The organism is Pseudomonas syringae pv. coryli str. NCPPB 4273 (assembly GCF_000972175.1).
Lineage (GTDB): Bacteria > Pseudomonadota > Gammaproteobacteria > Pseudomonadales > Pseudomonadaceae > Aquipseudomonas > Aquipseudomonas syringae.
On record NZ_AWQP01000007.1, the window covers coordinates 57,672 to 115,342 of the forward strand.

General features: G+C 60.4%; 34 protein-coding genes and 3 pseudogenes (1 of these 37 only partly in view). 4 read left to right on the plus strand and 33 right to left on the minus strand.

Annotated features, from left to right (window positions below):
* Window positions 1–1,138, plus strand: partial view of a VWA domain-containing protein gene (locus P406_RS05280; RefSeq protein ID WP_046235554.1) — the 3' portion only. It extends 122 nt beyond the left edge of the window; 1,138 of the gene's 1,260 nt are visible here — the last part of the coding sequence; its start codon lies beyond the left edge, outside the window; its stop codon occupies window positions 1,136–1,138.
* Between the two features lie 79 nt (window positions 1,139–1,217).
* On the opposite strand, the gene P406_RS05285 is transcribed toward P406_RS05280, so the two are convergent.
* The 3 genes from P406_RS05285 to P406_RS05295 are packed head-to-tail and all read right to left on the minus strand — an operon-like array spanning window position 1,218 to window position 6,789.
* Complete coding sequence (locus P406_RS05285) at window positions 1,218–4,262, minus strand: efflux RND transporter permease subunit (protein ID WP_046235555.1); 3,045 nt, start codon at window positions 4,260–4,262, stop codon at window positions 1,218–1,220.
* Entirely contained in the window at window positions 4,259–5,362 is a 1,104-nt protein-coding gene (locus tag P406_RS05290; RefSeq protein ID WP_046235556.1) for an efflux RND transporter periplasmic adaptor subunit, read from the minus strand. The genes P406_RS05285 and P406_RS05290 overlap by 4 nt, the downstream gene beginning before the upstream one ends.
* On the minus strand, window positions 5,359–6,789 hold the full coding sequence (locus P406_RS05295) for an efflux transporter outer membrane subunit (RefSeq protein WP_046235557.1): 1,431 nt from the start codon (window positions 6,787–6,789) through the stop codon (window positions 5,359–5,361). Before P406_RS05295 ends, P406_RS05290 begins: the two co-directional genes overlap by 4 nt.
* Window positions 6,790–7,065: 276 nt before the next feature.
* On the opposite strand from P406_RS05295, the gene P406_RS05300 reads away from it, so the two are divergent.
* Window positions 7,066–8,400, plus strand: coding sequence for a diaminobutyrate--2-oxoglutarate transaminase family protein (locus tag P406_RS05300; RefSeq protein ID WP_003410520.1), 1,335 nt, complete (start codon window positions 7,066–7,068; stop codon window positions 8,398–8,400).
* A 213-nt stretch (window positions 8,401–8,613) separates the two neighbouring features.
* Here P406_RS05300 and P406_RS05305 read toward each other — a convergent pair whose 3' ends face one another.
* From P406_RS05305 to P406_RS05315, 3 genes and pseudogenes are all read right to left on the minus strand, one after another.
* Window positions 8,614–10,575, minus strand: a complete 1,962-nt coding sequence (locus P406_RS05305; RefSeq protein WP_046235558.1) for a MacB family efflux pump subunit — start codon at window positions 10,573–10,575, stop codon at window positions 8,614–8,616.
* Between the two features lie 2 nt (window positions 10,576–10,577).
* Entirely contained in the window at window positions 10,578–11,735 is a 1,158-nt protein-coding gene (gene macA / locus P406_RS05310) for a macrolide transporter subunit MacA (protein WP_046235559.1), read from the minus strand.
* A gap of 63 nt (window positions 11,736–11,798) precedes the next feature.
* Window positions 11,799–19,169: pseudogene (locus P406_RS05315) on the minus strand (non-ribosomal peptide synthetase); the annotation flags it as partial.
* Here P406_RS05315 and P406_RS05320 point away from each other — a divergent pair.
* Window positions 19,161–19,961: pseudogene (locus P406_RS05320) on the plus strand (metallophosphoesterase); the annotation flags it as partial. The pseudogenes P406_RS05315 and P406_RS05320 overlap by 9 nt on opposite strands.
* A gap of 7 nt (window positions 19,962–19,968) precedes the next feature.
* Here P406_RS05320 and proA read toward each other — a convergent pair.
* From proA to P406_RS05415, 20 genes and pseudogenes are all read right to left on the minus strand, one after another.
* Window positions 19,969–25,170, minus strand: a complete 5,202-nt coding sequence (proA, locus tag P406_RS05325) for an anti-phage protein ProA (protein ID WP_046235560.1) — start codon at window positions 25,168–25,170, stop codon at window positions 19,969–19,971.
* Between the two features lie 306 nt (window positions 25,171–25,476).
* Window positions 25,477–27,081: a putative bifunctional diguanylate cyclase/phosphodiesterase gene (locus P406_RS05330; protein ID WP_046235561.1), complete on the minus strand. Its 1,605-nt coding sequence runs from the start codon at window positions 27,079–27,081 to the stop codon at window positions 25,477–25,479.
* 267 nt (window positions 27,082–27,348) lie between these two features.
* Window positions 27,349–27,858: a methyl-accepting chemotaxis protein gene (locus tag P406_RS30105; protein ID WP_226489189.1), complete on the minus strand. Its 510-nt coding sequence runs from the start codon at window positions 27,856–27,858 to the stop codon at window positions 27,349–27,351.
* A gap of 30 nt (window positions 27,859–27,888) precedes the next feature.
* Window positions 27,889–28,710 (minus strand): annotated as a pseudogene (locus tag P406_RS30110) (PAS domain-containing protein); the annotation flags it as partial.
* A gap of 156 nt (window positions 28,711–28,866) precedes the next feature.
* Window positions 28,867–29,517: an RraA family protein gene (locus P406_RS05340; protein WP_052739315.1), complete on the minus strand. Its 651-nt coding sequence runs from the start codon at window positions 29,515–29,517 to the stop codon at window positions 28,867–28,869.
* The gene (locus P406_RS05345) at window positions 29,508–30,287 is read right to left on the minus strand and encodes an IucA/IucC family C-terminal-domain containing protein (protein WP_046235563.1); all 780 of its coding nucleotides are present in this window, start codon (window positions 30,285–30,287) and stop codon (window positions 29,508–29,510) included. Before P406_RS05345 ends, P406_RS05340 begins: the two co-directional genes overlap by 10 nt.
* Complete coding sequence (locus tag P406_RS05350; RefSeq protein WP_003372869.1) at window positions 30,284–31,075, minus strand: ABC transporter ATP-binding protein; 792 nt, start codon at window positions 31,073–31,075, stop codon at window positions 30,284–30,286. Before P406_RS05350 ends, P406_RS05345 begins: the two co-directional genes overlap by 4 nt.
* A gap of 10 nt (window positions 31,076–31,085) precedes the next feature.
* A complete protein-coding gene (locus P406_RS05355; RefSeq protein WP_046235564.1) occupies window positions 31,086–32,117 on the minus strand; it encodes a FecCD family ABC transporter permease in 1,032 nt (343 codons plus the stop codon).
* On the minus strand, window positions 32,110–33,099 hold the full coding sequence (locus P406_RS05360) for a FecCD family ABC transporter permease (protein WP_046235565.1): 990 nt from the start codon (window positions 33,097–33,099) through the stop codon (window positions 32,110–32,112). The genes P406_RS05355 and P406_RS05360 overlap by 8 nt, the downstream gene beginning before the upstream one ends.
* On the minus strand, window positions 33,096–34,001 hold the full coding sequence (locus tag P406_RS05365) for an ABC transporter substrate-binding protein (protein ID WP_046235566.1): 906 nt from the start codon (window positions 33,999–34,001) through the stop codon (window positions 33,096–33,098). Before P406_RS05365 ends, P406_RS05360 begins: the two co-directional genes overlap by 4 nt.
* Complete coding sequence (locus P406_RS05370; protein ID WP_046235567.1) at window positions 33,991–35,862, minus strand: IucA/IucC family protein; 1,872 nt, start codon at window positions 35,860–35,862, stop codon at window positions 33,991–33,993. The genes P406_RS05365 and P406_RS05370 overlap by 11 nt, the downstream gene beginning before the upstream one ends.
* A 3-nt stretch (window positions 35,863–35,865) precedes the next feature.
* Complete coding sequence (locus P406_RS05375; protein ID WP_046235568.1) at window positions 35,866–36,639, minus strand: HpcH/HpaI aldolase family protein; 774 nt, start codon at window positions 36,637–36,639, stop codon at window positions 35,866–35,868.
* Window positions 36,639–38,498 (minus strand): IucA/IucC family protein, encoded by a 1,860-nt coding sequence (locus P406_RS05380; RefSeq protein ID WP_046235569.1) that lies wholly within the window; start codon window positions 38,496–38,498, stop codon window positions 36,639–36,641. Before P406_RS05380 ends, P406_RS05375 begins: the two co-directional genes overlap by 1 nt.
* A gap of 21 nt (window positions 38,499–38,519) precedes the next feature.
* Complete coding sequence (locus tag P406_RS05385; RefSeq protein ID WP_046235570.1) at window positions 38,520–39,926, minus strand: DHA2 family efflux MFS transporter permease subunit; 1,407 nt, start codon at window positions 39,924–39,926, stop codon at window positions 38,520–38,522.
* Window positions 39,923–41,131: a type III PLP-dependent enzyme gene (locus P406_RS05390; protein WP_046235571.1), complete on the minus strand. Its 1,209-nt coding sequence runs from the start codon at window positions 41,129–41,131 to the stop codon at window positions 39,923–39,925. Before P406_RS05390 ends, P406_RS05385 begins: the two co-directional genes overlap by 4 nt.
* A complete protein-coding gene (locus tag P406_RS05395) occupies window positions 41,124–42,908 on the minus strand; it encodes an IucA/IucC family protein (protein WP_046235572.1) in 1,785 nt (594 codons plus the stop codon). The genes P406_RS05390 and P406_RS05395 overlap by 8 nt, the downstream gene beginning before the upstream one ends.
* A gap of 198 nt (window positions 42,909–43,106) precedes the next feature.
* Window positions 43,107–44,483, minus strand: coding sequence for a diaminobutyrate--2-oxoglutarate transaminase (locus P406_RS05400; protein ID WP_046235573.1), 1,377 nt, complete (start codon window positions 44,481–44,483; stop codon window positions 43,107–43,109).
* A gap of 349 nt (window positions 44,484–44,832) precedes the next feature.
* Window positions 44,833–47,241, minus strand: coding sequence for a TonB-dependent receptor (locus P406_RS05405; protein WP_046235574.1), 2,409 nt, complete (start codon window positions 47,239–47,241; stop codon window positions 44,833–44,835).
* Window positions 47,242–47,310: 69 nt separating this feature from the next.
* Window positions 47,311–48,276, minus strand: coding sequence for a FecR domain-containing protein (locus P406_RS05410; protein ID WP_046235575.1), 966 nt, complete (start codon window positions 48,274–48,276; stop codon window positions 47,311–47,313).
* Window positions 48,273–48,782 carry a sigma-70 family RNA polymerase sigma factor gene (locus P406_RS05415; RefSeq protein WP_003318943.1) on the minus strand — a complete coding sequence of 170 codons (510 nt, stop codon included), beginning with the start codon at window positions 48,780–48,782 and terminating at the stop codon, window positions 48,273–48,275. The genes P406_RS05410 and P406_RS05415 overlap by 4 nt, the downstream gene beginning before the upstream one ends.
* 537 nt (window positions 48,783–49,319) lie before the next feature.
* On the opposite strand from P406_RS05415, the gene P406_RS05420 reads away from it, so the two are divergent.
* On the plus strand, window positions 49,320–50,564 hold the full coding sequence (locus P406_RS05420) for an MFS transporter (protein WP_046235576.1): 1,245 nt from the start codon (window positions 49,320–49,322) through the stop codon (window positions 50,562–50,564).
* Between the two features lie 47 nt (window positions 50,565–50,611).
* On the opposite strand, the gene P406_RS05425 is transcribed toward P406_RS05420, so the two are convergent.
* From P406_RS05425 to P406_RS05455, 7 genes are read right to left on the minus strand one after another with little or no spacing between them, the layout of a single operon-like run.
* The gene (locus tag P406_RS05425; RefSeq protein WP_046235577.1) at window positions 50,612–51,787 is read right to left on the minus strand and encodes an MFS transporter; all 1,176 of its coding nucleotides are present in this window, start codon (window positions 51,785–51,787) and stop codon (window positions 50,612–50,614) included.
* A 22-nt stretch (window positions 51,788–51,809) separates the two neighbouring features.
* Window positions 51,810–52,430 (minus strand): hypothetical protein, encoded by a 621-nt coding sequence (locus tag P406_RS05430; RefSeq protein ID WP_046235633.1) that lies wholly within the window; start codon window positions 52,428–52,430, stop codon window positions 51,810–51,812.
* A 10-nt stretch (window positions 52,431–52,440) separates the two neighbouring features.
* Window positions 52,441–53,922 carry an aspartate aminotransferase family protein gene (locus P406_RS05435; protein ID WP_046235578.1) on the minus strand — a complete coding sequence of 494 codons (1,482 nt, stop codon included), beginning with the start codon at window positions 53,920–53,922 and terminating at the stop codon, window positions 52,441–52,443.
* Complete coding sequence (locus tag P406_RS05440) at window positions 53,919–54,602, minus strand: class II aldolase/adducin family protein (protein WP_003416683.1); 684 nt, start codon at window positions 54,600–54,602, stop codon at window positions 53,919–53,921. The genes P406_RS05435 and P406_RS05440 overlap by 4 nt, the downstream gene beginning before the upstream one ends.
* Window positions 54,599–56,227: a xylulokinase gene (locus P406_RS05445; protein WP_046235579.1), complete on the minus strand. Its 1,629-nt coding sequence runs from the start codon at window positions 56,225–56,227 to the stop codon at window positions 54,599–54,601. Before P406_RS05445 ends, P406_RS05440 begins: the two co-directional genes overlap by 4 nt.
* 10 nt (window positions 56,228–56,237) lie before the next feature.
* The gene (locus P406_RS05450) at window positions 56,238–57,119 is read right to left on the minus strand and encodes a TorF family putative porin (protein WP_046235580.1); all 882 of its coding nucleotides are present in this window, start codon (window positions 57,117–57,119) and stop codon (window positions 56,238–56,240) included.
* A gap of 28 nt (window positions 57,120–57,147) precedes the next feature.
* Window positions 57,148–57,573 (minus strand): DUF2147 domain-containing protein, encoded by a 426-nt coding sequence (locus P406_RS05455; RefSeq protein WP_046235581.1) that lies wholly within the window; start codon window positions 57,571–57,573, stop codon window positions 57,148–57,150.
* Window positions 57,574–57,671: the final 98 nt, after the last annotated feature.

Genomic DNA, 57,671 nt, shown 5'->3' on the forward strand with positions numbered 1-57,671 from the left:
GCGTGCGGGTACCGACGGCACGCTGCAATGGTGGTCTGAACTAGGCGGTCAGCCCCTGCCGTATCACAGCCTCGACGCTGGCGCGCAACAGGCGTTGCTCGCACGCTACCTGCAGCGCCAGCAAGCCATTGTGCAGTTGGCGGATGAGCTGCAGGCGCGCGATAGAGCTGATGAGGCCAATAGTCTTCGTACGCTTGTCGGCGCTCCTGCGCTGAACAACCTTTATAGTCTCAATGACGAGCCTGTAGTCATCCGCTGGGGTATGGCGCAGCCAGTGGCCCCTGCAATCCCGTCGACATTACCAGTGTCATCACTCGCCAGCCCGGCATCAAGGCGATGGTGGCTGCGTATTCCGGTTTTACTGCTATTGCTGCCGTTACTGTTGATACTACTGTGGCTGCTATGGGCATGGCGCGGGAGCGTGTGGAACGTGTTCAACACGGCCCCTATGGGTAATTACTCATGCACACAGGGTGTGCCCGCCCCTGACTTTGCCGTGGTGCTGGATACTTCCGGCTCGATGAATCTGAACATCGATACGTCTTCTGAAGACGAGGCCTGGATGTATCAGGTCGGTGGCGCGCTTCCCGCCGACAACCCGAGAAAAGCTCGCGTGCTGGCTGAGCCGACTCGCCTGACTGTCGCCAAGCAAGCCTTTGGCGCGATGCTCGGGCACCTGCACCCAGACATTGATACACGCTTGATCACTTTTCAAGGCTGTGAGGGCACGGTCGATCAAGGCGTTTTCCAGCGTGATGCGCGTCAGCAACTGCTGGCCGGGGTTGGAAAACTCAGCGCGGACGGGGGTACGCCATTAGTCGCCAGCCTTATCAAGGCGGCAAGTCTGGTGGACGGGCGTTTTAAAGATGCCTTGGTGGTCATGTTTGTCGATGGCGAGGACGGTTGTGGGCAAAACGCTTGCGAGGTGTCCGCCCGTATCGCCCGTCAGCAGCCAAGATTGCGGATCAATGTTGTCAATATCAGCGATAGCAAGCTTTCAAACTGTATCGCTGAAAATACCGGTGGCCGTGTATATGCCGCGCGCGAAGCGGGAGAGGTACGAAGGATGCTGAGCGAAGCCATGGAAGAAGTCGCAGCGGCTCCCGCGTGTACAGAGAAAAAGATCCCCGGCGAGTGATATGGCCATGCACCCGAGGCGCGCAAGGTACGCGCGCTCGATCGGGACTCGTGCGCGTGTCACCTTGACCCGCCCCCTTCTAATCTTGAGTCTGGCGAGGCCTGCTAAACCATCTTTTGAATGTCTCATGACCATCATCGACATAAGTAAAGATAACGGGCACTACCAACAGGCTCAGTACGGTCGAGGCCAATAGTCCGCCGATGACGACCACCGCCATCGGCTGGCGGAAGCCAGACTCGCCACCCCATCCCAGTGCGGTCGGCAACATGCCTGCTCCCATCGCAATGGTGGTCATCAGGATCGGTCGGGCGCGTTTGTGGCAGGCGTCGATCAACGCTTCGTAGCGGCTTACGGTCGGCGCACGGCGAGCCATGATTGCGTACTCCACCAGCAGGATCGAGTTCTTGGTCACGATCCCCATCAGCATCAGCAAACCGATGACCGACGCCATGGAAAAGCTCATTCCGCCGATCAACAGTGCCAACAGTGCGCCGCCAAGCGATAGCGGGAGCGCCGAGAGGATGGTCAGCGGCTGCATGAAGTCATGGAACAGCAACACTAGCACCGCGTAGATGCAGAATACGCCAACGGCCATCGCCAGACTGAAGTTGCCAAACAACTCGCTCATCAACTGCAACTCGCCCTGCTCCACCAGTTTCACTTGCGCTGGCAGGTTCTGCATGACCGGCGTTTGCCTGGCCTGTTCCATCACTTCGCCCAGATTGCTGCCATTGAGTTCGATGGACAGGGTGATATTGCGCAAGCGATCGATACGATCAATCTGCGCGGGGCCGCTGCCCATGCTGAGTTCTCCCAGCGACGCCAGCGCGATCTGGCCATCACGCCCGGTGACCCGCAACTGAGCGAGGCTCTGCAGGTCGGTACGTACTTGCGGCTGCATGCGCACCCGCACATTGACCTGGCGCTGGGACAGATTGATCTTGCCCAGGGACGAGCTGTATTCGCCATAGGTGGCCATGCGCAGGGTGTCGGCGATGTCCTGGCTGCTGACACCCTGCTCTGCCGCGCGGACAACATCCGGGCGCATCTGGATTTCCGGTCGTTGCACCGCCGCACTTGAGGTGACGTTGCCGATGCCTTTTATCTGGCGCAACTGCGGTTCAAGCGCGGCGGCGGTACGCTCCAGCAAATCGCCATCATCGCTGGCAAGGACGATGTCCAGCCGTTCGCCGCTGGCGTCACCACCGACCGTCACCCGCACACCAGGCAAACTGCGCAGACTTTCACGCATGCTCGCTTCCACCTGGGATTGTTTCAGGGCGAGTTGGTCACGCGGCAGCAGATCGACGGTCAGTATCGCGTTGCGATTGCCTGCACTGCCGGCATCGCCGCTGCCCGCCGAAATGAACACGTGGGCCACTTCAGGGATCGCACGCAAACGCTTCTCAGCCTGCAAGGCAATCTCGCCGGTCTGCGCCAGACTGCTGCCAGGTGGCAATTCCAGGCTGACGGTGCTGCTGGCAATATCCTGGGCAGGCAGAAAGCTGGTCGGTAGCAAGGGTATAAGCGCCAGCGAGCCGATGAATAAAGCGCCCACAATGGCCATGGTGGTTTTGCGGTGGCTCAGGCTGGTGTGAATCCAGCCCAGGTAACGCCTCATCAAACCGCTGTCGTGTTCGCCATGCGAGCGAGCCTTGAGAAAGTGCGCAGCCATCATCGGCGTCAGAAGACGGGCGACCAGTAACGAAAATATCAATGCAGCGCTGGCGGTCACACCGAACTGGCGAAACAGTTTGCCGGAAATCCCGCCCATGAAAGCGGTCGGCAGGAATACTGCGACCAGGGTCACGGTGGTTGCCAATACCGCAAGGCCGATCTCGTCGGACGCTTCGATTGCCGCCTGCCTCGGGGTTTTGCCCATGCGCAGGTGTCGCGCAATGTTTTCGACCTCAACAATGGCATCGTCGACCAGAATGCCGATTACCAGCGCCAGCGCCAGCAGCGAAACGGTATTGAGGCTAAAACCGGCAAAATACATCACGCCGAAGGTCGGGATGATCGACAAAGGCAGTGCCGTGGCCACGATCAAGGTCGCCCGCCAGTCACGCAGGAACCACCAGACCACCAGCACCGCCAGTAACATCCCTTCGTAGAGCAGCGCCATGGAGCCGCGATAGTTTTCCATCACCGGCTCGACGGCATTACTCGCCTCTTCAATACGCACATCAGGGTGCTGCCTGGCGAACTCACTGACTGCCTCGCGCAAATCCCTGGTCACGCCGACGTCGGAAAAGCCCAGGGAGCGGATGACCTGAAAGCCAATCACCGGTTTGCCATCGCGATACGCCAGGGTGGTGCGCTCGGCATGGGTATCGCGCACGGTGGCCAACTGCTGCACAGCGAGCATCCGTCCATCGCTGACGGGAATGCGGATAGCGCCCAGCGCCGCGGGGTCGTCAATACCGCCGAGGACACGCAGCGCCTGTTGACCGCTGCCCAGATCGCCTTGGCCGCCGGAATTGTCTTTCTGCATCGCACGCAAACGATCTGCAATGTCCGTCACACTTAGACCCAGACCGGCCATCAGCGCCGGATCAAGGTCAACCTGGACTTCGCGGTCCACGCCGCCCACCCGGCTGATCTTTGCGACACCACGCACGGTCAGCAGTTGTTTACTCAGCTCGTTGTCGACAAACCATGACAGCGCTTCTTCGTCCATACGTGGCGCATCGACCACATAGGTCAGCAACGCCGTGGTATTGGTGGTCAGGCGGGTTACCGATGGCGTATCGAGGTTGGCTGGCAATTCAGCCGCAGCGCTGTCCACCGCATTGCGTACTTCGTTGAGGGCTTCGTTGCCATCCTTGTCGATGTCGAAGATCACATTGATGAGGACACTGCCTTCGGTAATTTGTGTGGTGACATGCTTGAGCAGGCGCAACGAGGTCAGCTTGTCTTCGAGCTTGCGCGCGACTTCGGTTTCCAGTTGCTCGGGGGCGGCTCCTTCCAGCGAGGCACTGATGACCACAGCAGGCAGATCGGTGTCGGGAAAGTCCTGGATGCCGAGACGCTCGAATCCGAGGAAACCAAACAGGGTCAGCAATAAAAACAGCATGACCGCCGGAACCGGGTAACGAATCGACAACGCGGAGATATTCATTGCGCTCGGGCCTCGGCGTTGACCAGCGTCACGCTGGCCCCGTCATTGAGAAAGGCACCACCACTGCGGACGATCTGAGCCTTCTCTGCCAGGCCGCCGAGAATTTCCAGCGCCGATCCACGACGCCGTCCGATCTCTACCACTTGCTGGCTGACGCGCATGTCCTTGCCGAGTACAAACACATAAGAGCGCCCATCGCGCAGGATCACGCTGGTGTCCGGAACCGTCAGCGCCGGGCTGGACGGCAGTTCGATGCGACCGCTGGCGTACATGCCGGAGCGGGCCATCGACCCTACCGGCAGGGATACGTAGACCAGCGCCCTGCTGGTCTTGCCGTCAAGCACTGGCGAGACCAGCCGCACGTGCCCTTCGACCTCATTACCGCCGGGCAGCTTCACACGGGCGAGCTGCCCGGCCTTGACGCCTGGCAGTTGCTGGGCATCCAGTTCCGCCTGCCACTCGATGCGGCCGTCCCGGATCATTCTGAACATTTCGCTGCCCGCCGACACCACATCGCCAAGCAAGGCCTTGCGCCCGGAAATGATTCCGTCATCCACCGCGACGATGCGCGTCTGCGTGAGCTTGATCCGGATGCTGCGCAGATCGGCATTCGCCGAGGCCAGGTCAGCTTCGGCGGTCTGCACCTTGACCCGGTACTCTTCCAGTTTCTGCTCGGACAGGGCGCCGCTCTGCCCTACCGAGGCCGCCCGTCTGGCATTGGAGCGGGCTTCCTGCAGTTGCGCAGAGGCCTGGGCGGCCGCTGACTTTTGCTTGTTTTCCTCGGCCAGCACGCTGTCCTCGGCCAGGGTCGCCAAAACCTGGCCCTTCTTAACCTGATCGCCGATATCAGCTTTCAGGCTGGCGATACGCAAGCTTCCGGTCTCGGCACTGATCACGGCTTCCTGCCAGGGTGCTAGCGCACCGCTCGCCACCCGTTCCTGCGGCCAGTCTTCGCGGCGCGGTTGCACCGCCTCAACCGTCAGGCTGGTGGCCGGCGCGGCTGCGGCTGTCGGGGGCGGCTCTGCGCGGCCAGACAATAGCCAGCCCGAGACGCCCAATACCGCCAGCGCCAGCAGCCCATACACACGTAACTTCCTCATACGCCGCCCCGCTTCGGTGTTTCACCGGCCAAACCTTCGCGACTGTCCTGCCATCCACCGCCCAGGGCCTTGTACAGGGCAATCCAGTAGCGCACCTGGTTTTGTTGCACGTTGATCAATTCGATTTCTGCCGACAGCGCCGAGCGTCGAGCCTCTTCGCGGTCCAGCAGGCTGGCATTACCGGCCTGCCAGTTGCGGTCTGTAGCCTCGAACGACGCTTCATAACCGTCGCTGGCTCGCTGCGTACTGGCTTGTGAACGCCGCGCCGCGTCCAGGCGCACCAGCGCCTGCTCGACCTCCATTACCGCCGTGCGCAGGGTTTGCCGGTAGGTCGCCAGCGCCGTGTCATAATCCGCCCGCGCAGAATCTACCGCCGCCCGGCGCTTGCCTGCATCGAACAGCGGAACAGTCAGTTGCGGGCCGAGGCTCCAGTCGCGGCTGAACACTCCGGTGGTGGTCCCCACTTCGAACGAGCCAACCAGACTCAGGCTGGGCAGACGATCAGCCTGAGCAGCGCCAATCTTCGCATTCGCTGCGGCCAGTTCGCGTTCGCTGGACGCCAGGTCCGGGCGCTGGCGCACCAGGTCGGCGGGTATTTCCCGTACATCCAGCAACGCAGGCTGCGGCAGTCGCGCGGGGTTATGGCTGAGCACTTCTCGTACCTGTTCCTCGTCGCTGCCGGTCAGCTCCACCAGGCTCTTGAGCAGCACGTCGCACTCGCTCTGTTGTTTGATGAGAGTCGCATTGCTCGCCGCCGCACTGGCGTCGCTCAACGATGAGTCGGCGGCGGCGGTAAATCCGGCCTGAAACGACACGCGAGTCAGACGTGCGGTCTGCTCCTGGGATTGCGCCTGATCACGGTAAGCGTTCACCAGCATCTGGCAGCCGCGGTACTGCACGAAGTCATCACCGACCTCGGCGGCCAGTGATACGCGAGCGTCATGCCAGTCATTGACACGTGCTTCGAGCAGATTGCGTGAAGCCTCGTCGGTGCGTCGCAGTTTGCCGAACAGGTCCAGTTCCCAGGACGCATCGAGGGTTGCGCCGGAGGTCTTGCCGCTCTGACGCACCCCGCTCTGCCTGATGCCGGCGCGTGACTTGCTCAAGCCGCCGCTCACTTGAGGCAACCTGTCGGCAACGCTGTCGTCTACCGTCGCGCGTGCCTGGGCAATGCGCGCCAGAGCCTTGTCGAGGGACGGGCTGTCTGCCTGTGCCAGACGCAACAGGGTTGCCAGCGCAGGATCATTGAACTGTTGCCACCAATCCTGCAGCCCGACCATCGACGCGTCATGGGGCAGCGGCGCATGCCACTTGCTGGCAACTGCCACCGCAGGCAACTGGTAGTCCGGTCCTAGCGTGCAGCCGCTCAGCAGCGATACCAAAAGCGTCGACAACAGGAAGTGACCAGCTGGTTTGCCAATAGACATAAAGCTCTCGAGGATTCCGGAACAGTGGTGTCTTGAGAAAGGAAGCAACGGGGCAGGAATCCGGACGATCAGGAGCGTTGTCGCGAGATTTCCTACAGCGCCACAAATCCCTTTCGTAGCATGCATTTAACGCTTGAGGCCGCGAGATGTCTGTCGTGGAATACGGGGACAGTCCGGCGGCGATAAGTTGGCGATCACCCTGAGGTTCTTACAGAATCGGGCCCTGCTCGAAGCGAGTAGCAATGCATCCGTACCTGTGCCAACAAGGGATCGACTATGGAAGAGTTAAGCAATCTCAAGAAACTGGAGTCGAATGCGCGTACCTACGCAGCGACCTTCCAGCAGCTGTTTGTCAGCGGCAAAGGCATGCGAGTCAAGGACTCCAACGGCCGGGAATACCTCGACTGCCTGTCGAACGCTGGCACGCTGGCACTGGGTCATAACCCACCGGTGGTCCGCGAGGCGGTGATCGAATTCCTCAACAGTGATCATCTGCAGCAGGCCCTTGACCTGGCCACACCGGCCAAGCACGCCTTCGTCGAAGAACTGTTCGCGACGTTGCCCGCCAGCATGCGTGACAACAGCAAAATCCTGTTCTGCGGCCCCAGCGGTTCAGACGCGGTCGAAGCCGCAATCAAACTGGCTCGCCATTACACCCAGCGCTCGCCGCTGATGTCCTTCCACGGTGGTTATCACGGCATGACCGCTGGCGCATTGTCGGCCATGGGCAACCTCAACCCCAAAGCCGGCCTGCTGGCCCAGGGCACCCACTTCCTGCCCTTCCCCTATCGCTTCCGCTGCCCGTTCGGCACCGATGGCGAACACACAGACCGCCTTTCCATCGAGTACATCCGCACGGTACTCAGTGATCCGGAAAGCGGCGTGCCCAAACCGGCGGCGGTGGTGGTCGAAGTGATCCAGGGCGAAGGCGGCTGTATCGCGGCATCGGCCGAGTGGCTGCGCGCCGTGCGGGAGATCACCCGCGAGTTCGGCGTCTTGCTGATTGTCGACGAGGTGCAAACCGGACTCGGACGTACCGGCAACCTGTTTGCCATCGAACATTCCGGGATTACGCCGGATATTCTGGTGCTGTCCAAGGCCATCGGTGGCGGCTACCCGATATCCGTGATCGTTTATGCCGAGCATCTGGATACATGGGGCCCAGGCATGCACGCAGGTACATTCCGTGGCAATCAGATGGCGATGGTTGCCGGGGCTGCCACCATGCGTCATATCAAGGAACACGACCTGGCAGGCAATGCCTCGCGCCGGGGTGAACAGTTGCACAGCGGGCTGGAGGATATCGCCAGACAGTTCCCGTTTATCGGCGATGTTCGTGGCCGCGGGCTGATGCTTGGCGTGGAAATCGTCAAGCCGGCCAGCGGATCGCGTCCTGGGCCCGGCGATGGTGCACGTGCGCGGGCGATCAAGCTGGAGTGCTTCGACAACGGCATGATCATCGAGACCGGCGGACGCCACAGTGCAGTCGTGCGCTTCCTGCCACCGTTGAACATTACCGAGTCGGAAGTGGGCATGGTCCTCGACCGCTTCGAACAGGCCCTCAAGAGCAGTAGCGCCGCACGGGTTTCCAGCGTCAGCGCGGTAGGCTGAGCCCTCGCAAAAGCTTGCTCCGGAGGCTGACGCAGACGACAGATATCCGTCGACTGCACCAGCCTCTCGCGAGCAGGATCCCTGCCCTTAAGCTTCCAGCGTCGATCTCATACGTCGATCTTTCTGACTCCGCCCGCCCGCGCTTTTCGGTATGCGGTCGCGTACACGCGCGCCTATCCGATAGGCAGGACATCCTTGTCCTGCAATCCCTCGTCAATCCCGTGCCAGCGCCTCGATCGGATCGAGCTGTGCCGCGTTACGTGCGGGTACGAAGCCAAACACGATGCCGATCAATGTCGAGCAGATGAACGCCGTGACAATCGAGCCCACGGAGAACACCATCTGCCATTCCTTGACCAGCAGTGAAAACACATAGCCGATCACGAACGACAGGCCGATGCCGATAACCCCGCCAATCAGGCAGACCATCACCGCCTCCACCAGAAACTGCTGACGGATGTCCGACTGACGTGCCCCGACTGCCATGCGAATGCCGATCTCGCGCGTCCGTTCCGTGACCGACACCAGCATGATGTTCATCACCCCGATACCGCCGACCGCCAGCGAGATCACCGCGATCAGCGACAGTAACAGGGCCAGCGACTGGCTGGTCTTCTGCACCGTTTGCATCACGCTGTCGAGGTTGTAGGTGAAGAAGTCCTTGGTTCCGTGACGCTTTTGCAACAGCTTGTTGACGTTGTCCTCGACCACCTTGCTTGGCTGTCCATCCTTGACCCGCACGGTGATGCCGTCCAGGTAGGTCTGACCCAGCAGGCGTCCGGAGGCGGTTTCGTAGGGCATCCAGATATTCAGGTTCTTGCTGGTGTCGAAGATGTTTTTCTTGTTCTCGGTCACGCCGATCACCGTACACGGCAGGTTGCCCACCAGGATCACCTGGCCCAGCGGGTCGACCTTGGGACCGAACAGGCGAATCCGCGTGTTGTGATCGATCACCACCACCTGTGCCTGCCGCCGGGCGTCATCCTTGTTGAAGCCCACCCCCAGGCCCAGTTTGGTGCCACGCACCTGGAAGTAGCTCGGGCTGACCCCGCTCACCGTTGCCGATACGTCGATATTGCGGTAGCGCACCAGCAGGTTGCGGCCGATATTCGGTGTGGCGCTGTCGATGTAGTACTCACTGCTCAACGCCGCCACATCGGACAGCGCCAGGGTCTGGATATCCATGGACTTGGTGTCGCCAAAGTCACTGCCTGGGAACACCTCGATGGTATTGCTGCCGATGGCCTGGATGTCCTTGAGCACATAGCGCTTGGCCCCTTCGCCGATCGCAACGATCGACACCACCGAGGTGATGCCGATGATGATCCCGAGCATGGTCAGCAGCGTGCGCATGCGGTGCGAGATCAGCGCCACCCACGCCATGACGAAGGCCTCCTGGAACAGGCCGATGTTGGCCATCAGCCGGTTGCCCTGCCTGGGTTTGGACGGCAGGCGCTCGGTGGCTTTTTCGTTGATGATCGGGCGATCGGTGTTGACCCGGTCAGCGATGATCTCGCCATCCCGCATTTCGATGATGCGCTCGGCGTGCGCTGCAACCTTCTCGTCGTGGGTCACCAGAATCACTGTGTGCCCGGCGCTGTTGAGCTCCAGGAGGATATTCATCACCTCCTTGCCGCTTACGCTGTCGAGGGCTCCGGTCGGTTCGTCGGCCAGAATGATCTCGCCGCCGTTCATCAAGGCCCGGGCGATACTCACCCGCTGCTGCTGGCCGCCTGACAACTGGCTTGGCCGGTGCTCCAGATGCCCGGACAGGCCCAGACGCTCAAGCAGCTTCTGTGCTCGCTCCACGCGCATACTCTTGCCGGTGCCTGCGTAGATCGCCGGCATTTCGACATTCTGGATCGCCGCCAGGTGCGGCAACAGGTGATAACGCTGAAAAATGAAACCGAAGTGATCGCGACGTAGCTCTGCCAGCTCATCGTCGGTCAGCGTACCGGTTTCACGCCCGTCGACCTTGTAGCTGCCGCTGTTGGCGTGGTCCAGGCAACCCAGCACGTTCATCAGCGTTGACTTGCCGGAACCCGAGGCCCCGGTAATGGCAACCAGCTCGCCGGCATTGATCGTGAGGTTGATGTCATTCAGCGCGATGAAGTCTTTCTCGCCGGCGACGAAACGACGGGTTACACCCTTGAGTTCCAGAAGAGCTCGACTCATGGTCAGGCCCCCGCTGTCGCTGGTGTAGCCGACGGTTCACCGATCACCACTTGGTCACCCTCGGCAAGGCCGCTCTTGATCTCGACCCGCACGTTGTTATTGATACCAGTCTGTACATTGCGGCTCTGGGCCTGGCCCTGCGCGTCCATCACGCGCACCGGGAAGCTGCCGTCGCCATTCTTGTCGCCCAGGGCCGCAACAGGCACAGTCAAAACGTCCTTGGCCTTTTCACGCACGATATGCACTTGAGCGGTCATCGAAATACGCAGGCGGTGATCAGGGTTGGGGACGTCGAACAATGCGTTGTAGAACACCGCACTGTTTGGCTTGCTGGTGCTGCTGGATTGCGCATCAAGGAAGTTTTGCGGCGCGGGCTCCGTACCCTTCAGCTTGGCGTAATAGCGTTTTTCAGCATCACCGAGGATGGTGAAGTACACCTCTTGCCCGGGGGTGATATGAATCACGTCGGCCTCGGAGACCTGGGCCTTGACGGTCATGGTGTCCAGATCTGCCAATTTGAGAATCACCGGTGTCAGTTGGCTGGCGATCACAGTCTGACCTTCCTGCGTCACGATACCCACCACATCACCACTGATCGGCGCGACGATACGGGTGTAGCTCAGATTGATCCTGGCGGTCTCGATCTGGATTCTTGCGTCGCGCACCTGTGCCTCCAGCGACCGCAGGTTGGCACTCCGGACCTCGAAGTCCGATTGCGCCGTATCGAAGTCCTTCTGCGAGATCGCGTCATCCGCACGCAGTTGCTTGTAGCGTTGGTAAATGGCTTTGGCGTCCTTGAGCTGCGCGACAGCCGCGTCTTTCTGGGCGATCAGGTTCTGTTCGTTGACCTGCGACTGGCGCAGGGTGTTCTGCAGCACCACGGGATCGATTTCCGCCAGCCACTGACCTTGTTTGACCTTGTCGCCCAGATTGACCTTCAGGGACTTGAGCTGGCCCGAGACCTGCGAGCCGACGTCAACCTGCTTGATGCCTTGCAGCACCCCGCTGGCTAGCACCGAGTTTTCGATGTCGGTGCGTTCGACCTTGGCGGTCAGGTACTCCGGAGCTTTTTCCGGGGACTGGACGCTGTAGGCAATACTCGCTGCAAGAACCAGCAGCACGACAACGATGAGCACTTTGCGAAACTTCAACTTTTTCATAGAAAGCCACGAATGTGTTGAGGATTGACCCGGCGATCAGCCGCCGGGCTTGAAGAAGCGACGTTATTGATTGGGTAGCCACCAGTTCGCCAGATGCCGTACATGCTGCGCCTTGAGGATGGTGAAATGGTTGCCCGGCCCACGCCAGACAGTGAGATCCGGGGCACACCGGCGCCAGCCGCTGACCATCGCCTGTTGTTCGCGCTGATTGCCCGCCGCATCCAGCACCGGGTCATCGGCCAGCACCAGACGCACCGGCCCGGTGTAGATCTGCGACGGTTGATAACGTGTGCGCAACGCCGTACCGAAGGCCCGTGCAGGCCCGCGCATTGCGTCCGGCGACGAACGCTGCGGCAACATCCCTGCGCGCACCATCCCGGCATGCAACAAGCGCATCTGGCCGACATCGTCCTGGGCCCGGAAGGCCGCACGATCGATGCCCAGCGACTTGCCCGCAGCCAGTTCCATGGTCTCGATCAAACGTTCCAGTACGCCTATCGCGGTGTAAGGTTTGCCCACCACCCCGTTGCCGCCCGGTGACTCGCTGTCGATCAGAGTCAGCGAAGCCACTTCGCGGCCATGTGCCGTCAGACGCTGGGCCATTTCAAACGCCACCCAGCCGCCGAACGAATGACCGAGCAGATGCACCGGCCCTTCGGGGTGAGTGCTGTCGAGTGCTTGCAGATACGCTTCGGCGGCAGTTTCCACCAGGCTGTAAGGCACCGTGCGGCCATCCAGCCCGCGCGGTTGCAGCCCGTGGATCGGCCAGTGCGGGCCCAGTGCATCGGCCAGGCCGATGAAGCCGGTCACACTGTCCCCTGCTCCCGGTACACAGAACACCGGCGCGTGATCGCGACGTCCGCCCTGAATCGTCAGCAACGGCCGGTGGGCGCTGTCAGCCCCCCGTGGCCGATCGGGCAGATCAGCCAGCGCCTGGCTGATCGCTTTACCCAGGCCCTCGATATGCGGCGGCTTCATCATGCTCAAGTGATCGCCCGCGACCTTGATACTGCGCAACTGACTGACTGGCAGTACGCTGTCCCAACCCAGGTAACCGCTGTGTTTCTGCGAGTTGGGTTGCCACTCGCAGGCAGTGAACAGGTGCAGCGGCACGCTGTTGGGGTAAACCGTGTAATTGGCCTGCGCATGACCGTGGGCCACCTCTCGGTCGAGGTACTGGCAAAGACCCTCGTTCGTGTAGAGGTCCAGCTCCGGCGGCAGTGCACCCTGCTCACGGCAGTGCTGCAGGAGCCCGGCGAAATCAAAGGCCTGCCGGTTTGCACGCACTCGCTCAAGGGCCTCCAGAGCCTGCTCGCATTCGCCTCGGGCTTTCCAGAACTGCTCGCAGTGTTCCAGCAGGTGCTGACGGTGGGCGGTCTGCAGGTCCCAGCGCTCGCGACCCTGATCCACCAGACGCGGCATGTAGGTGTCGAGCATGCCGATAAACTCCACCTCCTCGTCCATGCCCTCCAGCTGGATGGCGATTTCGTAGGCCAGAAGCCCACCGAAGGACCAGCCCGCCAGGCGATAAGGTCCGTGCGGCTGAACGCTGCGCATCGCACCCAGCAAGCGCGTCGCCAGGCATTCCATGGTCAGCAACTGTTCCTGACCGAGCGGGATGCCGCTCAACCCGTAGACCGGAATATCGCTGTCGATGTGAACCGCCAGCGCCGCGAAGTGCACATCCTGGCCGGTGAATTCGTGGACCAGGAACAGCGGACGCTGGTTGCCGGTGGTGCGCACCGGCACCAGTTGCTCATGAAGCTGCGGTGCAACCTCTTGGCTGCGGCTGCCCAGCAAGCTGGCCAGGGCCGCCACACTGGCATGCTGGAAAACGTCGGCCAGAGACACCGGCAAACCACTCTGCACCAGTTGGTTGACCAGTCGCACGGCCGTCAGCGAGTGACCGCCGAGATCGAAGAAGCTGTCATGACGTCCCACCTGCTGTAATTCGAGTACCTCCGCCCAGGCTTTCGCCAGACGAATCTCCAACTCCCCTGTCGGGGCTTCAAACGCATGGCTCGCGAACTGATCCGCTGTCGGCGCTGGCAATGCATGGACGTCCACCTTGCCATTGAGCGTCAGCGGCAAGTCTGGCAGGCAGATGAATACGCTCGGGACCATGTATTCCGGCAAGCTGGCGCTCAGTTGTGCACGCAGAGCCTCCGACTCGGGTGCTTCAACGTCAGCGTGCACGGTGTAATACGCCACCAGACGCGTGTCGCCCGGGCTGTCTTCGCGCGTCACCACCACGGAGTTGCGCACGCCATCGCACCCATGCAGGCTGCTTTCGACTTCCCCAAGCTCGACGCGGAAGCCGCGGACCTTCACCTGGCCATCATTACGCGCCAGGTATTCGAGGTTGCCGTCCGGTAACCAGCGCGCCAGGTCGCCGGTGCGATAGAGCCGCGCGCCCGCCTGCTGACTGAACGGGTCGTCGCTGAAGCGTTCGGCGGTCAGTTCCGGGCGGTTCAGGTAGCCAAGCGCGACCCCGACACCGCCGATGTAGATCTCGCCGATGCTGCCCATCGGCACCGGCTCGCCGCATGCGTCGAGCAGATAGATGCGCACGTTGGCGTTGGGTTTGCCGATCGGCAGGCTCAGGGTGCCCGGCTGCACATCGAACACTTCGTAACGCGTGGCGCAGGTCGTGCCCTCGGTCGGGCCGTAGCCGTTGAACAGGCGCACTTGAGACGAATGCTCACGTACCCGGCGGAACGACGCTGGATCCGCCCGTTCGCCACCGCACTCCAGCATGCGCAAGCCTGCCAGGGCCTCGGGAATCAACCCGGCATACAGGTTGAACAAGGCGGTCGAACTGAACATCACCGTGACTGCGTGGCGTTTGAGCAAGGCGGCAAAGGCTGCCGGTTCAAGCAACACGGAGGGCTCGACGATTATCGACTGACCACCATTGAGCAACGCACCCCAGATCTCCGGGCTGCTGGCGTCGAACGCCGGGTTGGAGGAAAACGCCACGCGGTCATCGGCACGGAAGTCGTAGTTGTCCCGCACCAGCCGCACAATGCCGTTGTGGGTCACGATCACGCCCTTGGGCAGGCCGGTGGAACCGGAGGTGTAGATGATGCACGCAGGCGTTTCGCCTGCGACTTCATCTGCAAGCGTGATTGGCCCCTGATTAGCCACTGCCAGATCCAGAGTGTCCAGATCGAGTCTCGGCGTCGTTTCAGGTGCCGTCAGCTCGCTGCGGGTCAGCAACAGGGTTGCTTCGCTGTCCTGGAGCATGAAGCGCACACGTTCTTCGGGGGCCAGGCGATCCAGCGCCAGGTAAGCCGCACCGCACTTGAGCGTGGCCAGCATACTGGTCAGCAGCTCAACCGACCGATCCAGCAGGATCGCCACTCGGGTTCCCGCTTGCACGCCGTGCTGGCGCAAGTGCTGAGCCAGGGCGTTGGCGCGGCTGTCGAGTTCGGCGTAGGTCAGCGTCTGCTCACCCTGACGGGCCGCAAGCGCCTGAGGTCGAGATGCTGCATGCGCCTCGAAAAGGCGATGCATCAGCTGACCCTGAGGGTAAGCACGGTCGGTTGCATTAAGACCGCTCAACAGGTGCTTGCGCTCGACCGCATCCACCAATGGCACGTGTTGCAGTATGCGGTGTTCATTGGCGACCATGGCTTCCAGCAGGCGTTGGAAATAGCCCAGATAACGGACCATGGTACTTTCGTCGAACAGCGCCGTGGCGTATTCCAGCGTGCCGATCAATTGATCGCCAACCTCGGTCATGTCCAGCACCAGATCGAACTTGGCCGTGTGGTCGTTCACCGCCACGCCTTGCAGGTTCATGGTGCCCAGCGCCAGATCGGACGTTTCGTTGTTCTGCCAGGACAACATGGCCTGGAAGATCGGGCTGTGGGACAGGCTGCGTTGCGGACGAACCACCTCGACCACCTGTTCGAACGGCAGGTCCTGATGAGTCTGCGCCGCCAGCGTCTGACGCTTGACCTGCTGCATCAACGCTTCGACGCTGGGTGCGCCGGACAGATCGACGCGTATCGCCAGGGTGTTGACGAAGAACCCGATCAGGTCCTCCACTTCGGCACGCAGTCGATTGGCCACCGGTGTACCGATCACCACATCGTCCTGACCGGCCAGACGCCCCAGCAGCGAGGCCCATGCGACCATCACGGTCATGAACAGGGTGCTGCCATGCCGCTGGCTCAGGGCCTTGAGGCCGCTGGTCAGCTCCGCATCAAGTACCAGGCCGCGAATGTTGCCGCTGTAGTCCTGTTGTGCCGGGCGTGGCCGGTCGGTCGGCAAGGTCAGCAAGGCTGGCGCGCCACCCAGGGTCTGCTGCCAGTACTGACGCTGTTGCTGCAGCACGTCGCCGCTCAGCCAGTTGCGCTGCCACACGGCATAGTCGGCGTATTGCACCGGCAAAGCGGGCAACGGATCTTCGGCACCGGCACTGAACGCCGCATAGAGCGCACTCAGCTCACGGGTCAACACATCCGCAGACCAGCCGTCGGAGACGATATGGTGCATGGTCACCAGCAACATGTGATCGTCCTCGGCCATGCGCACCAGACGTCCGCGTACCAGCGGACCGTTGAGCAGATCGAAGCCCTCGTTGGCCTCGGCAGCGGTGATGGCGAGCAGTTGCTGTTCAGCATCCGCCTGCCCGGTCAGCACCTGCAGTTGCAGGCTGAAACCGATATCGGCCGGGGCGATGCGCTGCACCGGATCCTGGTCCTGCTCTTGCACAAAGGTCGTACGCAGCACTTCGTGGCGGGCGACGATACGGTCCAGCGCCCTCTCCAGCGCAGGGTTATCCAGAGTGCCACGTAGACGCAGCCCTGCCGGAATATGGTAAGCCGCGCTGCCGCCTTCCAGCTGTGCGAGGAACCACAGACGCTGCTGGGCAAACGACAACGGCAAGGTCTGGTCGCGAGGCACCGGTACGATAGGTGGCTGAACGCTGTCTTTGGCTTCGGCGAGTATGCGTGCCATGGCGGCCAGTTCAGGCTGAGCGAAGATATCCGCCAGGCCGAGCTCGACGCTCAAGTGCTGGCGCACCTGGGAAATCAGACGCATCGCCAGCAGCGAGTGGCCGCCCAGTTCGAAGAACTGGTCATGACGGCCCACCTGTTCCAGATCGAGCAGGTTCTGCCAGATCTGCGCCAGCGCCAGCTCGGTGTCGCCTTGCGGTTCCACATGTTCGCGGCTGGCAAAGGCCTCGGCTTGCGGGGCTGGCAAGGCGCTGCGGTCAAGCTTGCGGTTCGGCGTCAACGGCAAGGCGTCGAGGACCACGAACGCACTCGGCAGCATGTACTCAGCCAGTTGCGGCGCCAGTTCGGCGCGCAGGCTAGCGGCATCCAGGTCCGCTTGTGGCTGACCGACTACATAAGCTACCAGGCGTTTGTCTCCCGGATTGTCTTCCCGAGCGATCACCACCGCTTCCTTGACCCCGGTGCAATTGCCCAGACGTGCCTCGATTTCGCCCAGTTCGATACGGAAACCGCGCACCTTGACCTGGAAGTCGTTACGCCCCAGGTACTCGATACGACCGTCGGCCATGTAGCGCGCCAGGTCACCGGTTTTGTACATCCTGGCCTCAGGGCTTTCTCTGAACGGATCCGCCAGGAAGCGCTCGGCGTTGACCTCGGCAAGGTTCAGGTACCCCCGCGCCACGCCATCGCCACCGATGAAGATTTCACCGGCCACGCCATATGGCACTGGCTGCTGGTGAGCATCAAGCAGGTAGATACGCGTGTTGGCCATCGGCTTGCCGATGGTCGCGTTGCCGCTGCCCTCGCTACCGGCCACGGCGTCGTGGCTGACGTAGGCTGCGGTGCAAGAAACGGTTGCCTCGGTCGGACCGTAGGTGTTGATCAGGCGAGTATGCGCCGGGCGTACCTCGTCCCAGAGCTTGAGCTTCTGCGCCGACAGCGCGTCACCCGTGACGTTGATCAGACGCACCTCGGCCAGGCGTTGCGCAGCAGCCTGCGGCTGGTTGTGCCACTCGGCCACCAGCGTACGCCAATGCGCGGCGGTCAGATGCAGGACGGTGGGTTGAATGCCGTGAGATTCAGTTCCTTCGCTGCCGAAGATCTCACGACTTGGCGCCAGGGTTGCGCCGGCCAGCAATGCCGGGAAGATTTCCTCCACCGAGAGGTCGAAGTTCAGGGTGTTCTGTTGCAGCACGGTGTCGGTTGAGGACAAGTCAAACAGCCGCGCCGCATCGACGCTGTAGTTGACCAGGCCACGATGCTCGATCATCACGCCCTTCGGATTGCCGGTGGAGCCCGAGGTGTAGATCACATAAGCGAGGTTGCTAACGCCGAGGGCTTCCACCACCGGGTTATCGTTTCGCTCGGTAAAGGTGGTGCGCTGATCGTCGTCTAGCAACACCACTGGCAAGGTCAGGGTCGGCAAGCGCTTGCGCAGATCACGCTGGGTCAGCAATGCTGCTGGCTGGCTGTCGTTGATCATGTAAGCCAGGCGCTCGGCCGGATAGGCCGGGTCCAGCGGTACATAAGCAGCACCGGCCTTGAGCACACCGAGCAGGCCGACCATCATTTCCACGCCGCGCTCGACGCAGATGGCCACGCGATCATCAGGGCCGATGCCCAGGCCGATCAGGTGGTGAGCCAGACGGTTGGCCTGACGATTCAGTTCGGCATAACTCAAACGTTGCGCCTGAAAGGCCACGGCGATGGCGTCGGGCTGTGCCTGAACCTTTTCTTCGAACAGCTGATGAATCGTGGCGTCTTGCGGGTACGGCACGTCGGTGGCGTTAAGGTCGACCAGCAGATGCTGGCGTTCCACGGCATCAAGCAATGGCACCTGTTCCAGCAACTGGCGGTCGTCGGCGACCATCGCTTCGAGCAAACGTTGGAAGTAGCCCATGTAGCGCTGCAGGGTGCTCTCGTCGAACAGTGCCGTGGCGTATTCCAGCGTGCCGATCAATTGATCGCCGACCTCGGTCATGTCCAGTGTCAGGTCGAATTTGGCCGTATGGCCAGCCACTGCGACGCCCTGCAGGGTCATGTCGCCCAGCGCCAGATCGGACGCTTCGTTGTTCTGCCACGACAACATGGCCTGGAAAATCGGACTGTGGGACAGGCTGCGTTGTGGGCGAACCACCTCTACCACCTGTTCGAACGGCAGGTCCTGATTCGCCTGGGCGGCCAGAGTCTGCTGTTTGACCTGCTGCAACAGGCTTTGCACGCTCGGTGTCCCCGAGAGGTCGACACGCACGGCCAGGGTGTTGACGAAGAACCCGATCAGGTCCTCCACCTCGGCGCGCATGCGGTTGGCCACTGGTGTACCGATCACCACGTCGTCCTGACCGGCCAGACGTCCGAGCAGCGCAGCCCATGCGGCCATGACCGTCATGAACAGGCTGCTGCCATGCCGCTGGCTCAGCGCCTTGAGGCCACGGGTCAGGTCGGCGTCGAGTACCAGCCCGGTATGGCGGCCCTGGTGCTGGCGGCAATCGGCGTCCAGCAGGCCGTGCGCGTGCCGCCGGTGAAAGACATCCAGATCGCGATTAAAAACCTGCCTCCGCAATTCGAGGGCTACAAGGTATTGCAACTGACAGACATGCACATCAGCCGTCTGTTCGACGCGCCGTGGACACAGGCGGTGGTACAGCAGTCAAATGCGCTGGGGGTGAATCTGATCGTCATCACCGGCGATCTGATTGATGGATCGCTAGGCAACCGGAAGCAGGATATCGAGGCCCTGCGCGATTTGCGCGCGCCGGATGGCGTGTACGTCATCCCCGGCAACCATGAGTACTTTTTCGATAACCAGGCGTGGATGCAGCACTTCGTCTCACTGGGCATGATCCCTCTGGCCAACAGCCACACGATGATCGAGCGCGACGGTGCACGCATCGCTCTGGCCGGCGTCACCGACGTCACGGCGCCGAAAACCGGTTTCCCTGCGCCAGATCTGCAGAAAGCCATAGCAGGCATCGCGAAAGACACACCGATCATCCTGCTCGACCATCAACCCAGAAACGCCGAGGAAACAGCGACCCAGGGCATAGCGCTGCAACTCTCCGGACATACCCATGGCGGCATGATCTTCGGTCTTCACTGGTTGCTGGCCCTGGCCAACGGCGGATTTGTGTCGGGTCTCTATGATGTGGGCGGGATGCAACTGTACGTCAACAACGGCACTGCACTCTGGCCGGGGTTTGCCATTCGTCTTGGCAAACCTTCGGAATTGACCCGGATCACGCTTCGGCGGGCGCTTTAGCGCCCCGTCAGCGGGGCGTTGGCTGTTCGTTTAGTGGGTCTGCTGTCTCCTCCCGGGACTGCGCCAAAAGATCATTCAACGCTGCGTTCAGCCTCTGCAATGCACCTTCCTTGTCTACCCACCATTCCGTGGACCATAGCCGCACCAGGTTCCAGCCGAGGCCACTGAGAATTGCGCCGCGGACCTTGTCCCGATCCCGGGCAGTGGCAGCGCTGTGATAGGTAGCGCCATCGCATTCGACACTCGCCAGATAGTCACCCGGGCGGTCAGGGTGAACGATTCCCAAGTCAATGCGGAAACGCGACACACCAATCTGCGGCACCACTTGCCAACCGAGGCGCCGTAGCCCTTGAGCGACTGCTTCCTCGAACGGCGAGTCATAACCACCGACCGAGCCCTGTACCGCCTCGGCCAGGGCTTTTGGTCCGCGCTGGGCGAATTCTATGAAATGCTTCAGATCCCGGACTGCACGGGCGTTGGTGCGGTTCAGGTCGATCATCGACGGATCAAAGGATGAGAACACCAGCATTTCCCGGCGGGACCGTGTGATCGCCACGTTAAGCCTGCGCCAGCCACCGTCCTTGTTGAGGGGACCGAAGTTCATGGACATGACCTGCGCACCCGGCTCGGTCGGGCCATAGCCTATCCCGAGCATGATCAGATCGCGCTCATCACCCTGGACTGTTTCCAGATTCTTCACGACAACCGGCTCGGTCTGTGTGTCCTGGAAAAAAGGCTCGATCTCTGGGTACTGCTTGCGGGCGTTGTCCAGCAGATCATTGATCAGTTTTTGCTGATCAGAGTTGAGCGTGATAATACCGATCGAATGGCCAGCAGCCACGAACGCAGGATCGGTAAGGCGCTTGACTGTCTCGCTGACGATGGCTTCGGCTTCAGCCTGGTTGTAGCGCCCTTTGCCTTTTGCATAAACACCGTCAACACGGCGCCACTCCACAGCACTTGCACGGGTCTCTGCGGCCGGGAAGGTGATGAGATTGCTGTCGTAGTAACGATGATTGGAGAAGGCAATCAGGCTTTCGTGGCGACTCCGGTAGTGCCAGCTCAGACTGTGGCTTGGCACCCCTGCTCCCAGGCATTCGTCCAGAATGCTTTCCATGTCTTCCGCGGTATCGTCGTCGCTGGCATTCGGGCCACGGTTGAAGAAGTTCGTCGGCGGCATTTGACGCGGGTCGCCTGCGATAACGACTTGCCTGCCGCGAGCTATCGAACCGATTGCGTCCCATGGAGCAATCTGCGAAGCCTCGTCGAAAATGACCAGATCGAAGGGCGGTTGATCGGCGGGCAGGAATTGCGCAATCGACAGCGGGCTCATCAGCATGCAAGGGGCCAGGCGATTCAGCGCGTCGCCCATCTCGACGGCCAGTTGTCTGACAGGTTTGTGCCGGCGGGACTTCTGCAATTCATGTTTGAGAATGGCAAAGCCGCTGCTTTTGGGTATGTCATTTTTGGAGGGGATCAAGCCACACAGTCTGGCCCGGATGTAACGCACCGTCAGTTTCGCCATTTCGTCGTCCAGACGAGCGAACGCCGCAATGTCGCTCATGTGCTCGGCAGCCACGAAATTTCTCAACAGAGGTTCGCCGTCTATACCCTGCGTAGCGAACCAATGAGCATAGGCCGTGACGAAGGTTTCTTCGCTTGCTGCAGGTGACAGACTCCCTGCCTCAAGCGCACGGGCCAGACTTGCCAAACCAGCCTCACCCGCCTGCTCGCGAACCCGGCACCAATCGCACCATGCCTTGAGTTGCTCCTCGTGTTGCTGGATCGAGAGTGAAGTAGCCCGCAACGCGCCAACGCCTGGTTGTGTGTCTGTACCGGCTGCAGATAATTCGGCAAACAGTCGAGCGGCGTCTTCATAGCGAGACAAAGCCTGTTGCAAAGCCGATAGCGCTACGCCGATTTGCCCGCCCGGCGCCAACATTTCATTTGCCTCAACGACCAGACGCGCGACGGCGCTGCGCAATGAAATGAGGTGGTCCGATGATTGGGCCAGACCGCTCATCAGCCCGCGCAGGTTTTCAGCCATTGAGGCTGCACGAAATATCTGTGACACGTCACTGCTCAGGCCCTGCCAGCCCGGGATCGATTGCAGGCTGCCGGCCAATGTGTCCAGTTCGTTCAGTTGCGCGTACAGGCGCTCGAAAATTGCCAGGTCGCCAAGTGTGTCCGGCAGGCCTGCTGCGCCGCCTGAAGAGGCCAGTTTCTTCGCGACCTTTTTCTTGGCGATAGTCGCCAGGAACCAGAACTTTCCTTCGGCATCTCGCCATTCGCTGCGCATCGCCTCAACGGGAATGCGACGGCAGGCTTCGTCTGCATAATCCAGCGAAAGACCTTCTTCAAGCTCTCGATAGCTTTCGATTAACCGGCACGCGCGCCGGGCTGCTTCGATACGCGCTACAGCATCGGGTGCAAAAGCGAACGAGAGGTTCAGGCCATAGGACTCCACGACCAGAGTCGTCAGTTCGTCAAGGTGCTGAACCTGCGCCACTTCAGCTACAGGCAAGTCAAGGTGCGTAAGGCCAAGAAGCCTTTCACTCGCGGCATTCAGCGCGTCAAGGGCCTGCGGCAACTCACGTGCGGCATTCGCAATGTGTGCCTGCCAGGCGTTCGACCACTGGGTCTGCGCCAGAGCGCCGAATTTGCCTGACAGATTACGTGCGGCATCACCGTTCAAGCCTAACCGACGCGAAAGGTCCAGCAACTGGCTGTACTGGGCTGCATCATGCTGCGTGTCTGATGGCCAGGTCAGCCTGGGTGTTTGAGGGCCATGATCACGAACCACACGACCAATCGCCTGATGCAGGGAGAGCCCGTTGCTCCAGCGTCGGTGCAGTACCTCGACCAGTTCGTTGAGTCGCGAGCGCAGCGTCTGCAAACGAGTGGCTTCACGTTCCCACTCCTCCGGGCTCAACGCATCGCTGACATCCCAGGCGCGGTCCAGTTGTTTGAGTACTTCAACTTTAGAGGCCTTGCTTGAGTGCAGCTCCAGGCAAAACTCGCCCAGACCCTGTTCTGCCAGGCGACGGTAAACCACGTCCAGTGCCGCACGCTTCTCTGCCACGAACAGTACGCGGCGGCCCAAGGCCAGATTGTGCGCAATCATGTTGGCAATGGTTTGCGACTTACCGGTTCCCGGAGGCCCATCCATGACGAAACTGTGAGTACCGGCAGATGCCACTACGGCAGATAACTGTGAAGAGTCGGCCGGCAACGGAGCGAAAAGCATGGCGGGCGTTACTGACGAGTCCAGATGCTCTGGTCTGGGAAACTCGTCTGAACCGGAGAAGCCCTCATCTCCCTCAGAGGGATCCAGCAAATGCTTGACCAAAGGGCTTTGCAGCAGCTGTGCTGCGTTGGCATTCAGGTCTTTCCACATCAGGTATTTGGCAAATGAGAAGGTGCCCAACACAAGTTCGGTACTCACCTCGAAACCTGGCACGTCACGCACTGCTCGCCGCACCAGGTTCCAGATACCCGTCACATCAATGCCACTTTCATCACTGGGTAGTTCGCCGTCCAGTCCGGGAATTACCAACTCGAAGTCATGGCGCAGCAATTCAAGCAGCGTCAGGTTGAAACGCGGTTCTTCATCAAGAAGACTGAGCGTCACCCCGGACAAGGCACTTTTGCGTTCAAGTTTTACTGGCAGCAAAATCAGGGGCGCGGAATAGGTTTTAGGGTCGTCTGCACTCTTCTTCCATTTGAGAAAGCCGATGGCCAGAAACAGTGTGTTTGCACCGCCCTCTTCCAGATCGCTACGCGCCTTTCGGAACAGATCAATCAGGGTTGCTTCAAGTTTTACCTTTTCCAGAGTGGCGAGCACTTCACCACGAGCAAGCGCCTGACGAGCAACTTCGTCGACCAGGTTTTCATTATTCTGCTGCTCGTACAGGGCCACATCCCGGCCACTGCTTTTCAGGTCAGGCACCGGCAACACGCGAATTCGCTGGCCACTGGAGAGAAGGTCTTCAAGCGCTGCCGGATCAGGGCACAACAGGCGTACGCCTTTTGCGCTGTCCGGGAGATGCAGGAGACGGTTGCGGGTCGTCAGATCCAGCAGCTTGCGTTGCCACAGCGTCAGCTTGCCCGCTGGACCTTCACTATCCGTGTTAATTTCGACATCGAACCCCGGAAGTGCCGGAGCCTCCTCCAGCCCTTCAATAGTGGGTGGAGCATCGGCTGTCTCATCCGATCCCTCGGTTACTGAGACGAGCGCCATCGGACGAATCTTCTGCATCCGGGCACGGTGCAAATCGATGGCCATGATGAACTGCTCATCATCGAGTTGCCGCTCGGCGGCTGCAATGGCCTGGGAGAAGCCCGGCGCAGGTGTCTGTGTAGAAAGGGTGGTTTCGAATACCACCATTTCCTTCAGATCCAGGCGTTTGCGTACTGCCGACGCCTCATCGGTCAACAATTGGGAAAACTCTTGAGGCTGCAGCCAGACGCCTGCGAATGCGTGTCCCTTGGTCATGATCAGCAGAGCGTTCAAGCCCGCCTGCTCCAAAGCCGCGGCAAACAGCAATGCAGTGTCCAGGCAGGTCGCCATGCCGTTTTCCAGAACCACACTCGGAGGCCGGACCTTTTGCCCCTCTTGTTCAAAACTGGCCGGGGGCAATGCATAGCTCAACTGAAAGCTGCACACTCCGGACCAAATGGCAGAGGCAAGCTCCCAGGTTCGCGTGCGCGACTTGCTTTCATAGCCGTCAATGCCATCTTTCTTGCCTGCGCGCCGCAAAACCTGTGAGGCCGCTTTGAGTACCCGATCGACCGCCGGATCATTGGGCATGCAGAAAGCCGCAAGCAACTCCGGCATGGCGCTCAAGCCGCCCCATTCTGTGCGTGCCAGCAGTTCTGTCGGGAAGCGCTGCTCGACGAGTACATTGTCGCCTTGGGACAAACGCATCACCACGTCAGCGCTAAGGCTTTCAGTCAGCCCGGACAAATAACCTGCGTTAAGCTTGATATCACGCTCGGAAATGTTGAGGCGATCACCTGCATGAATGCGGTCTATAAGCCAAGTGCGGCTCTCTACGAAATCCGGATCGGTGCTTAAAGTCAGGGTCAGGTTTTCAAAACCGCTTTCTTCCTGGTTCCAGATACTCAATTCACGTACCAGCGGTACGGCGTTCTGGTGGGAGGCGAAACCGATCTTCCGGGCGATCAGCGCCTCAATCTTGATGTTCATTCACGGGCTCCTGCAGATGCGAGCGCTTGCCTCAGAGAGGCAGCCAAATGGGCATATAGTCCATGAGTCATCGACAATAAGGAATGCTTATATCTGAATCAGGCACCTTATCCGCATCAGGCACTCACGTTGACGCTATCAGCGCCAATCCCAATCACAGTTTCACGAGGGCGCCGCAACTCGCTGCACTGGCAGAAAGCCGCAAGTTTTATTGAGCGTCGAGTACTAAGGAGACTCTCATCGCCTCTGGTGAATCCAAAGTTCCGCATTGAAGTTCGAGAGCGCCTGACTTGAAGCGCATGCCCCTTATTTGCCAGGAACTGCCAACGCCCTCACCGGCCCTTCGGAAACACTCATTGCCAGCAGCTCTTTCACCTGGTCCAACGGCAACGGCCGTCCGAACAGGTAGCCTTGGGCAAAGTCGCACTCATGGGTGGCCAGCCAGTCTGCGAGCCGTTCGTGCTCAACGCCCTCGGCGGTGATTTTCATGCGCAGGCTTTTACCCAGAGCGAGGATGGCCTTGACCATCTCGTTCTGGTTCTCAAGCGTCGTGTCGAAGAACGATCTGTCGATCTTGATCTTATCGATGGCAAGCCTGGTCAGGTGATAAAGCCCCGAATAGCCGGTACCGAAATCGTCCAGAGCGACGCTGACGCCCATCGCGCGCAGACGCTCCAGGTTCAGGCGGGCACTGTCGACATTGGCTACCAGGGCATTTTCCGTCACTTCCACTTCCAGCCGGCTCAGCGGGAATCTTCCTTCGTTGGCCAGCTGTTCCAGCCAGTCCGGAAAGTCAGGACTTTCGATCATCAGTGAGGTGACATTGATTGCCAGCGTGAAGTCGCTTGGCCAATCGCGTGCCTGATCGAAGGCTTGAAGCAAAAGAGTCGCGGTGAGTGGTTTGATCAGCCCCAATTGTTCGGCGACGGGTATGAAGTCAAGCGGCAGGATGATCCCACGCTCGGGATGCAGCCATCGCGCCAGCAGTTCGAACCCCGCCAGGCGTTGTTCGGGAAGGCTGACGATAGGCTGATAGAACGGTTGAATATCCTTCTCTTCGATAGCCAGGGTGAGCTCACGCGCGAACTGTTCCTGCAGGCGCTGCTCGCGCTCGAAGCTGACTTCATAGAAATGGAACCTGGCTCGGCCACCGGTCTTACCGCGGTACATGGCGCTGTCCGCACGTTGCAGCAAGAGGTCGGGGTCTGAGCCATCCATTGGCGCAATGGCAATGCCGAGGGTTGCACTCAGGACCACACGCGGCAGGCCAACGCTGGATGCCGAAATTTTGGCCAGAATGTTTTCAGCGAGCGGCGCCAGTTCTGCGTGACTGAGGTCACCACTGACCGCCAGGCCAAACTCGTCGCCGCCCAGTCGCGCCACGGAAGCCTGCCACCCGACAGTGGCGTCGCGCAGGCTTTCGGCAACGGCGCAGATGGCCGCGTCCCCTGCCGCATGCCCGTGGGTATCGTTGATCAGCTTGAATTTATCCAGGTCGATCAAAAAAACCGCGGTCTGTGTCGCTGGCTGCTGCAGGCGCGCAACCAGTTGCTCGTGAAACACACGACGATTGAGCAAGCCGGACAAAGGATCGTGGCGGGCCAGAGATTCGCTGAGCGCCTGTGACTTGAGCAAGTCGTTGTAGCTACTGTGCAGTCGTTGCATCAAGCGTTTCAGAAGAATGAACGGTATGACCATCGACAACACTGCAAAGCCGGTCGAGGTCAGTACAAAACGCCAACGCTCGGCATTTTCGAAATCCTCGTCATAGGGCAAGCCCATGGCGATCATGGCGACGGATTCAAGTTCGAACTCCCACGCGATGGCGAAGAGGAAAATAGAAAACACATAAAACCACAGCAAGGTGTAAAGGTACTTACGAACCATTTGTGGGCTGCGCAGGAAAGGCATAGTGAAAGTGCTCGAAAGGACGGCGAGTGCAATGGCTATAAACAGGTCATCGTTAGCCGGATATCAACGTCGTGCGATGATTTTGATAGTATGCGCCTCGCACAAGTGCTGGCTCATGGATTGAATAAAACACACTCATTTAAAACTTTTATAGACAGAGGTCCCTGCCACTATCGATGAACGTTCTTTCCTGTTCGTTGGCCTGCTCAGCGAGTGACTCAGGGCAGTACGCTTTTGGCGTCCCCGAGTCGACCCGACTGTTCACACTTAGCTGGAGCGCTGGTCCACAAACCGGCTGACGGCCCGCACTACCGTGTTCGCACCGTGCTGAATTTCCTGAATCACACGGTCTGCGTCGTTGGCCAATACCAGCGCCTCGGACGCCTGTTCGGTGCTGCGCACAATCACGCCTACGGCGTCTGAAGCAAGGCTCTGGTTGGTCTTCACGACGTTTACGATTTCTTCCGCGGCTTTTGTCGTGCGAGAGGCCAGCTGGCGCACCTCATCGGCGACTACGGCAAAGCCCCTGCCCTGTTCGCCAGCCCTGGCGGCTTCAATCGCTGCGTTCAGCGCAAGCAGGTTGGTTTGTTCGGCAATACCGCTGATGGTTTTAATGATTGTTCCAATCACCTGACTTTGCGAATCCAGTGCTTCGATACCTCGTGTAGCCTCTTCCATAGAAATGGTCAGCTGGCCGAGCATCTGCAGCGTGTCCTTGATGACTTTGCGGCCTTGCTGTGCGCTGCTGTCAGTATCGATGGAGGTTTGATAAGCCATTTCCGATGCTTCAGCGACGGCTTTCTCGCGCTCGACCTGTTCAGTGATAACCGTCGCGAACTTGGCGATCTTATAGAGTTTGCCGTTGGCGTCGGTAATCGGGTTGTAAGACGCCTCCAGCCATACATCACGACCGCCTTTGTCAATTCGACGAAAACGATCGACGATAAATTCACCCCGGCGAAGTCTTTCCCAGAATTGGGTATATGCGTCAGAAGCGGATTCTTCAGGCAGGCAGAAAATCTTGTGGTGTTTGCCCTTTATCTGATTCAGTTCGTAACCCATCGCCTTCAGAAAGTTGTCATTGGCACCGATGACAATGCCATCGAGGGTGAAATCGATAACGGCGGTGGAGCGTTGCAATGCATTGACCAGCGCCTCGTTCTCGCGGGAGGCTTCAATGGTTCGCGTCAGAACACTCGAGTACAGGGTAATCTGCTCGACGCCGCCGGTTTCGTTTTTGTACGGGACGACAATGGTTCTCAGCCAGACCCTCGACCCGGTCTTGCTGACCAGCCGCAACGTGCCGCTGAAATGCTTGCCGTCGCGAATTGCGGTCAATGCGCGCTTCTGGTGAACGTCACCGCTCAGTTCCGGCGGGCTCAGCTCAGACAGATTGCGTCCGACCAGTTCTGCTTGCGCGTAACTCATCTCCGTCTCGAACAACGCGTTGACGGACTGTACCTTGCCCGTGCCATCCAGCACGACGGCGACTGTCTCCAGATTGAGGATTTGCCCTGCTTGCTCAAGCATGGCGAGGCGGCGCTCCAATGCCTTATTGGTGTTTTTCAAATGCGAATTGAACATTGCGGCTATCCGGAACAGTTTGGGTTTGCACTCTGCATCGGTCATAAAACCGCAATCTTGAGCGGCGCAATCGAACTTAATACGAAAACAGCCTGCCTGTTGTCCGATTGTGACTGTGGGATCCAAAAGTTATAACTATTGATCAGTCGACAGTGGTTATATTCATGAATCAAATCAAACGCGCTGTTTCAGGTTTCATTATCACTGTCGAGTTGTGCTGACCGTGTTCTCCCCGTTCAGTCTGCCGAGAAACTCCTCCCTTCTTTTTCTGTCTGCACTCTCCTTGTCCAGCAACTCGGGCAACAGTTCGTTCGCCTGTTGCGGACTCAGGATAAATACCCCGTCATCATCCCCGACTGCGATATCCCCTGGCTTCACCTCCACGCCGCCTATATGGATCAGTCCATTGAGCTCGCCGCTTTCGCCAAGACTGCGCGTCGTCATTGCGCTGACTCCCCGGCTGAACACGGGCAGACGATGTTCGCGCAAGGCGGCAACGTCGGTGACCGCGCCCGAGACGATGACGCCGGCAAGCCCCTTGATGAGCCCGGCCAGGGTGCGCAGTTCGCCCCAGCAGGCGCAATGCTCGTCGCCAACACATTCAATCACCAGTACATCGCCTGGCAGGCTGTTCAGCAGTGCGTCGCGCAAAATGCTGCCATCGGGCAGCTGCAGTTTGACCGTCACAACGTTGCCGACCAGTCTGGCACCCTCGAACAGCGGTCTGACCCCGCGCAGATAACCCACGTCGGTCAGGTGGCCAATGGTTGACGCGGCAATGTCACGGTATTGCTCTATGACGGCGTCGCTGAGTTGTTGCTGGCGGTGTGCAATCTGCTTGTTCATCGACATTTTTTGGGCCTCAGTAACGGACAGGTCGAGCAATACTCGACGGGGTTGCTGGCGTCGTAATAGAAGCAGCAGGTGCGCCGAAAACGGATGCTTTTGCCTTCGGCTTCCAGCACAACCGGCGGACGGCGGAAGTGTTTGAGCGGGTTGTAGGTCAGGCCGAACAGCGTGGGATCGGCCTGGTGCAGCAGCCAGTCGAAATCGGCTTCACAGCGCTGCCGGATCGCCGGGTCTTCAACCTTGTGCATGCGTTTGTCGTACAGCGAATACACACGTACCGCAGTGTTTTCCCACAGAATGCGTCGGGAAATGCCAGTGACACGATTGAAGGTTTCCCACAGCGGCTGAAGCAGGTCGCGGAACAGGGTGCTGGCGATCTGATCACGCCATGCTTCGCGTGCGCCCGGCTCATAACCCACTGGCGTTGTATCGAGCAAAGGCATTGAAGAGGTCCAAAGGCCGTCATCGTGCGCGTATTCGACCACGCTGTTGTCCAGCGACAGGGCCAGGCCCTTGTCGTAGACCGACATCGAGTACAGGCAGGCACCGGTGCTGAGGAACGAAAAGCGCTTGGCCAGCAATGATGCCGTGATTGCCTGGGTCGGAGAACCGATCACCGGCCCCAGCTCGCCAAGCAGTTGCTCGCAGACTGCGTCGTCCAGCAGCGCGCGGGCCGGGAGTGAGCGCGGATCGTGCTCACCTGCCGGCCTGAGCCGCAGCGCGTCGGACAGCAACGCCCATTCTGACTCGCTGAACGCCTGCGCCAGACTCATTGCGGCAGTTCCCGGCCAAAGGGGATGCACAGCGGCGTACCAAAGAATGGATCGGCGATGATCCGGCAGTTGAGGCCGAAGACCTGCTTGACCAGCGCCTCGCTGAGAATATCCGCCGGACGCCCCTGGGCGAAGGCGCTGCGTTCGTGGACAGCGACCATATGATCGGCGTAACGGCAGGCCAGATTCAGGTCATGCAGGACCATCACGATGGTCTTGCCCTCTTGCCGATTCAGGTCGCGCAACAGGTCCAGCACTTCGATCTGATGAGCCAGATCGAGAAAGGTCGTCGGTTCGTCCAGCAATACAATGTCGGTATCCTGCGCCAGGGTCATGGCAATCCATGCGCGCTGACGCTGACCACCTGACAGCGCATCGACGGGTCTGTCGGCCAGTTCCTGCATGCCGGTTTGCGCCAGAGCCCGTGCAACCATGGCTTCATCCTCGGCGGACCATTGCTGCATCCAGTTCTGATACGGATAACGCCCCAGCGCCACCAGTTGCCGCACGCTGATGCCTTCCGGCGCGCTGGGCATCTGCGGCAGAATCGCCAGTTCACGCGCGACGGTCGCAGTGGACTTCTGATGGATATCGGCACCGTTGAGCACCACGGTGCCCTGCTGGGGTTTGAGCAGGCGCGCCAGGGATTTGAGCAAGGTGCTTTTGCCGCAACCGTTACTGCCGATCAGCACGGTCACCTGGCCTGCAGGTAACTGCAGATCAAGGCTGTCGATGATCACCTGCCGCTGGTAACTCAGGGTCAGGTCGTGGGTTGCGATTGACGCCATCCGTAATTCCTTAATGCCGCTGGTTGATCAATAGGTACAGAAAAAACGGCGTGCCCAGCACCGCGACAAAAATCCCTGCGGGCAGATCCAGCGGCAGGAACAGCGTGCGTCCGGCCAGATCGGCAAGCATCACCAGATTGGCACCTATCAACGCCGCCATCAGCGCCTGACCGACGAACCCCGGCGGCATCAGGCGTTTGGCGATATGAGGCGCAATCAGCCCGACAAAGGCAATCGCCCCGCCCCAGGCGACCGCCAGCCCGGCCAGCGCGATGCTTACCAGCAGCAAACCGGCACGCAGCCATTGCACGCGCACGCCGATGCCCTGGGCCAGCGCGTCATCCAGTTGCTGCATGCGCACCTGACGGGCGAGCAGTGCCAGCAGCGGCAATGTCATCAGCAGCCAGCCGGCCAGCGCGCGGGGCTCCGGCCAACTGGCACCATACACGCTCCCGGTCAGCCAGACATAAGCCGACAAGGTGGTGGTCAACGGGCTGAACACCAGAATGAACGTGGTGACCGCAGCCAGCAAAGCCGACACCCCTACCCCGATCAACACCATGCGCAAGGGTGAAGCGCCCTGATTCCAGGCCAGCAGATAAATGACCAGTGCCGCGAGGCCCGCGCCAGAGATCGCCGCCAGGGGCAGAAACTGCGCGCCCAGTGCAGCCGAGAAGAATGACAGGTACAAAACGGCGGCGGCGCTGGCACCGCTGGTGATGCCTAACAGATCCGGCGAGGCCAGCGGGTTGCGAATGATGCTTTGCAGGATCAGCCCGGACAACGCCAGGGCCGCGCCGACCAGTGCGGCCAGGGCGAGCCGGGGCATGCGCAGTTGTTCAACGATGAACACCAGGCTGGCGTCCGCCTGGCCGGTAAAAACATTCAGCAGGGTCGCTGGCGACAGATTGATCTTGCCCACGGCCAGCGAACTCAGTGCAACCAGCAGCGTCAGCGCCAGGCCCGTCAGCAAGCGCGTCAATGCTGTCAGGCTGAACTGCCGGGAAAAGCTCCGGTAGCGCACGGTGAAATGCTTATCCATAGCGTGCGCCCCGCCGAACCAGTGCAATGAAGAACGGCGCACCGAACAGCGCAGTCATCACTCCCACCGGGACTTCCTGAGGGACAATCACGACGCGCGCCAGCGTGTCGGCCAGCAGCAACAGGGTTGCGCCCAGCACTGCGCAGCCGGGCAGTAGCCAGCGATGGTCGATGGACAGCGTCTTGCGCACCATGTGCGGCACCAGCAGACCGATGAAGCCGATACTGCCCGCCAGCGCCACGGCGCTGCCTGCCAGGGCAATGATCGCCACGCTCATCATTAGGCGAATCAGCCCCGTACGCTGGCCCAGCGCCGTCGCGATGGCTTCCCCGGTGTTGAGCACGTTGACCTGCCCCGCCAGCACCAGCGCGCCGACAAGCCCCATGACCACGCAGACGAGCAACGGCGCGGCGGTACTCAGTTCGCGCTCCGACAACGAGCCGGCCAGCCAGAACAGCACGGTATCCAGACCGTCCTGATTGACCACCAGCAAGGCCTGACTGAATGCGGTAAACAAGGCAGTGATCGCTGCGCCGGCCAACACGATGCGCAATGGATTGAGGCTGCCCTGCCCCCGGTTGCCGATGACCCAGACAATGGTGCCCGCCACCGCAGCGCCGATGAACGCGCACCACAGCCACTGGCTCATGGACGACAGTGAAAGCAGCGACGAACAGGCGATGATGGCAAACGTCGCGCCGGCATTGATGCCGAACAGGCCAGGCGACGCCAGCGGATTGCGCGTCAGCGCCTGCATCAGCGCCCCGGCCACCGCGAGACTCGAACCGACCGCGACGGCCATCAGGGTGCGTGTCAGCCGTGTGTCGAGCAGCACGTGCTCGATAGCGCTCAACGCATCAGGCTGCCAGACACTTCGCACAATGGCAGCGGGCGATATCCAGGTGGCCCCGGTGGCCAGACTCAATCCCATGCACGCTACCAGTATCAACAGCCCCAGGCCCAGTTTTGCCGCAGCCGTCATGAGGCGCTATCCGCCAGGGCCACGCGAGCGATCTCATCGAGCATGCGGTTGGCGCCCAGAATGCCGCCGGACAGGCTCCAGGCCACGGCATCAACGCGCCATACCTGGTGGTCCCGTACTGCACGCAACTGTTGCCAGAACGGGTTCTGTACCAGCTTGTCGTAGGTGTGCTGCGCGGCGTTGCTGTCGGCGCGTTGAAAGACGAAGAACAGGTCGGCATCGACCACAGGCAAACTCTCTTTACTGCTGAGTTTAAGGGACACGCCCGTGGCTTGGCGGGCCGCGGGCGTCCAGGCAAAGCCCAGTTCACTGAGCACCGAGCCGGCAAAGCTGGCCGGCAGATAGCTACGGATATGGTCTTCGCGAATGTCGAGCACCGACACGGTGATTGGCCAGCGTCCGGCGAACTTCGCCTGCAACTGGCCACGCAGCGCTGCCACGCGCTGTTGCCATTGCCCGAGCAGGTCCATGGCCAGCTGTTGACGTTGCAGGGCCGCGCCCATCATTGCCAGGGTGCGCTTGAACTCGAACACCTCTTCGAGCATCAGCACCATGCCGATCTGCTCCAGCAACGGTGCGATGCGTTGATGACGAAAGCGTGAGGCGACGATCAGGTCCGGCTTGAGCAGCACGATATCTTCCAGGCTCGGCTGGGTTTCCAGACCCACATGCGGCACCGCCGCCAGCGCCGGGCGCAGGTAGCGGTACATCGGTTTTTCGCTCCACGAATCCACCACGCCGCAAGGCGTTACGCCAAGGGCCACGGCAGTGTCGGACGCCCCCTGAAACAGGGTGACAACGCGCAGCGGCGCTGCCCGGGCAATGCCAGGCAGCGCCAGTAACCCCAGCGAAAGGCGCAACACGGTGCGCCGTGAAGGATGCAGGGTTCGGTCAGGTTGCACGGCGCAACCTGTGGAACGGGTTGACCACTTCGCCCTTGCCGAACGGCATGCTGCCCGGACCGCCCGCGCGCTCGATCATAGGCGTCAGCAGAAGTTTCTGCGGCCAGTTGGGGGCTTCGAACAGTTGTTGCCTGATCATGCCACGCGCCTCGTCGTCAAATTCGATGGTTGTGATCAGATTATCCAGAACATCGCGCAATACGGTCCACAGCGCAGTGACCGGTACGTCATACACTTGCGCCAGAGTATCCATGATTGCCCGCACGTTTACCTGAATACCCAGCGTCTGCAGCCAGAACAGCAAGTCCTCGGGGCGGTCATGATAAAGCGTATTGGCATGACCTTTCTTGATTCGATACTCCGGGTCGTGCATACCGTTGCGCTCCAGCCAGGGCACGAAAATACGCAACGAGTCGTGGTCACGCAACAACAGCCCTTGCGCCTGTCCGGCTTTCCAGACCATGACCGCGTTTTGACCATGCACTTCGCCGAGCATGCCCAGGCGGAACATGCGCAGGTTGATATCGAAGAAACTGTGGCTCAGTTCGCGAAACAGTGTCAGTACCGAAGCCTGATTGCGCGGCAGGTCGCGGTAGTCCATCCACTCGTCGAAGAAATGCCGATTGCTCCCTGGTAGCGGTGTACCCAGTGCCGCCATGGGCAGCAGGCGGCACTCCGGATCATCGAGCAAGGCGGCCGGATAGCCACGCACCATGGCCGAAAGATGCCGAGGTCCTTCGTCAAACAGCGTGGCTTGCGGCGGCATGAATGCCCACCACTTGCGTTCGTCGCACAAGTGCAGCGAACGGCTCAGGGTTTGATCCTTGTCGACCACCTGACGCAGCAGTTTTTCGCTCAGTCCGCCGTTGATCATTTTGACCGCTGGCAGATAGCGCGAAGCGCCTAGCGAATAGATCGCCATGGGCAGCTTCAGGTAGTCAGCGCTGTTGAAGCACGGTGTCATCGAACGCAGCGACGACGTGGCATGGACCTGCGCCTGATTGAAATCAAGCCGCTGGCAATCGCCCTTGGCGAATGCATCACCCAGCTGAGCCTGCAGAACATGCTCGAACTGCCATGGGTGAACCGGCAGCGCAACATGGCTGCCAGCAATGCCACGCGCCTGCATCTCCTGGTCAAGCTCTGCTTGCAGGTTCTCGGGCAGCAGATAGCGGGCCGGAAAGGATGCGTTCAAGTCCTCCACGCCGTCGCCGCATTGCAGCAAGGTCTTGTCGACGGCCACCCAGTTCAGCGCTACCGGCCGGGCGAACTCGGCCTGGTACTGTAGGTATTCCTGTTCGTTCAAGCCTTGTTTGGCCTTGGCCAGCGGGTGATACGGGCGATCACGCAGCGACGCCCACTGCTCCATGGTTCTGAAGAAGGTGGCGCCGTCCTGAGCCATCAGGTTCTGCTCGTCGACCTTGTGGTCCAGCGACAGCGCGGTCTGCCAGACACTGATGCGCAACACCTCGAGAAACAGCGCGATACCCTTTTCGTGGTCCTGACGCTCGCTGTCCTGAAGCAGCGTCGCCTTGCCAGCGAACACCCACTTCATGAAGTCTTCCGGTGACAACTGCGTCCAGCGCTCGTCCTGTCGGCCCAGTACCGGGGTGCCGGGCACTTTTTCCCATTGCTGAGTGATGCCGGGGCGCAACGCGATGCTGATGAAGCGTTGCTCCAAATCATCGCAGCACCACTCCCAGATTTGCAGCGCACTGCCCTGCTGAGCCTGGGGATGGCGCAGCTGCCATTGGCTGCTGTCCTGCAGGCGCAATGGCTCGCGACCAAAGAAGTCCTCCGCCAGCAGGCAATCGACCAAATCCTGCATGACCAGGTCAGCGGCGAGTGAAGTGAAGTTCATGGGTTATTTTCCTTCTGCTGAATGTTGAGCCAGGCGGGCCTGAAGCGCGCGAAAGGCAATGCCACGCTCATCCCCGAGGACAAAGGTGTTGACCCCGCGAGCCTGCCAGCGGGCAGCGTCACCGGGTTGACGAGGGATCGCGCAATAGGCGACGCCCGCCGCGTGGGTGGCTTGCCAGGTCGCAAGCAACGCGTTTTGTACATCTGGCTGATCGATCTGCCAGGGCATGCCCAGTGACTGCGACAGGTCTGCCGCGCCTTCAAGAATCATGTCCAGCCCCGGCACGTTGGCGATCTCGGCGGCACGTCGCACGCCTTCGGCGCTTTCGATCATCGCCACCACCATGATCTGTTGATTGGCGGCCTCCACGTACTGCGCCAGGCTGTGCTTGCCGAACGAGCCGGGACGTCCGGCATTAAGGCTGCGACGACCCAGCGGGTGGTATTTGCAGGCGGCAATCGCATCGGCCAGTTGCTCGGGGCTCTCGATCATCGGCAAGACGATGCCCTGCGCGCCGCCATCGAGCAGGCGCAGCAGGGTTTTCGGGTTGAGATCGGCGACCCGTACCAGTGGTGTGAGGTCGTAGCTCTCTGCCACACGGATCATGTTTTCCACGGTTTCCGGGTTGATCAGCACGTGTTCCATGTCGATGATCACGAAGTCGAACCCGGCCTCGGCGATCAACTCGATGGCGGCCGGGGCCGGGATCGAACTGATCACCCCGTGTGCCGGCTGTCCGTCGGCAATTCTGCTTTTTAGCGCATTGGTCCTCAGCATCATTGCGGCCTGTAGGTGTGCAGTGGGTTCGGTACCGAGCGGAAGCGCCGCTCGCCATCCCCCAGCAGTCGACGCTTGGTCAGCTCTTCCACTTCGTACGACGGCGCAAACACGTCAAACAGCCCGAAACGGTCGCGGTGCTGCGGGTGAGCACGCTGATAGTCGAGAATGACGTCGGCGGTCATCTGCCAGAACAGCGCGTCGTCCAGCTGGTATTGCTGACGCAGGAAAATCGCCATTTCAGCCAGGCAGATGAAGAAGAAACAGTCACAGGAGAAATCGCGCACCGCGTTGACGTCATCGGTGATGATGAACGAGTTGCGGTTGAGTTTCGCATGGCTGGCGGGCAGCGGAACCAACTCCGGGCACAGTTCGGGACGCCCGAGGTGCGCAGGCGAGTAACGAACGCCGTCATGGAAGTCCTTGAGGGCGATGCGCTGCGGCCAGCCCTGCTTGACGATCAGCACGATGTTCTGGCCGTGGGACTCCATGCCGATGCCTTCGGCATAGAGCATGTGAATGATCGGCGGTACCGTGACCTGCAGCAGTTGCCGGGTCCATTCCTTGAGCCCGTACTGGCTGACCCAAGCATCTATGAACGGCGTCTGCTGACCATCACCGTAACGGTTTTCTACATGGCTGAGGCCGTTGAACGGCACCGCCTGCTCGTCGTCCCGGAGGTACTGATGCAGGCTTTCCCGCCAGATGGCGCCCAGCGTGCCGTAGGTCTGCGCCGAACGCGATTCCGGCAGATGGCGGTAATCGAAGCTCACCCCCGCCACCTCACCGAGAATCACGAAATCCAGCGCACGAGCGGTGCTGTCGGTTGCGATCAACTGGTGCAGCCAATCGGTGATGATCGGGCCGTTCAACACCGTGTGGCGCGCCAGGATGCGTGTGCTGGAGGTGTTGGTCATGCTCATCGCCAGCTTGACGTATGGGCGCTGTGGCTGACTGGCGTTGGCCAGCGTGCGAATCGACTGCTGAGCCTTGTAGCTATCGGTCGACGTACCCAGGTAAATCAGCTCGCCGCTGGCCAGTTCCGGGTAGAAGGTCGACACCGTGACGTTATCCCACTGCCACGGATGCACCGGCATCAGTTGATAGTCGTCGATGGACTTGCCCTGCGCGGCCAGATCCCGAGTTATTTCCTGCCAACGTTGTGTGCCCAGCTCCTGACGGATGAACGCCTGAAAATCCATGCTGCGCGAATGACCGACCGAGGCGCTCGATTTCGCCACGGCCAGCCAGACCACCGCGAAAGGCGTGGCAAATTCTGGTCCGTAGTGGCGGTTGTCAGCCAGGGAAAAGCCGATCCGCGACTTGTAACATGGGTGATAGCTGTGGGCATCCATGAAGTGCTGCTCCAGCGCGTCGACATCCAGCTGATGCGCTGGTCTGGCGGGCTGATAACCCTGATTACGCGCCTGCAGGTCCTTGAGCTGGGTCTGCTCGATTTCCTGGATGAAGCGCGTCAGGTGCGGGCTGTCCTTGAACGGGCTGAGCAGCTCGGTCAACGCCAGATGCAGATCCGGCACGCTACGCTCGCCGGCACTGTCCACCCGCTCAAGCGTGGCGTGATCGAGGCGGATCAGCTCAAAGCTGGTGCTCAGCAGGCCCTCGCAGTGGTATTCCACACCGCCACTGACGGCCACTGCAAAACGATGCCGATGATCATCCAGCGGCTCACAGCGGTAAGGCAGCGCCGCCTCGTACAGCAGGGTTTGCAGCAGTTGGCCGATCACGCGGCGTTGCACTTGCTGATAGCGCTCGGCGCTGACGTCGGCCAGCCAGGCACCAGTACCCGTCGTTGTCGTTGTCGAAGCGGCGTTACGTTGCAGCGGTAAAGGGGTAGCCATGTTCATACCTCGAACGAAAAATTATCGGGGTTCGACCGCGTCGGGCTGGGCCTCGGCGCTCTCGTCATTAAGGGGGAAACGCCAGGCACAGGGCAGTGCCAGCAGGATCAGCAGGCCGGTGGCGATGAACACTTCACTGATGGCCGAGGGCGTGGCGGCCGGTCCTGCGGTGTTGAGGCGGAACTCCAGCCACAGCGAGGCGATGACGATGGCCAGCGATGCGACCAGACGCCGGGAAATGTTGTTCATCGCAGCGCCCTGAGTGACCATCGGCTCGGGCAAGGCATTGAGCCCCGCCGTGGTCACCGGCATGTAGGAGAGCCCGAGGCCGGCGCCACGAATCATCATCAGCACGAACACCACGCCGATTGCGGCATCTGCCTTGAGCATGCCCAGCGCCAGGGTCGAAACGCCGGTCAACAGCAGGCCGACGGCGACGACGGTGCGCGGGCCATGGCGGTCCAGTGCCTTGCCGCCCCACTGGCCGAACAGGCTCGCGAAGCTGGCGGTACACAGCAGCGCCAGGCCGGTCCAGATCGGGTTGTAGCCCAGCACGCTCTGCACCAGCAGCGGCAACAGCACCAGACACTCGAACATGCCGACCGATTGCACCACGGCGATGATCACGCTCAGGCGATAACCGCGCAGGTTGAACAGGCGCAGATTCAGCAGCGGTGCCTGACGACTCAACTCGACCCGGACGAACGCTACCAGGCAGGCCACTGCGACCAGCACCATGGCCTGATTGACCGGATCGAGCAGCGCCTGAGCATGGTGCATGCGGCTGATGGCGATCATCAGCAAGCCAATGCCAGACGCCACCAGCAGGTAGCCGATCAGGTCGAACGGCTTGCGCTCGGCAGGCTCGGAGTCCGGCAGCACGCCGACGCCCAGCAGCAGTGCCAGCAGGCCGATGGGCACATTCATGAGGAACAGCGAGCGCCAGCTGAACCACTCCAGCATCAGGCTGCCACACAGCGGACCAAGCGCCGGTGCGAGCATCACTGCTGCGCTCCAGAGCCCGGTCACCCTGCCCCGTTCGTGCTTTTCATACACCGAGAAGATGATCGCCAGCGACAACGGGATCATCAGCCCGCTGGCAACGCCCTGTACCACCCGTGCGGTGATCACCAGTGCGATGGAGTCGGCCAGCGCGCCCAACAGCGAACCGCCGATGAACAGCGCCACACCCCACAGGTACAGGCGTTTGCGTCCGATGCGCTGACTGAGGAAGCTGGTCAGCGGCATGGTCATGCCCATGCTGGTCATGAACCCGGCGACAATCCAGGTGGCCAGCAGCGGGCCGATCCTGAACGCTTCCATGAAGGTGGGCAGCGCAGGGTTGAGCGAACTATTGCTCAGGCTGACCGTCAGCGTACCGAGCAGCACGTTGAACACCACCCAGCGGCGTGGGACGTTGAAACTCATTGGCGAACCCGTTCGCCGTTGCGCACGAAGTGCTGTGACGGTCTTGGATGGCAGAGAAAGTCAGCATGGGAAATGTTGTAGCCATACGCCCCCGCCAAAGGCAGGACCAGCAGATCACCAATGTTCACACCTTTGAGTGGCTGGCGACGGCTCAGTACGTCCTTGGGCGTGCACAGCTGCCCGACAATGGTGTAAGCCTGCTCTGACGAATCATTGCTTTGCGGCGCAGTCGGCAAGTGGATAACCGGATGGTCATGGCTTTGCGCGACCGGCAGGCGAAACTGGTGAGTACCGCCGCGGCAGACCAGAAAATGCTCGCCGTGGCTGGTTTTGCTGTCCAGCACCTCGATGGCGTAATAGCCGCAATAGGCACTGATGAAGCGCCCTGGCTCGAAGCGCAGGATCGGCGCGTCGTGCTGCTCGCCCAGGCGTTTTTCCAGATAACGGCACAGCCGCTGCCAGTCGAACTGCTGACTGTTGAGGTAATCGACGCCAATACCGCCGCCGACGTTGAAATGGGTGAGCTGGCCTGGGTCGCGGGCCAGAGCCTTCCATTCCTGCCAGCGCTGCAGGTAGAAATCGAGCAATTGCTCATGACGTTCGACCGACATCTGATGCGACATGGCGTGTACGTGGAAGCCCTTGAGCGTCAGGTGACTGGCGTTGTCCACGCGTCTGACCGCCTCGGCCAGTTCGGCTTCGTCAATGCCGAACGGTGTCGCGGTCCCGGCCATCGCCAACCGGCTCGACTGCGCAGCGGGCAGTTGCGGGTTGATGCGCAGGAACACCGGCTGCACGCGCCCCGCTTGTTCGGCGAGCTGTTGCAGACGCGCGATTTCGTTGAGGCTCTCCAGGTGGATGGCTTCAACCTTGTGCAGCAACGCCGAGCGCAGATCGGAATCGAGTTTGCCCGGGCCCGAGAACACGTAGGGCTTGCGTGTCGGACAGGCCATCACCCGCTCGATCTCGCCCCCAGAGGAAATTTCAAAGCCACTGACCAGCGGGGCCAGGGTTTCCAGCATCAGCGCCTCGCTGTTGGCCTTGATCGCGTAATACAGCTCGACACCTGCAGGCAGCGCCGCCATGACCTCACTGACATGCTGCTGCAACGCGTCCAGATCGTAGACAAAGGCCGCCAGCGGATCGGTTTCCAGCGCTTGAGCCTCTCTGATGGCCGCCAGTACGGTTTCCGGCACCTCATGCATAACGTGCCTCCGTGGCCCACGGCGACGCAAGACGCACATAGTTGGCTTCGCGATCGGCCTTGGCAGCGAGTCGGACCTTGAGGTTGGTCTTGCAGGCAATCGACTGACCAGCGATCAGCGCGTCCAGCTCGGGCGCAGACAGTACCAGTTCGTCACGAATACGCTGCAATTGCCGCTCGACGCGCTGCCACATCAGTGGTGCCAGGTGCGGACGCTCCCAGCTCAAGGCCAGTACCGCCTCGGACAGGTTGTTGATCAGCAGGCAATAGGTAATGCGGTTCCAGCCCTGCTCGCGGCTGTAGAGCAACGACTGGCGAATTCTCGGGTGCAGCCCCACCTGAATCGCCTTGATGCCCAGTTCTTCGGTGAGCTTGACGCCTTCGAAGTCGCGCAACAGCAGCTGTTGCGGGCGTCCGTTATCGTGAATCAGCACTGCATTCTGCAAATGCGGCTCCATCACGATGCCATGGTTGAAGAACAACGCCATGACCGGGCTCAGCAGCAAGGCCTGGTACTCATCGAACCAGTCCAGCAGGTGCTGGTCCTCAAGCTCCCCACCATTGAAGCGCTCGAGGAAGTCGTGCACCAACGGGCGTGAACGCAGATCACGGGCGAACAGTGTGCCCGCCATCACGCTGCAATCGGCGCCGGAGCGGCGGCAGAAGTTTTCCCGCAGAATGGCGCCGGTCTGCTCGCGAAACCAGTGACCATCCGCCTCGCTCACGCCTTTGGGGGCCCAGCTCATCGAGCCGGGTTCGGCGACTGTAGACAGCCCGCCGAGGGTTTCCGGGCGGGTTTGCTGCAGGCGTTGGAACAGTTCGTCGATGATCAGTGTGCTCTCCAGTTCATACCACGCGTTTTTCCTCACGCAATTGGTGATGCGCACATTCAGCGAGCCCTTGATGAAGTAGTCGTGCCCCTCGATGTACCAGGTGCGCATCGACGCCGTCGGGCTGGCCAGCAGGCCACTGGCACCCAGGTCCGAGATATCGCCCAGTTCGAGCAGCCTTTGCACGCGGCGGTCCTGCATGAACAATTGCGCCTGTACCGGATGCATGCAGATCAGCGCGTGCCCGGGCCGGGCCCGCGACTGGTCAGCGAAGCCTGCCATCACCTCTGCGTCGCTCAAGCCGTTGGAGGTGATTCGCAGCCCTTCCAGCGGCACTTCGAACAGATGCAGCGCAGTCTGCGCCTGAAACTCCGGGGCGTAGGTCTCCTGCGCCAGATGCTCAGGCCAGAGGCGCGCCTTGGGCGCCGGATGGTTGGGGTGGCCGAACCACAAACCCTGCTCACTGGCCAGATAGCCGCTGAGCGGCGCCGGATGCTGGCCGGTCATGTTATGGGCAACGATGGCGGTAGTCAGGTGCTGGCTTTGCAGGACCTGGTCCAGCAGCTCGTCATTGCTGGCACGGGTCATGTGCTCACAAGCGGTCAGCAGTTGCCGGGCGAATTCGGCGAACGCCAGACAGCGCCAGGTGCCCTGCCCCTGACGTGCGTAGACATCGGAAAGGTAGCGATGGCTGCCCAGGTGATCGCGGCGGTCCACCAGGACAAAGAACTGCTGCTGATTGGGCAGGCTGATGGTGAGCGGAATGCCCTTCCATTGCCCGCCATCGACGAAACTGCCAGGCGCTATGCCTTGCATGCCTTCAGGCCAGGTGTAATGCAGGCACTCTTCCGGCAGTGCGAATTCCTTGATCAGGCAATTGAGTAACGCGCGAGTGGTTGCCAACTCGCTCACCATGTTTGATAAGACGGTGCGATCGGTATTAGTCATGTCTGCTCCACAGTCGCCTTTACGCTGACCGTTTAAATGACGTCGCAACAAACGTTGCTTTATCGCTTGCGACACAACAATCGAGCTATCGAGGTGCGATAAGTTCGCCCAGCCAAAACGTTGTGTGCGGGTATTGTTTCAATCGTGATATCAGTGTCACGATGATGGGCTGTTTATGCCCTGCTTATTACATAACTTTTATTTACGTAGCTGGGACAGTGCCGCCTTGAGCGCTTGTTCAAAACGCTGGATCACCAATTGGCATTGCTCTTCGGTAATGATCAACGGCGGCAATAAGCGAATGACGTTGCCATTGCGACCGCCGCGCTCAAGTAACAACCCCTGTTTGAAACAATGCTGCTGAATGGCAACCGCCAGTTCCGGGTCCATCGGCAGGCTGCCGAGGCGGTCCGCCGCTTTGCGCTCATCGACAATCTCGATGCCCAGCATCAGGCCGCGGCCGCGCACATTGCCAATCGCCGGATAGCGTTGTTGCAATAGACCAAGCTGTTCCTTGAGCCAGTCGCCACGTTTTGCGGCCTGGCCAGCGAGGTTCTGTCGTTGCAGCACTTCAAGGGTCGCCAGGCCGGTGGCCATGGCCATCTGATTGCCGCGAAAGGTGCCGGCATGATTGCCAGGAGACCAGGCGTCGAACTCGCGTTTGAAACCCAGCACTGCCAACGGCAGACCGCCGCCGACCGCCTTGGACATGACGATGACGTCGGGTTCGATCTCCGCGTGTTCGAAGGCAAACATCTTGCCGGTACGACCAAAGCCGGCCTGCACTTCATCCAGAATCAGCAGAATGCCGTGCTTGCGCGTGACTTCGCGAATCTGCCGCAGCCATGCCGCAGGTGCCGGATTGACACCGCCCTCGCCCTGCACCGCTTCCAGAATCACCGCCGCCGGCAGCGACACACCGCTTTCCACGTCTTCGATGAACTGGGTGAAGTAGTAACTCAGCGCTTCGGTGCCGGCCTCGCCGCCGATGCCCAGCGGGCAACGGTATTCATGGGGGTACGGCAGGAACTGCACACCGGGCATCAGATTAGCGACGGCGTTTTTTGGCGCGGTGTTGCCGGTCAGCGCCAGGGCACCGTGGGTCATGCCATGGTAGGCGCCGGAAAAGCTGATGATGTTATGCCGGCCAGTGGCGGTCTTGGCCAGCTTGATCGCGGCTTCGACCGCATCGGCCCCGGACGGACCACAGAATTGCAGGCAGTAATCACGCCCCTGTCCTGGCAGCAGACTCAGCAGCGTTTCGCTGAAGGCATCCTTGACCGCAGTGGTCAGGTCAAGGGTGTGCATGGGCATGCCCGAGGTCAGGAAGCTGTCGAGACTGGCCATGATGGCTTCGTGATTGTGGCCCAATGCCAATGTTCCGGCGCCGGCCAGGCAGTCCAGGTACGTGGTGCCTTCAACATCCGTGACCCACACGCCATGAGCCTTGGCTATCGCCAATGGCAACTTGCGCGGGTAACTTCTTACATTCGATTCAAACTTGCTCTGCCGGTCCAGATAGTTGGCATTGGTTTTCTGCGACGTAGTAGAGTGCAATAAGCCATTATTCAACATCTGTTAGTCCTCGCTGGATTTCCGGATGCAAATTATTATCATTTACCAAAAAGTGCAACCCAATATTTCGAAAACAAAGATGAAATTTAAATGAACTTTTCTACGTACCTGATAATGAATAAGGCACGCAGCTATACCGACAGGATTAATCGGTATGACTCAATGTGCCACTACTGAAAGTGGCCATTTATTATTTTGGCGTTATGACAAAACAGCCTATCTAAATAACAAACTGTTGTGTCGCCGTGTTGATGTTGATTATTTAATGCTGCACACAGGTTATCCCTCGATGAGGACTGCCGGTCGTTCGCTATGCACGTGAGCCCTTCCCTGGGCGTCACGTATCGACTCAGAAACCGATGGTGGCCGACAACAGATAGGTGCGCGGCGTCGACAGGGTCAGCCCCGGCTCGCTGTCATCCGACGCGCCGGCCGAACTCCAGTAGTACTTGTTCATCACGTTCTCGACGTTGGCCCGCAGCGTGATGTCCTTCTGATCGACCTTGAAGGCATACCGCGCCCCTACGTCGAAACGCTCCGATGAATCGATGCTTTTGCTGTTCGCCTGATCCAGATACTGCGAACCGGTATAGATGCCCCGTCCAGTAAGGGTCAGGCCGTTGACGCCCGGGACGTCCCATTCGGCGCCCAGATTGACGTTGTACTTGGGGGTGGCCGGTGCGCGGTTGCCGTCGAATGTGCCGTTGACGGTATTGGTCAGTTCGCTGTCGATGTACATCACTCCGCCCAGCAGGCGGAAACCCTTCATCGGCTCACCGAACATGGTCAGCTCGACACCGTCGTTACGGCGCTTGCCGTTCGGGCCGAACACACGGGAGGTGGTATTGGTCTCGTAGGCCGGTTGTTTGATCCGGAATACGCTGGCGGTGAAAGCAAATGAACCCAGGTCGTACTTGGCGCCGACCTCGACCTGACGACTGACGAACGGCGGGAAGATCTGGTCTTCGTTCACCGAGGTCGACGGAGCGATCTTGCCCTGGCTCAGGCCTTCCATGTAGTTGGCGTACACCGAAAAGTCGTCGGTCACCTTGTACAGAATGCCGCCTGACGGTGAGACCTTTTCCTCGTCGTAGGCGGTGTCGCCTTTCACGTCATCGGTCCAGTCATCAACCTTGACACGCTGCCAGCGGGCACCGAGTGTCAGCAGCAGACGGTCCTCGAAAAATCCTAGCGTGTCAGTCAGCGCCACACCGCTGAAGCGGTTCTCGGTGTAAACCTTGGAGTCGGCTCGCGTGGGGTTCGAAGGTGTCGGCGTGTCGACCGGGTTGTAGAGGTTGCTCGGCGCTGCCGCGTAGCGTGCACCACCGTTTTCAAAGTCCATGTAGAAATAGCTGGCAGCCAGATTGACCTCATGGCTGACCGGCCCGGTGTTGAACCAGCTGCGTGCGCCGGCAGTGGCGGTGCGCACATTTTCGTCACGGGTGAAATCGCGCGGCTGAACGCTGAAGTCACCCGCGTCGTTGGTGACCGATACCGCATGGCGCAGGAAGTCATGGTTACTTTTGCGCGCGCCGACACCGCCGTACAGCATCACCGAGTCGCTGAGGTCATATTCGGCATTCACTGCGCCGAAGGTATCCTTGGTGCGCGCCTTGCTCCAGGACTGCGCGTAGTTGTCGCGCACATCGTTGGCATTGGGCACCTTCGCGTTGGCACCGACCTGCACGCGTTCCTGCGGAGCATCAGTGTCGCGTTCGGTGTGCCCGATGTCAGTCGACAGACGCAGACGGTCGCCGCGGAAATCCAGGCCCAAAACGGCCATGTCGCGATCGACGCTCTGATGATCCCATTCAGTGTCGCCGGACTGCTTCACGCCGTTGAAACGAATCCCGAACTTGTCGTCTTCGCCAAACCGACGGGCTACGTCGACTGCGGCACCCACCTGCCCCTTGGAGGCGTAGCTGGTGGTGAGCTCGGTGATCGGTTTATCCGTCGCGCGCTTGGGGACCACGTTGATCCCTCCGCCGACACTGCCTCGCGGCGAAATGCCGTTGATCAACTGGCTCGGTCCCTTGAGGATGTCCACCCGTTCGGCCATTTCCATGTCGATCGTGTAAGTGGGCAGGATGCCGTACAGGCCGTTGTAGGAAACGTCGCTGTTGAACAGGCTGAAGCCGCGAATCGTGAACTGCTCGTAACGCCCGCCTGCGGGGTTGGTGGCGCGCACTGACGGGTCACTGGCGATCAGATCGCCAAGGGTTCGGGCCTGCTGGTTTTTCACCGCGTCCTTGGTGTAGGTGGTCATGCTGAATGGCGTTTCCATGAAGTCCCGGGAACCCAGCATGCCCTGCGAGCCTTTGCGTGCCACCTGACCGCCTGCGTATTCCTGACCGTCCGTGGCACCGCTGTCGCCAACGATCGACGTGGGGGCGAGTTGCAAACCTGCACTGGCGCTTTCAGGTGCCGGGATCAGCGTGTAAGCCTGCTCCCCGACGGGCATCAGCTGCAGGCCGGAACCTTGCAGCAGGCGCGCAAACCCTTCCTCGACCGCGAACTCGCCAGACAACCCCGAACTGTTTCGGCCGTTCACCAGTGCAGGGTCTACCGACAGATTGACCCCGGCCTGCCCGGCAAAACGGGTGAGCGCGGCGCTCAGGCTGCCGGCCGGCACCTCATAGGCACGTCTACCCGACGTTTCTGCCCAACTGGTCGAGATGAACAACGGACTGGAACTCAACGTCAGCAACAGGCTGAAATGCAAAAGCGGACGCAAACGGTAGGAAGACACTGCGGACATAGAGGGAAGCTCTCGTATTTTTTGTGCACTTACCTGGAATGACCAGCGAGACAAAAAAAAGGGACAGCGTTACGCACTATTTTTTGTCGAAATGTTTTTTCGAGGCACCAGGGTCACCCAGTAACGGGTACGCATCTGCACGTCCACCGGCAGACTGGCCGCCAGCAAGGACAGTACGCGGTCGGTATTGTCGAGCCTGAAACTGCCGGTCACCCGAAGGTTTTCCAGCTCAGGTTCCCAGCGCAGCAGGCCCTGGCGGTAGCGACCCAGCTCGCGCAGGAAGTCGCCCAGCGGCTGGTTCTGCGCGGTCAGTACATCGTCGCGCCAGCCAGGCAGCAAGGCGTCGAAGGCACTGACAGGACCGATGCCGCTCTGCTTCAGAGTGACCTGCTGCTGCGCATTCAAGGCCAGCACCGGCCCCCGCAGAGGGTAAAGCTGCACCGTGCCGCTGACGACCGAGACCCGGCAGTCGCTGGCGTTGAGACGCACACAGACTTCGCTCCGACCGACCACGATACGGCCGTAAGGACCGTGGATGGTCAGCGGCGCGCTGCCAGGCACCTTGAGGGCTATTTCGCCCCGCACAAGCGTGATTGCCCGGGCGCCCATATCCACGTTCACCGCACTGTCGGTATTCAGTTGCAAGGTGCTGCCATCGGCCAGCGACAGGCGCTTGTGCTCGCCGACTGCGGTTTGCAGGTCGGCACGCCAGACATCCAGCGGCAATTGACGCCCCAGCAGCCAGACTGCGGGGACCAGTGTCACGGCGCCCAACGCTCTTTTTAGCGTCGCGCGCCTGGCCTTGTCAGGACGATCAAGCGTCGCCATGGCCAGGTTGGCAGGCAGACCGAAAAAACGCTGACGCAGCTGTTGGGCCTTTTGCCAGGCCCGTTCGTGACTGGCGGAGCTGTCACGCCAGTGTTGCAGCATGGCGTGATCTTCATCGCTGGCACCGCCGGACTCGAGAAGCGCCAGCCACTGCGCCGCTTTGCGTACGACCTCGCGTTCTTCGTTCGAAGGTGCCGGGCGAATCACCAGTCCACCAACAGACAATGCTCGTAGGCTTGCGCCATATAGCGTTTGACGGTGCGTTCGGAAACGCTCAGGCGTTCAGCGATTTCCCGATAGCCCAGCCCCTCGAGCTGACTCCAGAGAAACGCCCGGCGCACCACTGCCGACAGGCCATCGAGCAACTCGTCCAGCGCCTGCAGGGTTTCCAGCAGCAGCCAGCGCTGCTCCGGCGACGGCACGCTTTCTTCAGGCAACTGCGCCAGTGCTTCCAGATAAGCCTGTTCAAGGCTGCGGCGAGTGTAGAAATTACTCAGCAGGCGCTTGCCCACGGTCAGCAGGTAGGCGCGCGGCTCCTGCATATCGGCGATCTGCTGGGAGCTGGAGAGCACGCGCAGGAACGTATCCTGACTCAGGTCAGCAGCATCCCAGGCATTGCCCATGCGTCTGCGCAGCCAGCTTTCCAGCCAGCCATGATGATCGCGGTACAGGGAATGCAAGGTCTGCTGTGATAGCGTCGCTGCTTGAGTCATGTCAAAAGCCTTGAGCGATGGGATGCGCCAAATGAGACTGATTCTAATTAGTGTTATATCCCGAGTCCACGCTCTTTTTTTCAAAAGACCCATCGCCACTGCGTGAAATCGGGGCTGTCAGCCCGCAACACGTTGATCCGCGCTGCATCCGGGCGATTCACCCAGACGACAAATGAGCGCTGAAAAAGCGTCCTGCGTGTCCTGTTTGTATCCTTTTCGACGTAAAGTCGGACTGTGGCCGATAACCAGGCAGCTTGCCGCGGCTCATTCAACAGAGCGTGACCAGGATGTGGTTCCGCATGTTGGTAGCAGAGGACCTCTTAGGACCTTGGCCAAACAATGCGATCAAGCGCAACTCGCTCATGAATGAGCGCCGCAATCACAGCAACGAGCCCCCTGGCTCTTTTTATGCTGCTTCGGATTTGATGTAAGGTGTGATGGGTAATGAATATTGAGAAGGCCAGTCATTTGGAAGTTTGAGGTTAGGCGTAATCATTGCGCATAAACAGGACGACTATTAAAAAACGGACGAACTCTGTGCACACCCTTCCCTGCTCAAACAAAAAGATACTGTACATATTTGCTTCGGTGGGCGTGCTGATTGCGCTCTCCGAAGCGGTATACGACTTGGCATTTGCCAACCTGGCCTACACGTTGACGGGCTCAACCCTGTCCGTCATGACGACGTATGCAATAGGTTACAGCGCTGAAATACTGGTCACCCTGCTAGGGGCGGGGTTTATTGATCGATTTGATAAATGGAAGCTGTTCATCGCCACGCAGATCATAAATATCATTGTTTTTACGGTGGCTGTTACGACCCTTTCGACGCCAGGCAGTTCTGTCGAACAGGTATGGTTATTTGCTTTCCTGGTTGACCTCGTACATCAGTACGTCCGGCTTATCATGTTTTCCTTTATTCCTTTCCTCTTTTCAAGGGAGGAGATAATACGGGTCAATGGCTTTCTTGCAATTATCAACGGTGTCGCCAGAGCGGTAGGGCCTGCCATTGGTGCGCTGGTGATTTTCCAGGTCGGCTTGTCCATGGCTCTTACTGCCTCAATCGTCTTCATGATGGGCGCTTTGTTTCTTGCGCTCAGTCTGTGGTCAGTGGCCGCAGGCACGAGTGTTACCCGCCCAGATGTCGAGTCTTCATCATTCAAAGCGCGTTTCCAGGAAAGCGTGACCGGCGCTTCGATGGCAACCGTGAACCTCCTAAGGTCCTCGCAGTGGCGTAATTTCCTTGCCTCTTACTCTACCTGCGTTCTGGTGATAAGCGTGCTGGCGCTCTTGTGGATTCCTTTTCTCCGAGATTTCCATGCGTTTTCTCCCGAGCAAACAGGTTATCTTTATGCGCTCGGAACCACTGGCGCAGTACTGGGAGGATTTACGATGTCGTCTTTCCAGGACAAAAGCCTAATCACCACCATACTGTCCGCCCACGCGTTAATGTTCACCGGTATCGCAATGACCCTGTGGTTCCGAGGAAGTTTCTTATGGGTGGCTGTCGGTATGTTTCTATTCCAGTTTGGTACCACTGTATATTTTCGCAGTACAGCTAGCGCCATTCAGCTTACGTTACCCAAGGAGATCATTGGAAGCTGGTACGGCGCCATTGATTTCATGAGTCGTTTTGCAGGGCTGGTGGGCGTTATTCTGGCCGGTTGGTCATACGATTGGATCGGCGCGTACTGGGTGTATTCCGTGTTGTTGGGGCTCCTTGTCCTAAGCGGACTGGCATGGAAGGCAGGAAATCAGGTCGCCTGGTTGAGCCCTTCCTGAATGAGGCTCCCGGGTTGTTCGCTCTGTAACCGCACCCAGGCGACCAATCAAATCCCGCCCACGACCCCGACCCTTCTATCAACTGCCCGCCGGTGCAGCAGCGCTATCAGGCACAAGGCCGTTACCGACAGCCAGACGCTAACCAGCAGCACCGGTTGAGCGTTGTCGCCCGATACCCACTGCGACGCAAGCAGCGGCCCGAAGGCGCAGCCCAGCAATTGCATGCCGGGAATGAGCCCCGCGATGCGTCCCGAGGGATCGATTTGAAGCGCAATGCGTACCTGAAACGGCGTCAACATCAGGTAGATCAGGGCAAACAACGCGCACAGGCCCAGAAATACGTTGATCCCCTGATCGGCCGTTATGTACATGCCCAATGCAATGCCGGCCAGGAGAAACGCTGCGATGGCCAACATCGAGTAATCAGGCACCCTGCGTACCAGCAGAATGCCCAGGCAGCCGCCCAGCACCTGCATGAACAACATCGCGGACACCAGCAATTGCGCCGCATGAGCGCCCAGCCCCGCGTGGATGCCCAGCGGTTCCAGATACGCCCACAACCCGCCAACGGCCGAGAGCTGCATGAACACCAGCATCAGCAGCAGCACTTGCTTCAGGTTCCACCTGAAACCTGCTGTATCCGGCTGCCTGTCAGGCTGCTGCGGCAAGCGTCCAGGTAGCCAGGCAACGAACAGTACCGAGCTTGCGGTCAGCATTCCCAGAAACACGAACCCTGCATGCACGCTACGATCAGGCAGTATCAGGTACGCAAGCGCGGCGGCCATCAGTGCCTGGGCTAGCGTCTGCACGACCATGAACACCCCTGCCACCCGGTCCGGCGCCGGCCCCTGAACGATAAGGCTGACGGCGCCCCATAACAGCAGGCCCTCGGCCAGCCCTGCCAGCGCACGTGCAGCGGTCAACGGCCCGTCGCCGGTGACATTGGCCGTGACCAGATCCATTCCGGCAGCGCACAGGATGGCGATGACTGTCAGCAGGCGCAGGTTGAGCATCGACCGCAGCAGGTCGCCCAGCACCACACCGAGCCCCAGCGCGACGATTTCACCCATCGCGACCAGCCCGACACCTTCCAGTGATACATGGTCTTGCGCCAGTAACTCGCCAAGAAGCAACGGTTGCAGCCCTACCATCAGCACTGCGACAGAGCCCAGTGCCAAGGCGGCACTCAGGTGCCTGCGAGTTACAGCGGACGACGTTTGCATGGCATGCGCCTCTTCGGAAGTTTCAGTAACCGCGGGTTTCGGGCGGAATCCGGCCTTCGGCAAAACACTGCGCCGCCCGCTTCTCGTCTTTCATCAGCCTTCCGTTGGCCACCAGCACCACCCACCAGGGCAGTAACGTAAGGTGCGTGCCGCATGCCTTGGCCAGCGTATAGGCCTTGGCGCATTTTTCGAACAACTCTGCATTGAGGACCATTCGCGCCCCTGTAGTGCCCATTACCACCGGGGAGCTGTCGATCACCGCAGCATTTCCCCCACGCTTCAACAGGCGCGCCAGCGGTTGCTCGGAACTGGCGGGCGTGGCCATATGGCCTATATGGCGTGCCTGCTCATCAAATAGAATCGGCAGGACTCCGCCAAAATCCACCAGGCTTTTGGCAAAGGCACCGCCGCCAAGCAGAACGGCGCCGACGTCAGCCCGGGCGCGGTAGATCGCCGCGTGCGTCTGGCCGTCGTCCGCTGCCGAGTCGTTGCAATCAACCACCTGCGGCGCCAGGTCATCGAGTTTGCCCAGCCACATGCTCTGTTCGCCCGGCAATCGCAACGAAACACTGCTGTGCGAGTCCACCTGGCCCATCAGGCGTTCACGCAGATCAAACCACTGCTGTCGAAGTGAATCGCGCATGCTGCTCACCTCACACCAGTTGAAAGACAGCGTCGAAGCGTTCGAGCGCGTCGTCGATGACATCGTCGGTGTCAGCCAGGCTGGTGTACAAACGGCTGCCGGCCAACGTGATCAGGCCGTGAGCGGTATACGCGGCGCCCATCTCTTCCATCATGTGCTTGCGGGTCTTGGCTTCATTGCGCGCCCTCAGCAGCTTGAGCGGGTTGCCGGTATCGAGCAGCAGGACGCCGGACGTCTGCAGGTGAACAATGGAGCCCATGTTGTAAGCCACATAGGGCAAGCCGCGCCGGTTGATGATCTCTTCCAGTCCTGCACGCATGCGGTCGCCCGCCCTTCCCGCCAGCGCCGGCGCGTTCAGGCGGCGGGCTTCGACCAGTGCGTAATAACCAGCGACGCATGACAACGGATTGGCCGACAGCGTACCGCCGACGAACGCCCGTCGCGAGGATGTGCCGATGCCACCGGCAAGCAGTTGCATTACGTCCCGGCGCCCGCCAATGGCACCCGCCATGGGGTAGCCCCCGGTCAGGCATTTGCCCAGTACCGTGATGTCCGGCATGACATTGAAGTAAGCCTGCGCGCCGCCCAGACCGGCGCGAAATCCGGTAACCACTTCGTCGAAGATCAGCAGGGCATCGAATTCGTTGCACAGCGCGCGCAGTTGTCGGTTGAAGTCGGCGTGCACCGGACGCGTACCGCTTTCCGGGCCAAAAGGTTCGACCATAATGGCTGCGGTGCCACCACGCAGACGATTGATTTGCAGCCTGCGGCGCAATGCATCGAGATTGTTGGGCGGGCTTTCCTGAGTGTTCGCGGTGGCGCCTCGCGGGATCCCCACCGCCTCCATGCGCCCGGTGCCCGGCAAGCGCATGCCATAGACCAACTGGTCGCTCCAGCCGTGGTAGGCGCCGCCGATCTTGATCACCCATTTCTTGCGGGTATAGGCACGGGCCAGACGAACTGCAGCCATGACCGCTTCAGTGCCCGAGCCCAACAAGCGCAGCATGTCGACACCCGGCATCAATTCGCAGACCAGTTCCGCCAGTTTGACCTCGTATTCATGCAGCAAGCCGGTCACCGGCCCGCATTCGTCGAGAATCCGGTTAACCTGTTCGCGAATGGCCGGGTGATTGGAGCCCAGCAACGTCGGGCCACCTGCCTGCAGGAAGTCGGTGTAGCGATTGCCATCGACGTCGGTCAGGTGCGCGCCGTGGGCCTGGGCGAAGGCCAGCGGGAACGGATAGTTGAACGCCAGGTTGTGTTGCACGCCCCCCGGTATGACCTTTTTGGCTGCCTCGGAAAGCCGCTTCGAGCCTTGGCAGCGCTCGTCGAAATAGCCCATGATTTTGTTCATCGCGTCGCGCTTGATCGGGCGAATCGGCTGTTTCACCAGCTCATCGAAGCGGCGATAGAGTGAATCGACATCGGGCCATTGCGACACGGCCGATGCGGGAATGTCAGGGATGTTGGCGGGGTCGAGAGGTCTGTTCATGATTGAGTCTCTGAAAAAGTCTGAGGGCTGAGGGCGTGCGAGCCGGCACTGGTCAGGGCGTCGATCAGGCGTGCTATTGCAACGCGTGATTCGGGTTTGCCACGGCTGTTGGCTTTGATCTGGTTGAGAAGATGGTCACGACAGAATGTTTCCAGGTCTTCCAGGCGCTTCAGGGTGGTTTCTATGTCCGGGCCACAACACAGAACGCCGTGATTGCGCATCAGGTAGGCGTTCTGGTCAGGCCGGATGGTCTTTTCCAGCTTGCCCGCCAGCCAGCCGGAACCGGATGGTGCATAACCCACCAGCTGAATCCGCCGCCCTAGCGATTGCCATAGCGGCGGGTAAGGTACGTCCAGCGATTTGCCGAACAATGTGCAGGCGCTGGCCAATGGTTGATGGGTATGAATGCTGCAATTGACGTCCGGGCGACTGCGCAGGACTTTCGCGTGCAGCTCGCTTTCAACCGAGGGCGAACGTTCGCCCGACAGCTGCTTGAGGTCCTTGAGTCGCAAGACGCAGACGTCCTCTGGCCGCATGCTGAAGTAGTCGGTGGCCGACGGAGTGACCGCGATGTGCAATGCGTCGATACGCAGCGCAAGGTTGCCGCCGGTTGCGGCAAAGAAGCCGCGGCGTGACAGATGCCGCGACAGGTCGACGATCTGCTGTTGAACATTGCTCATGGTGCCGTCTCCTGCGATGGGTTCAACCTGCGATAGAGCGGCGCCAGACGTTTGCGGACTTCCTTGAACGTGGCGAAGCGGTCGTCATACAGGTTTCGGGTTGATTCGGAAGGTTCGTACAGCCGATGCGGCCGTTGCAGGGCCGGCAGATCGTTGAACTGCAGTTTTTCGAGCGCTACCGCAGCAATGAAGGCCGCACCGCGTGCGTTGGTCTGAATCGGGTTATGCGGCTGCTGAATGACCCGCCCGCAGACATCGGCCATGATCTGGCACCACACATCCGATTGCGCTCCGCCCCCGGTGGCCACGATGACTCCGCGCGACTGGCCGATAAACTGCGAGAACGGTTCCAGCATCCAGCGCGTGTTGTGCGCGACGCCTTCCATGAAGGCCCGAATGATGTCTTCCCGCGAATGCTCCAGTTTCAGGTTGATCAGGCCGGCACGCAGGCTCGGATCACCTACCGGAGAGCGCTCGCCACACAGCCAGGGCGTGTAGATCAGCCCCCGCGAGCCCGGTGGCACTCGGGCGGCGATACGGTCCAGCAAGGCGTACACGTCCGGCTGCTGCTCATCGCTCAACAACTCGTCCGGGTGATACAGCACCTTGTCGCGCAGAAACGACAGATTGGCACCTGCCGCCGATTGCATCGCCATCGCCAGATATCGGCCCTTGACCGCACTGGGTACTGCAGCGATGTGATGGCGTACGCTGGATTTCTTGAACGGCACGTGAGCGCCGACCCACGAAGAGGTGCCCAGATAAAGATGCGGTGCGAAGTCGCGCACGGTGGCGCCAACGGCCACCGCCGAGGTGTCCACGGCACCCGCCACCACGGGTGTGGATCGAAGCAGCCCCAGGGCATCGGCAAGATCGGGCTTCAAGGTGCCGATGATTTCCGTCGAGCCCACCAGCTCAGGCAGTTTGCCTGCTTCAATACCCAGTGCCCTGATCAGGCTGGCGTCGTAACGGATGTGATGAGGATCGCGATTGTCGGTCACCCAGGCGGTCAGCATCGAATCACCTGTGGCGCAGAAACGCCCCGACAAGCGCATGTTCATGTAGTCGAGCACATTCAGAAACTTGTGCGTCTTGTCATACCTTGCCGGGTCGTGGTCAAGGATGTAGGCCATGTGCCCGGCCGAGTCCATGCCCGACAGTGACGCTACCCCGCCGGTCAGTCGCAGCGATTTCCAGAGTTTAAGTGGCCCGTAGCCACCCAGATTGCACCAGCCTCCGCCCATGCGTTTTTTGATCGAGTCGGCGCCGCGTTTGTCCAGCCACAGCAGCGCCCGGCCAATCGCGGTCCCCTCGCGATCGACACAGACCGTGCCTTCGCTTTGCGTCGAGCAACACACGGCCACCACCTGCCGACGCCTGAGCGGGTCGGCTGCCAGCAATTCGTGGGCACCGAGCATAAACGCGTTCCACCAGTCCTCGGGTTCCTGCTCGGCACTCAGACCACTGACGTGCAGCGGTACACCGTGAAACGCCCAGGCGCGGATGTCTCCCTCCATGGAGACCAGTGCGCATTTGCAGCCGGACGTTCCCAGGTCGATCGCGAGGACGAGTTGCTCCAGGCCGGTAGCCGCCTCAGGCGTCCGGGAAATGAAAAGCGAAGTCATAAAGGTCTACTCAGAATGTGCGGGAAATCGACGCTACCCAGCGACTGCCGTCCGTGGTGCGCACATGTCCGTCGTCCTCGGCCATATACAGCTCGCGCGCCCTGGTCTTGGTCGTCACCCAGTCAAGCCCCCAGTCGAAGCCCCACCAGTGGTGGACCAGACCTGCGCCATAATCGGCAAAGTCGGCTTCCGAGAAGTTTTCGATCTGTTGGTAGCCGGCGTGCAGCTTCAGATTGGTGTTGATGCCCAGCGCGTATTTGTAGTCGAGGTCATAGAGCATGCTGCCCCGGGAGTTGCGATCACCCTTGGCATAGCAATCGAGGCCTTTGGTCGGGTCATCGCGGAACTGCAATTGCGCGCCACACACCCCGCCGCTGTTGGCGCCCCGGTAGTTTTTCGAGAGGACCCGGGCGATTCGCCCTTCGAGCGCGCCGTAACCGATTTCAAGCACGGCGAACTGGCTGTTGTAATTGGTCGAGTGCTCTTCACCTGGTGTGAACGTCTCGAAATCGAACCGGTTCGGCGCCTTGAACTGAGCCCCGGGAAACATCTCGGCCGCAAGCCCGACGCCGTAGTGCCAGGCATCCGGATCGCCGAAGCGATAGCCGCCAGCCAGCAGTACACCTGCGCCGTCGCCATCAAGGAACTGTTTCTTGCTGACCGTGGTAAATTCGGCCAGCGCCACCAGGCCTGTTTCATGGGCGACCTGAATGGTCACTTTGGCCCCGGGGCGATTCAGCGAATCTGAAATCCCGCGGGTACGAATGTCCGAGCTGACCTTGGCGGTAACATCCACTGCGTAGCTCGACATTTCATCGGCGATGGCCAGCGTCGGGCCTGCTGCGGAGCACAGGGCTGCAGCCATTACATAACGGGTTGTATAAGTGCGCATGATTCTCTCCCACGCTAAAGTGCCGGATTTACGATTTGCAAACCGGGGCAGGAGGCAGTGTTGCGATTCGCTCGAATTGCTCTGTCTTGCCGAGAACTTCGGTGCCGACAAAAGCCCTTACATTGAGGCGTCCGTCCTTGACTCGAACGGCGCCCTTATATTTTTTCTGGTCACGCGGGTCGTACACCCAGCCATCGCGCCAGGCGTCCTGGTCGTAGCGGGTCAGCTGCAGAATCTGTACGCCGCAATCACTCGACGTCGAGGCCGCATCCTTGACCCAGACAATCTTCCCGCAGATAGCGCCGGCCTTGTCTGCGCAGTCGTCAAGTCTGACCACCGCGTCCTTTTCCGCCGTCAGCCAAAGGCCCTTGGCCTCAAGCGGACCGGCAGCAGCATGAATGCCGGTGGAGCACATCAGAACCGAAGAGAGGAAAAGCCATTGCCGTACGTTCATAGCGTCACCTTTTTTATTTTTTGTTTTGACAGACCGTCACAATAACGACGCTTCAGTTATGATAGTCATCGCTACACGATAGTTATAACTATCATTTT

Bases quoted from the DNA above. Each gene is read 5' to 3' on its own strand.
- P406_RS05300 (WP_003410520.1), top strand. From the start codon at position 7,066: ATGGAAGAGTTAAGCAATCTCAAGAAACTGGAGTCGAATGCGCGTACC.
- P406_RS05360 (WP_046235565.1), bottom strand. From the start codon at position 33,099: ATGACGGCTGCGGCAAAACTGGGCCTGGGGCTGTTGATACTGGTAGCG.
- P406_RS05285 (WP_046235555.1), bottom strand. From the start codon at position 4,262: ATGAATATCTCCGCGTTGTCGATTCGTTACCCGGTTCCGGCGGTCATG.
- P406_RS05415 (WP_003318943.1), bottom strand. From the start codon at position 48,782: ATGACTCAAGCAGCGACGCTATCACAGCAGACCTTGCATTCCCTGTAC.
- P406_RS05405 (WP_046235574.1), bottom strand. From the start codon at position 47,241: ATGTCCGCAGTGTCTTCCTACCGTTTGCGTCCGCTTTTGCATTTCAGC.
- P406_RS05345 (WP_046235563.1), bottom strand. From the start codon at position 30,287: ATGAGTCTGGCGCAGGCGTTCAGCGAGTCAGAATGGGCGTTGCTGTCC.
- P406_RS05340 (WP_052739315.1), bottom strand. From the start codon at position 29,517: ATGTCGATGAACAAGCAGATTGCACACCGCCAGCAACAACTCAGCGAC.
- P406_RS05445 (WP_046235579.1), bottom strand. From the start codon at position 56,227: ATGACTTCGCTTTTCATTTCCCGGACGCCTGAGGCGGCTACCGGCCTG.
- P406_RS05430 (WP_046235633.1), bottom strand. From the start codon at position 52,430: ATGCGCGATTCACTTCGACAGCAGTGGTTTGATCTGCGTGAACGCCTG.
- P406_RS05440 (WP_003416683.1), bottom strand. From the start codon at position 54,602: ATGAGCAATGTTCAACAGCAGATCGTCGACCTGTCGCGGCATCTGTCA.
- proA (WP_046235560.1), bottom strand. From the start codon at position 25,170: ATGAACATCAAGATTGAGGCGCTGATCGCCCGGAAGATCGGTTTCGCC.
- P406_RS05350 (WP_003372869.1), bottom strand. From the start codon at position 31,075: ATGGCGTCAATCGCAACCCACGACCTGACCCTGAGTTACCAGCGGCAG.
- P406_RS05425 (WP_046235577.1), bottom strand. From the start codon at position 51,787: ATGCAAACGTCGTCCGCTGTAACTCGCAGGCACCTGAGTGCCGCCTTG.
- P406_RS05385 (WP_046235570.1), bottom strand. From the start codon at position 39,926: ATGAGTTTCAACGTCCCACGCCGCTGGGTGGTGTTCAACGTGCTGCTC.
- P406_RS05330 (WP_046235561.1), bottom strand. From the start codon at position 27,081: ATGCCTTTCCTGCGCAGCCCACAAATGGTTCGTAAGTACCTTTACACC.
- P406_RS05290 (WP_046235556.1), bottom strand. From the start codon at position 5,362: ATGAGGAAGTTACGTGTGTATGGGCTGCTGGCGCTGGCGGTATTGGGC.
- P406_RS05305 (WP_046235558.1), bottom strand. From the start codon at position 10,575: ATGAGTCGAGCTCTTCTGGAACTCAAGGGTGTAACCCGTCGTTTCGTC.
- P406_RS05450 (WP_046235580.1), bottom strand. From the start codon at position 57,119: ATGCGCACTTATACAACCCGTTATGTAATGGCTGCAGCCCTGTGCTCC.
- P406_RS05355 (WP_046235564.1), bottom strand. From the start codon at position 32,117: ATGGATAAGCATTTCACCGTGCGCTACCGGAGCTTTTCCCGGCAGTTC.
- P406_RS05390 (WP_046235571.1), bottom strand. From the start codon at position 41,131: ATGCATGAGGTGCCGGAAACCGTACTGGCGGCCATCAGAGAGGCTCAA.
- P406_RS05370 (WP_046235567.1), bottom strand. From the start codon at position 35,862: ATGAACTTCACTTCACTCGCCGCTGACCTGGTCATGCAGGATTTGGTC.
- P406_RS05375 (WP_046235568.1), bottom strand. From the start codon at position 36,639: ATGCTGAGGACCAATGCGCTAAAAAGCAGAATTGCCGACGGACAGCCG.
- P406_RS05435 (WP_046235578.1), bottom strand. From the start codon at position 53,922: ATGAACAGACCTCTCGACCCCGCCAACATCCCTGACATTCCCGCATCG.
- P406_RS05400 (WP_046235573.1), bottom strand. From the start codon at position 44,483: ATGTTGAATAATGGCTTATTGCACTCTACTACGTCGCAGAAAACCAAT.
- P406_RS05380 (WP_046235569.1), bottom strand. From the start codon at position 38,498: ATGGCTACCCCTTTACCGCTGCAACGTAACGCCGCTTCGACAACGACA.
- P406_RS05295 (WP_046235557.1), bottom strand. From the start codon at position 6,789: ATGTCTATTGGCAAACCAGCTGGTCACTTCCTGTTGTCGACGCTTTTG.
- P406_RS05455 (WP_046235581.1), bottom strand. From the start codon at position 57,573: ATGAACGTACGGCAATGGCTTTTCCTCTCTTCGGTTCTGATGTGCTCC.
- macA (WP_046235559.1), bottom strand. From the start codon at position 11,735: ATGAAAAAGTTGAAGTTTCGCAAAGTGCTCATCGTTGTCGTGCTGCTG.
- P406_RS05395 (WP_046235572.1), bottom strand. From the start codon at position 42,908: ATGACTAATACCGATCGCACCGTCTTATCAAACATGGTGAGCGAGTTG.
- P406_RS30105 (WP_226489189.1), bottom strand. From the start codon at position 27,858: ATGGCTTATCAAACCTCCATCGATACTGACAGCAGCGCACAGCAAGGC.